The organism is Vibrio maerlii, from assembly GCF_003415655.1.
Lineage (GTDB): Bacteria > Pseudomonadota > Gammaproteobacteria > Enterobacterales > Vibrionaceae > Vibrio > Vibrio maerlii.
Map to the genome: position 1 here is coordinate 1 of NZ_QRHC01000014.1, position 57,337 is coordinate 57,337.

At 45.0% G+C, this 57,337-nt stretch carries 61 protein-coding genes and 1 riboswitch (1 of these 62 cut by a window edge); of the genes, 55 read left to right on the top strand and 6 right to left on the bottom strand.

Annotation, left to right across the window (positions count from 1 at the left end):
• The 29 genes from tuf to rplQ form a co-directional block, all read left to right on the top strand.
• Positions 1-1,184, top strand: a 1,184-nt coding sequence (tuf, locus tag DPF91_RS19070; protein WP_117236039.1) for an elongation factor Tu, incomplete at its 5' end; no start/stop codon positions are given.
• Positions 1,185-1,593: 409 nt separating this feature from the next.
• Complete coding sequence (gene rpsJ, locus DPF91_RS19075; RefSeq protein WP_001181007.1) at positions 1,594-1,905, top strand: 30S ribosomal protein S10; 312 nt, start codon at positions 1,594-1,596, stop codon at positions 1,903-1,905.
• Positions 1,906-1,919: 14 nt separating this feature from the next.
• Positions 1,920-2,549, top strand: coding sequence for a 50S ribosomal protein L3 (gene rplC / locus DPF91_RS19080; RefSeq protein ID WP_117236040.1), 630 nt, complete (start codon positions 1,920-1,922; stop codon positions 2,547-2,549).
• 16 nt (positions 2,550-2,565) lie between these two features.
• A complete protein-coding gene (gene rplD, locus DPF91_RS19085; RefSeq protein WP_117236041.1) occupies positions 2,566-3,168 on the top strand; it encodes a 50S ribosomal protein L4 in 603 nt (200 codons plus the stop codon).
• Positions 3,165-3,467: a 50S ribosomal protein L23 gene (gene rplW, locus DPF91_RS19090; RefSeq protein ID WP_117236042.1), complete on the top strand. Its 303-nt coding sequence runs from the start codon at positions 3,165-3,167 to the stop codon at positions 3,465-3,467. The genes rplD and rplW overlap by 4 nt, the downstream gene beginning before the upstream one ends.
• Before the next feature lie 16 nt (positions 3,468-3,483).
• Positions 3,484-4,308, top strand: a complete 825-nt coding sequence (gene rplB / locus DPF91_RS19095; RefSeq protein WP_117236043.1) for a 50S ribosomal protein L2 — start codon at positions 3,484-3,486, stop codon at positions 4,306-4,308.
• Between the two features lie 19 nt (positions 4,309-4,327).
• Positions 4,328-4,606: a 30S ribosomal protein S19 gene (gene rpsS / locus DPF91_RS19100; protein WP_004736729.1), complete on the top strand. Its 279-nt coding sequence runs from the start codon at positions 4,328-4,330 to the stop codon at positions 4,604-4,606.
• 10 nt (positions 4,607-4,616) lie between these two features.
• Positions 4,617-4,949: a 50S ribosomal protein L22 gene (gene rplV, locus DPF91_RS19105; protein WP_117236044.1), complete on the top strand. Its 333-nt coding sequence runs from the start codon at positions 4,617-4,619 to the stop codon at positions 4,947-4,949.
• A 16-nt stretch (positions 4,950-4,965) separates the two neighbouring features.
• On the top strand, positions 4,966-5,664 hold the full coding sequence (gene rpsC / locus DPF91_RS19110; protein ID WP_103881809.1) for a 30S ribosomal protein S3: 699 nt from the start codon (positions 4,966-4,968) through the stop codon (positions 5,662-5,664).
• Between the two features lie 11 nt (positions 5,665-5,675).
• A complete protein-coding gene (gene rplP / locus DPF91_RS19115) occupies positions 5,676-6,086 on the top strand; it encodes a 50S ribosomal protein L16 (protein WP_117236045.1) in 411 nt (136 codons plus the stop codon).
• Positions 6,086-6,277: a 50S ribosomal protein L29 gene (rpmC, locus tag DPF91_RS19120; RefSeq protein WP_004410456.1), complete on the top strand. Its 192-nt coding sequence runs from the start codon at positions 6,086-6,088 to the stop codon at positions 6,275-6,277. Before rplP ends, rpmC begins: the two co-directional genes overlap by 1 nt.
• A complete protein-coding gene (gene rpsQ / locus DPF91_RS19125; protein ID WP_117236046.1) occupies positions 6,277-6,531 on the top strand; it encodes a 30S ribosomal protein S17 in 255 nt (84 codons plus the stop codon). The genes rpmC and rpsQ overlap by 1 nt, the downstream gene beginning before the upstream one ends.
• Before the next feature lie 162 nt (positions 6,532-6,693).
• On the top strand, positions 6,694-7,065 hold the full coding sequence (rplN, locus tag DPF91_RS19130; RefSeq protein ID WP_117236047.1) for a 50S ribosomal protein L14: 372 nt from the start codon (positions 6,694-6,696) through the stop codon (positions 7,063-7,065).
• An 11-nt stretch (positions 7,066-7,076) separates the two neighbouring features.
• Positions 7,077-7,394 (top strand): 50S ribosomal protein L24, encoded by a 318-nt coding sequence (gene rplX, locus DPF91_RS19135; protein ID WP_014230668.1) that lies wholly within the window; start codon positions 7,077-7,079, stop codon positions 7,392-7,394.
• A gap of 23 nt (positions 7,395-7,417) precedes the next feature.
• Complete coding sequence (gene rplE / locus DPF91_RS19140; protein ID WP_117236048.1) at positions 7,418-7,957, top strand: 50S ribosomal protein L5; 540 nt, start codon at positions 7,418-7,420, stop codon at positions 7,955-7,957.
• A 17-nt stretch (positions 7,958-7,974) separates the two neighbouring features.
• Positions 7,975-8,280: a 30S ribosomal protein S14 gene (rpsN, locus tag DPF91_RS19145; RefSeq protein ID WP_117236049.1), complete on the top strand. Its 306-nt coding sequence runs from the start codon at positions 7,975-7,977 to the stop codon at positions 8,278-8,280.
• A gap of 29 nt (positions 8,281-8,309) precedes the next feature.
• Positions 8,310-8,702, top strand: a complete 393-nt coding sequence (rpsH, locus tag DPF91_RS19150) for a 30S ribosomal protein S8 (protein WP_117236050.1) — start codon at positions 8,310-8,312, stop codon at positions 8,700-8,702.
• Between the two features lie 11 nt (positions 8,703-8,713).
• The gene (rplF, locus tag DPF91_RS19155) at positions 8,714-9,247 is read left to right on the top strand and encodes a 50S ribosomal protein L6 (RefSeq protein ID WP_117236051.1); all 534 of its coding nucleotides are present in this window, start codon (positions 8,714-8,716) and stop codon (positions 9,245-9,247) included.
• 9 nt (positions 9,248-9,256) lie between these two features.
• Complete coding sequence (gene rplR / locus DPF91_RS19160; protein ID WP_117236052.1) at positions 9,257-9,610, top strand: 50S ribosomal protein L18; 354 nt, start codon at positions 9,257-9,259, stop codon at positions 9,608-9,610.
• A 14-nt stretch (positions 9,611-9,624) separates the two neighbouring features.
• Entirely contained in the window at positions 9,625-10,125 is a 501-nt protein-coding gene (gene rpsE, locus DPF91_RS19165) for a 30S ribosomal protein S5 (RefSeq protein WP_117236053.1), read from the top strand.
• A gap of 7 nt (positions 10,126-10,132) precedes the next feature.
• Positions 10,133-10,309: a 50S ribosomal protein L30 gene (gene rpmD / locus DPF91_RS19170; protein WP_017029085.1), complete on the top strand. Its 177-nt coding sequence runs from the start codon at positions 10,133-10,135 to the stop codon at positions 10,307-10,309.
• A 6-nt stretch (positions 10,310-10,315) separates the two neighbouring features.
• Positions 10,316-10,750, top strand: a complete 435-nt coding sequence (gene rplO / locus DPF91_RS19175; RefSeq protein ID WP_117236055.1) for a 50S ribosomal protein L15 — start codon at positions 10,316-10,318, stop codon at positions 10,748-10,750.
• A 20-nt stretch (positions 10,751-10,770) separates the two neighbouring features.
• Positions 10,771-12,108 (top strand): preprotein translocase subunit SecY, encoded by a 1,338-nt coding sequence (secY, locus tag DPF91_RS19180; RefSeq protein ID WP_117236056.1) that lies wholly within the window; start codon positions 10,771-10,773, stop codon positions 12,106-12,108.
• A gap of 38 nt (positions 12,109-12,146) precedes the next feature.
• Complete coding sequence (gene rpmJ / locus DPF91_RS19185) at positions 12,147-12,260, top strand: 50S ribosomal protein L36 (RefSeq protein ID WP_000868186.1); 114 nt, start codon at positions 12,147-12,149, stop codon at positions 12,258-12,260.
• A gap of 146 nt (positions 12,261-12,406) precedes the next feature.
• The gene (rpsM, locus tag DPF91_RS19190; protein ID WP_005450559.1) at positions 12,407-12,763 is read left to right on the top strand and encodes a 30S ribosomal protein S13; all 357 of its coding nucleotides are present in this window, start codon (positions 12,407-12,409) and stop codon (positions 12,761-12,763) included.
• A 19-nt stretch (positions 12,764-12,782) separates the two neighbouring features.
• A complete protein-coding gene (rpsK, locus tag DPF91_RS19195; protein ID WP_004398450.1) occupies positions 12,783-13,172 on the top strand; it encodes a 30S ribosomal protein S11 in 390 nt (129 codons plus the stop codon).
• Positions 13,173-13,204: 32 nt separating this feature from the next.
• Positions 13,205-13,825, top strand: coding sequence for a 30S ribosomal protein S4 (gene rpsD / locus DPF91_RS19200; protein ID WP_117236057.1), 621 nt, complete (start codon positions 13,205-13,207; stop codon positions 13,823-13,825).
• A 23-nt stretch (positions 13,826-13,848) separates the two neighbouring features.
• Complete coding sequence (locus DPF91_RS19205) at positions 13,849-14,841, top strand: DNA-directed RNA polymerase subunit alpha (protein ID WP_004729813.1); 993 nt, start codon at positions 13,849-13,851, stop codon at positions 14,839-14,841.
• 25 nt (positions 14,842-14,866) lie between these two features.
• Positions 14,867-15,247 (top strand): 50S ribosomal protein L17, encoded by a 381-nt coding sequence (gene rplQ / locus DPF91_RS19210; protein WP_117236058.1) that lies wholly within the window; start codon positions 14,867-14,869, stop codon positions 15,245-15,247.
• 252 nt (positions 15,248-15,499) lie between these two features.
• Here rplQ and DPF91_RS19215 read toward each other — a convergent pair whose 3' ends face one another.
• Entirely contained in the window at positions 15,500-16,798 is a 1,299-nt protein-coding gene (locus tag DPF91_RS19215; RefSeq protein WP_117236059.1) for a cation:proton antiporter, read from the bottom strand.
• Between the two features lie 212 nt (positions 16,799-17,010).
• On the opposite strand from DPF91_RS19215, the gene metH reads away from it, so the two are divergent.
• Positions 17,011-20,688 carry a methionine synthase gene (gene metH, locus DPF91_RS19220; RefSeq protein ID WP_117236060.1) on the top strand — a complete coding sequence of 1,226 codons (3,678 nt, stop codon included), beginning with the start codon at positions 17,011-17,013 and terminating at the stop codon, positions 20,686-20,688.
• A gap of 141 nt (positions 20,689-20,829) precedes the next feature.
• Here metH and lysC read toward each other — a convergent pair whose 3' ends face one another.
• Positions 20,830-22,242 (bottom strand): lysine-sensitive aspartokinase 3, encoded by a 1,413-nt coding sequence (lysC, locus tag DPF91_RS19225; protein ID WP_164684239.1) that lies wholly within the window; start codon positions 22,240-22,242, stop codon positions 20,830-20,832.
• Positions 22,243-22,293: 51 nt separating this feature from the next.
• Positions 22,294-22,469: riboswitch (Lysine riboswitch) on the bottom strand.
• Between the two features lie 177 nt (positions 22,470-22,646).
• Here lysC and DPF91_RS19230 point away from each other — a divergent pair.
• Positions 22,647-23,765 carry a pyridoxal-phosphate-dependent aminotransferase family protein gene (locus DPF91_RS19230; RefSeq protein WP_117236062.1) on the top strand — a complete coding sequence of 373 codons (1,119 nt, stop codon included), beginning with the start codon at positions 22,647-22,649 and terminating at the stop codon, positions 23,763-23,765.
• Positions 23,766-23,838: 73 nt separating this feature from the next.
• Here the strand turns inward: DPF91_RS19230 and DPF91_RS19235 are convergent, their stop codons facing one another.
• The 4 genes from DPF91_RS19235 to DPF91_RS19250 form a co-directional block, all read right to left on the bottom strand.
• Positions 23,839-25,626, bottom strand: a complete 1,788-nt coding sequence (locus DPF91_RS19235) for a PglL family O-oligosaccharyltransferase (RefSeq protein WP_117236063.1) — start codon at positions 25,624-25,626, stop codon at positions 23,839-23,841.
• Positions 25,627-25,691: 65 nt separating this feature from the next.
• A complete protein-coding gene (uvrA, locus tag DPF91_RS19240) occupies positions 25,692-28,517 on the bottom strand; it encodes an excinuclease ABC subunit UvrA (protein WP_117236064.1) in 2,826 nt (941 codons plus the stop codon).
• Positions 28,518-28,666: 149 nt separating this feature from the next.
• A complete protein-coding gene (gene galU, locus DPF91_RS19245) occupies positions 28,667-29,536 on the bottom strand; it encodes a UTP--glucose-1-phosphate uridylyltransferase GalU (RefSeq protein ID WP_117236065.1) in 870 nt (289 codons plus the stop codon).
• Between the two features lie 151 nt (positions 29,537-29,687).
• Complete coding sequence (locus DPF91_RS19250; RefSeq protein WP_117236066.1) at positions 29,688-30,335, bottom strand: response regulator transcription factor; 648 nt, start codon at positions 30,333-30,335, stop codon at positions 29,688-29,690.
• Positions 30,336-30,633: 298 nt separating this feature from the next.
• Here DPF91_RS19250 and DPF91_RS19255 point away from each other — a divergent pair, with 298 nt between their 5' ends.
• The 24 genes from DPF91_RS19255 to DPF91_RS19370 form a co-directional block, all read left to right on the top strand.
• Positions 30,634-31,194, top strand: coding sequence for a single-stranded DNA-binding protein (locus DPF91_RS19255; protein WP_117236067.1), 561 nt, complete (start codon positions 30,634-30,636; stop codon positions 31,192-31,194).
• A gap of 159 nt (positions 31,195-31,353) precedes the next feature.
• A complete protein-coding gene (gene csrD / locus DPF91_RS19260) occupies positions 31,354-33,354 on the top strand; it encodes an RNase E specificity factor CsrD (RefSeq protein WP_117236068.1) in 2,001 nt (666 codons plus the stop codon).
• A 27-nt stretch (positions 33,355-33,381) separates the two neighbouring features.
• Entirely contained in the window at positions 33,382-34,827 is a 1,446-nt protein-coding gene (locus DPF91_RS19265; protein ID WP_117236069.1) for an MSHA biogenesis protein MshI, read from the top strand.
• Positions 34,827-35,471, top strand: coding sequence for a type II secretion system protein GspM (locus tag DPF91_RS19270; protein ID WP_117236070.1), 645 nt, complete (start codon positions 34,827-34,829; stop codon positions 35,469-35,471). The genes DPF91_RS19265 and DPF91_RS19270 overlap by 1 nt, the downstream gene beginning before the upstream one ends.
• A 37-nt stretch (positions 35,472-35,508) precedes the next feature.
• Complete coding sequence (locus tag DPF91_RS19275; RefSeq protein ID WP_117236127.1) at positions 35,509-35,799, top strand: MSHA biogenesis protein MshK; 291 nt, start codon at positions 35,509-35,511, stop codon at positions 35,797-35,799.
• Between the two features lie 14 nt (positions 35,800-35,813).
• A complete protein-coding gene (mshL, locus tag DPF91_RS19280; protein WP_117236071.1) occupies positions 35,814-37,472 on the top strand; it encodes a pilus (MSHA type) biogenesis protein MshL in 1,659 nt (552 codons plus the stop codon).
• Positions 37,473-37,498: 26 nt separating this feature from the next.
• Positions 37,499-38,347 carry an ExeA family protein gene (locus DPF91_RS19285; protein ID WP_117236072.1) on the top strand — a complete coding sequence of 283 codons (849 nt, stop codon included), beginning with the start codon at positions 37,499-37,501 and terminating at the stop codon, positions 38,345-38,347.
• 3 nt (positions 38,348-38,350) lie between these two features.
• Complete coding sequence (locus DPF91_RS19290; RefSeq protein ID WP_117236073.1) at positions 38,351-39,502, top strand: tetratricopeptide repeat protein; 1,152 nt, start codon at positions 38,351-38,353, stop codon at positions 39,500-39,502.
• Positions 39,492-41,216, top strand: a complete 1,725-nt coding sequence (locus DPF91_RS19295) for an MSHA fimbrial ATPase MshE (protein ID WP_117236074.1) — start codon at positions 39,492-39,494, stop codon at positions 41,214-41,216. The genes DPF91_RS19290 and DPF91_RS19295 overlap by 11 nt, the downstream gene beginning before the upstream one ends.
• Before the next feature lie 19 nt (positions 41,217-41,235).
• Positions 41,236-42,453, top strand: coding sequence for a type II secretion system F family protein (locus tag DPF91_RS19300; RefSeq protein ID WP_117236075.1), 1,218 nt, complete (start codon positions 41,236-41,238; stop codon positions 42,451-42,453).
• Between the two features lie 3 nt (positions 42,454-42,456).
• Positions 42,457-42,942, top strand: a complete 486-nt coding sequence (locus DPF91_RS19305) for a hypothetical protein (protein ID WP_117236076.1) — start codon at positions 42,457-42,459, stop codon at positions 42,940-42,942.
• Positions 42,943-43,011: 69 nt separating this feature from the next.
• Positions 43,012-43,575, top strand: coding sequence for a prepilin-type N-terminal cleavage/methylation domain-containing protein (locus tag DPF91_RS19310; protein ID WP_117236077.1), 564 nt, complete (start codon positions 43,012-43,014; stop codon positions 43,573-43,575).
• A 46-nt stretch (positions 43,576-43,621) separates the two neighbouring features.
• Positions 43,622-44,107: a type II secretion system protein gene (locus DPF91_RS19315; protein ID WP_117236078.1), complete on the top strand. Its 486-nt coding sequence runs from the start codon at positions 43,622-43,624 to the stop codon at positions 44,105-44,107.
• A 145-nt stretch (positions 44,108-44,252) separates the two neighbouring features.
• Positions 44,253-44,735, top strand: coding sequence for a type II secretion system protein (locus tag DPF91_RS19320; protein WP_117236128.1), 483 nt, complete (start codon positions 44,253-44,255; stop codon positions 44,733-44,735).
• Positions 44,732-45,250, top strand: coding sequence for a type IV pilus modification PilV family protein (locus tag DPF91_RS19325; RefSeq protein ID WP_117236129.1), 519 nt, complete (start codon positions 44,732-44,734; stop codon positions 45,248-45,250). Before DPF91_RS19320 ends, DPF91_RS19325 begins: the two co-directional genes overlap by 4 nt.
• Positions 45,250-45,975: a PilW family protein gene (locus DPF91_RS19330; protein ID WP_117236079.1), complete on the top strand. Its 726-nt coding sequence runs from the start codon at positions 45,250-45,252 to the stop codon at positions 45,973-45,975. Before DPF91_RS19325 ends, DPF91_RS19330 begins: the two co-directional genes overlap by 1 nt.
• Positions 45,965-46,396, top strand: a complete 432-nt coding sequence (locus DPF91_RS19335) for an MSHA biogenesis protein MshP (protein WP_117236080.1) — start codon at positions 45,965-45,967, stop codon at positions 46,394-46,396. The genes DPF91_RS19330 and DPF91_RS19335 overlap by 11 nt, the downstream gene beginning before the upstream one ends.
• Before the next feature lies 1 nt (position 46,397).
• Positions 46,398-51,311 carry a DUF6701 domain-containing protein gene (locus DPF91_RS19340; RefSeq protein WP_117236081.1) on the top strand — a complete coding sequence of 1,638 codons (4,914 nt, stop codon included), beginning with the start codon at positions 46,398-46,400 and terminating at the stop codon, positions 51,309-51,311.
• 159 nt (positions 51,312-51,470) lie between these two features.
• Positions 51,471-52,514: a rod shape-determining protein gene (locus tag DPF91_RS19345; protein WP_117236082.1), complete on the top strand. Its 1,044-nt coding sequence runs from the start codon at positions 51,471-51,473 to the stop codon at positions 52,512-52,514.
• Positions 52,515-52,638: 124 nt separating this feature from the next.
• Entirely contained in the window at positions 52,639-53,529 is an 891-nt protein-coding gene (gene mreC / locus DPF91_RS19350) for a rod shape-determining protein MreC (RefSeq protein ID WP_117236083.1), read from the top strand.
• On the top strand, positions 53,516-54,007 hold the full coding sequence (gene mreD, locus DPF91_RS19355) for a rod shape-determining protein MreD (RefSeq protein ID WP_117236084.1): 492 nt from the start codon (positions 53,516-53,518) through the stop codon (positions 54,005-54,007). The genes mreC and mreD overlap by 14 nt, the downstream gene beginning before the upstream one ends.
• Positions 54,008-54,037: 30 nt before the next feature.
• Positions 54,038-54,607: a Maf family protein gene (locus tag DPF91_RS19360; protein ID WP_117236085.1), complete on the top strand. Its 570-nt coding sequence runs from the start codon at positions 54,038-54,040 to the stop codon at positions 54,605-54,607.
• Between the two features lie 23 nt (positions 54,608-54,630).
• Positions 54,631-56,100 carry a ribonuclease G gene (rng, locus tag DPF91_RS19365; RefSeq protein ID WP_117236086.1) on the top strand — a complete coding sequence of 490 codons (1,470 nt, stop codon included), beginning with the start codon at positions 54,631-54,633 and terminating at the stop codon, positions 56,098-56,100.
• 10 nt (positions 56,101-56,110) lie between these two features.
• A protein-coding gene (locus DPF91_RS19370) for a YhdP family protein (protein ID WP_117236087.1) crosses the window boundary here: on the top strand, positions 56,111-57,337 show its start. It continues 2,661 nt past the right edge of the window; only the first 1,227 of its 3,888 coding nucleotides appear in the window; it begins with the start codon at positions 56,111-56,113; its stop codon lies beyond the right edge, outside the window.

Genomic DNA, 57,337 nt, shown 5'->3' on the forward strand with positions numbered 1-57,337 from the left:
TGTCTAAAGAAAAATTTGAACGTACGAAACCGCACGTAAACGTTGGTACTATCGGCCACGTTGACCACGGTAAAACAACTCTAACTGCTGCAATCTGTACTACTCTTTCAAAAGTGTACGGCGGTGAAGCGAAAGACTTCGCATCTATCGATAACGCTCCAGAAGAGCGTGAGCGCGGTATCACAATCGCAACTTCTCACGTTGAGTACGACACTCCAACTCGTCACTACGCACACGTAGACTGCCCAGGACACGCCGATTACGTTAAAAACATGATCACTGGTGCTGCGCAAATGGACGGTGGTATCCTAGTAGTTGCTGCAACTGATGGCCCAATGCCTCAGACTCGTGAGCACATCCTACTTGGCCGTCAGGTTGGTATCCCTTACATCATCGTATTCATGAACAAGTGTGACATGGTTGATGATGAAGAACTACTTGAGCTAGTAGAAATGGAAGTTCGTGAACTTCTATCTGAGTACGATTTCCCAGGTGATGATCTACCAGTAATCCAAGGTTCTGCACTTGGCGCACTAAACGGCGAGAAAGAGTGGGAAGACAAGATCGTTGAGCTAGCTGAAGCACTAGACAACTACATCCCAGAGCCAGAGCGTGCAGTAGACCAACCGTTCCTACTACCAATCGAAGACGTATTCTCGATCCAAGGTCGTGGTACAGTAGTAACTGGTCGTATCGAGCGCGGTATCCTAACTGTAGGTGACGAAGTAGAAATCGTTGGTATCAAAGAAACAACAGTAACTACTTGTACTGGTGTTGAAATGTTCCGTAAGCTTCTAGACGAAGGTCGTGCTGGTGAGAACGTTGGTGCACTTCTACGTGGTACTAAGCGTGACGAAGTAGAGCGTGGTCAAGTACTAGCAGCTCCTAAGTCAATCAACCCACACACTAAGTTTGAGTCTGAAGTATACGTACTTTCTAAAGACGAAGGCGGCCGTCACACTCCTTTCTTCAAAGGCTACCGTCCACAGTTCTACTTCCGTACTACGGACGTAACTGGTGACATCCAGCTTCCAGAAGGCGTAGAAATGGTAATGCCAGGTGACAACGTTCAAATGACTGTTGAACTAATCGCTCCAATCGCTATGGACGAAGGTCTACGTTTCGCAATCCGCGAAGGTGGCCGTACTGTAGGTGCTGGTGTTGTTGCTAAGATCTTTGACTAATGACCGCCTAGCAGCTTGGGGAAAATCTATCCCACATCCCACATCCCACATCCCACATCCCACATCCCACATCCCACATCCCACATCCCACATCCCACATTTTTTTCGATTATTTTTCCAACAGGTCTTGCATGGGAAAGTGTGATCTGTATAATGCAGCGCACTGGTTATCCAGTTGTGAACCAATGAGCACTGAGGAGTAGGTATTGCTATACCTAGTAATGTAGACTCAGCTTATGTTCGCGGTTAATACAATTAGCCCATATAAGTGTTAATAGAAAATTAGCTGACAATGCTTCCTAATCTTGGAGGCTACGGTTTCACATAAATCAATCGTACATTCTCTCGTCTTAACGAGTCTGAGTGGCGATATTGTTTGTGTAATTTTTAATTATTGGAGCTCTGTCTCATGCAGAACCAACGTATTCGTATCCGCCTTAAAGCTTTCGATTACAAACTAATCGACGCTTCAACTGCGGAGATCGTTGAAACAGCTAAGCGTACCGGCGCACAGGTTCGTGGTCCTATTCCACTACCTACTCGTAAAGAGCGTTTCACTGTTCTTATCTCTCCACACGTAAACAAAGACGCACGTGACCAGTACGAAATCCGTACTCACAAGCGTTTGATCGACATCGTAGAACCAACTGACAAGACTGTAGATGCTCTTATGCGTCTAGACCTTGCTGCTGGTGTTGATGTTCAAATCAGCCTAGGTTAAGGGAGATTAGAAGAATGATTGGTCTAGTCGGACGTAAAGTGGGTATGACCCGCGTATTTACCGAAGAAGGCGTTTCTATCCCAGTAACTGTTGTTGAAGTTGAAGCTAACCGCGTTTCACAGGTTCGTACTGTTGAAACTGATGGTTACGCAGCTATCCAAGTTACTGCTGGTACTAAGAAAGCTAGCCGTGTATCTAAGCCAGAAGCTGGTCACTTTGCGAAAGCAGGTGTTGAAGCTGGCCGCGGTCTTTGGGAATTCCGTTTAGAAAACGGCGAAGAGTTTGAAGTTGGCGCTGAGCTAAACGTAGAACTTTTCAACGACGTTAAAAAAGTAGACGTTACTGGCACATCTAAAGGTAAAGGCTTCCAAGGCGCTGTTAAGCGTTGGAACTTCTCTACTCAAGATATGACTCACGGTAACTCATTGTCTCACCGTGCACCGGGTTCAATTGGCCAATGTCAAACTCCAGGTCGCGTGTTCAAAGGCAAGAAAATGGCAGGTCACATGGGTGCTGAGCGTGTAACGACTCAAAACCTAGAGATCGTACGTGTTGACGCTGAGCGCAATCTGCTTCTTATTAAAGGTGCAGTACCAGGCTCAACAGGCGGCAACGTGATCGTAAAACCAGCTGTTAAAGCTTAACGTCTAGGAGTAAGTAATGGAACTTATGGTTAAAGGTGCTGATGCACTGACTGTTTCTGAAACTACTTTCGGACGTGACTTCAACGAAGCTCTTGTACACCAAGTAGTTGTTGCATATGCAGCAGGTGCTCGTCAAGGTACTCGTGCTCAAAAGACTCGTTCAGAAGTATCTGGCGGTGGCGCTAAGCCATGGCGTCAAAAAGGTACTGGCCGTGCACGTGCTGGTACAATTCGTAGCCCAATCTGGCGTACAGGTGGTGTTACTTTTGCTGCGAAACCACAAGATCACAGCCAAAAAGTAAACAAGAAAATGTACCGCGGTGCTATGAAGAGCATTCTTTCTGAGCTAGTTCGTCAAGAGCGTCTAATCGTTGTTGATAACTTCTCAGTAGAAGCACCAAAAACTAAAGAGCTTGTAGCTAAGCTGAAAGAGCTTGAGCTAACTGACGCTCTAATCGTGACTAGCGAAGTAGATGAGAATCTATTCCTAGCTGCTCGTAACCTATACAAAGTTGACGCACGTGACGTTGCTGGTATCGACCCAGTTTCACTAATCGCGTTCGACAAAGTTGTAATGACTGCTGAAGCAGTTAAGCAAGTTGAGGAGATGCTAGCATGATCAGTGAAGAGCGTATCCTAAAAGTACTACGTGCTCCACACATCTCTGAAAAAGCAACTATGGCTGCAGAGAAAGCGAACACTATCGTTTTCAAAGTAGCAAAAGATGCAACTAAAAAAGAGATCAAAGCAGCTGTAGAAAAGCTTTTTGAAGTTGAAGTTAAGTCTGTAAATACTCTTATCACTAAGGGTAAGACCAAACGTCAAGGTCTACGCGAAGGTCGCCGCAGCGACGTTAAGAAAGCGTACGTTACTTTGGCTGAAGGTCAAGATCTTGACTTCGTTGGCGGTGCGGAATAACAGGAGTAGTTAAACAATGGCTATTGTTAAATGTAAGCCGACTTCCCCTGGTCGTCGTCACGTAGTTAAAGTTGTTAACGCTGACCTTCACAAAGGTAAGCCTTACGCTCCACTTCTAGAGAAAAACTCTAAGAACGGTGGTCGTAACAACAACGGTCGTATCACAGTACGTCACATCGGTGGTGGTCACAAACATCACTACCGTGTAGTTGACTTCAAACGTACTAAAGATGGTATCCCAGCGAAAGTTGAGCGTCTTGAATACGATCCAAACCGTAGCGCAAACATCGCTCTAGTTCTGTACGCAGACGGTGAGCGCCGCTACATCATTGCACCTAAAGGCATCCAAGCTGGTGATTCAATCCAGTCTGGTGTTGATGCGCCAATCAAAGCAGGTAACACTCTGCCGATGCGCAACATCCCTGTAGGTTCTACAGTTCACTGTGTTGAACTGAAGCCTGGTAAGGGTGCACAAATTGCTCGTTCTGCAGGTGCGTACGCACAAATCGTTGCTCGCGACGGTGCATACGTAACTCTACGCCTACGTTCTGGCGAGATGCGCAAAGTTCTTTCTGAAGGTCGTGCTACGATCGGTGAAGTTGGTAACTCTGAGCACATGCTACGTGAACTAGGTAAAGCTGGTGCTTCACGCTGGCGCGGCGTACGTCCAACCGTACGTGGTGTAGTAATGAACCCAGTAGACCACCCACACGGTGGTGGTGAAGGCCGTACATCTGGTGGTCGTCACCCAGTATCTCCTTGGGGTCAGCCAACTAAAGGCTTTAAGACTCGTAAGAACAAGCGCACTGACAAGTACATCGTACGTCGTCGTAACAAGTAATCTATAAAGAGGAATCGCCATGCCACGTTCTCTCAAGAAAGGTCCTTTTATTGACCTACACTTGCTGAAGAAGGTAGAGAAAGCGGTGGAAAGCGGAGACAAAAAGCCTATTAAGACTTGGTCCCGTCGTTCAATGATCATCCCAACAATGATTGGTTTGACCATCGCTGTCCATAATGGTCGTCAGCACGTACCAGTATTCGTAACCGAAGAAATGATCGGTCACAAACTGGGCGAATTCGCACCAACTCGTACTTACCGCGGTCACGCTGCGGATAAGAAAGCTAAGAAGAAATAAGGAGTAGATAATGGAAGCTTTAGCTAAACATAACTTTGCTCGTATTTCTCCACAGAAAGCTCGCCTTGTAGCGGATCAAATCCGTGGCAAGAAAGTTGATCAAGCTCTAGAAATCCTAACTTTCAGCAACAAAAAAGCTGCTGAGCTAGTGAAAAAAGTTCTTGAATCAGCAATCGCGAACGCTGAGCACAACGAAGGCGCAGATATTGACGATCTAAATGTCGCAAAAATCTTCGTAGATGAAGGTCCTATCATGAAGCGTATTATGCCTCGTGCTAAAGGCCGTGCAGACCGTATCTTGAAGCGTTCTTGCCACATCACTGTTGTTGTTGCAGACGCTTAAGACTAGGAGATAAGCAATGGGTCAGAAAGTACATCCTAATGGTATTCGTCTTGGCATCGTTAAGCCTTGGAATGCTACATGGTTTGCTAACACCAAAGAATTCGCTGACAACCTAGACGGCGACTTCAAGGTACGTCAGTTCCTTACTAAGGAACTAGCAAAAGCGTCTCTTTCACGCATCGTAATCGAGCGTCCTGCTAAGAGCATCCGTGTGACTATTCACACTGCTCGTCCAGGCGTTGTGATCGGTAAGAAAGGTGAAGACGTTGAGAAGCTACGCGCAGCTGTAGCTAAAATCGCAGGTGTACCAGCGCAAATTAACATCGCTGAAGTACGTAAGCCTGAGCTAGATGGTCAATTAGTGGCTGATAGCATCGCGTCTCAACTAGAGCGTCGTGTTATGTTCCGTCGTGCTATGAAGCGCGCGGTACAAAACGCAATGCGTCTAGGCGCTAAAGGTATCAAAGTAGAAGTAAGCGGTCGTCTAGGCGGCGCTGAAATCGCACGTTCTGAGTGGTACCGTGAAGGTCGTGTACCTCTACACACTCTTCGTGCAGACATTGATTACGCAACTTCTTCGGCTCACACTCAATACGGTGTGATCGGCATTAAAGTTTGGATCTTCAAAGGTGAGATTCTAGGCGGTATGCCAGCAGCGAACGCTGTAGAGCCTAAAGGCGACAAGCCTAAGAAGCAGCGTAAAGGCCGTAAGTAAGGAGTCGAACGATGCTACAACCTAAACGTACTAAGTTCCGCAAGGTTCAGACTGGTCGTAACCGTGGTCTAGCTAAAGGTACTGAAGTAAGCTTCGGCGAATTCGGTCTTAAAGCTGTTGGCCGTGGCCGTCTAACTGCTCGTCAAATCGAAGCGGCACGTCGTGCAATGACACGTCACATCAAACGTCAAGGTCAAATCTGGATTCGTGTATTCCCAGACAAGCCGATTACTGAAAAACCTCTTGAAGTTCGTCAAGGTAAAGGTAAAGGTAACGTTGAATACTGGGTTGCTCAAATTCAACCTGGCAAAGTTATGTACGAGATGAACGGTGTTTCTGAAGAACTAGCGCGTGAAGCATTCCGCCTAGCTGCTCGCAAACTACCATTCAAAACTACATTTGTAACTAAGCAGGTGATGTGATGAAAGCACAAGATCTACGCGAAAAAAGCGTTGAAGAGCTTAACGCTGAGCTATTGAATTTGCTACGTGAACAGTTCAACTTGCGCATGCAAGCTGCTACTGGTCAGCTTCAGCAAACTCATACTCTAAAAGCTGTACGCCGTGATATCGCACGTGTGAAAACTGTTTTGACTGAGAAGGCAGGCGCATAATGAGCGACAAAATTCGTACTCAACAAGGTCGTGTTGTTAGCGACAAGATGGACAAGTCTATCGTAGTTGCTATCGAGCGCATGGTTAAACACCCAATTTACGGTAAATTCGTAAAGCGCACGACTAAACTTCACGCACATGACGAAAACAACGAGTGTGGCCTAGGCGACACAGTTGAAATCGCAGAGTGTCGTCCACTGTCTAAGAAAAAATCTTGGACTTTGGTAAAAGTTGTAGAAAAAGCAAAGATTTAATCTAGCTTATCTATGATATAAAAGCGGCTCCAAAATTTTTTTTTGGGGCCGCTTATTTTTTGTCTACCCAATCACAAAAAAGGGTGGTACAATTCGCGTCCCTTTTAAAGAGGCAGCCCGACCCGAGAGGGTCTAGTTTTAACATTTAGCGGAGCACTAACAATGATCCAAATGCAAAGTACACTTGACGCAGCTGATAACTCAGGTGCGCGCAAGGTAATGTGTATTAAGGTTCTGGGTGGCTCTCACCGCCGTTATGCACATATCGGTGACATCATCAAAGTTACAGTTAAGGAAGCAATTCCTCGCGGTAAAGTAAAGAAAGGTGATGTTCTGAAGGCGGTTGTAGTGCGCACTCGTAAAGGCGTTCGTCGCCCAGACGGTTCTGTCATTCGCTTTGACGGTAATGCTTGCGTTCTTCTGAACGACACTACAGAGCAACCAGTCGGCACACGTATCTTCGGTCCAGTGACTCGTGAACTTCGTAACGCGAAATTCATGAAAATCGTTTCACTAGCACCTGAAGTACTGTAAGGAGCGAAACAATGGCAGCTAAAATCCGTCGTAATGACGAAGTAATCGTTCTTGCTGGTAAAGATAAAGGCAAGAAAGGTAAAGTAACTAAGGTTCTAGCAACTGGTAAAGTTATCGTTGAAGGTATCAACCTTGTTAAGAAGCACCAAAAGCCTGTACCGGCTCTAGGTCAACAAGGTGGCATCGTTGAACAAGAAGCAGCAATTGATGCTTCTAACGTTGCAATCTTTAACGCGGCTACTGGTAAAGCAGACCGTATCGGTTTCCGTTTCGAAGATGGCAAGAAAGTTCGTTTCTTCAAGTCTAACGGCGAAACTGTTTCTAACTAATAGAAGTAATTTGGAGTCCTCCTATGGCGAAACTGCATGATTACTACAAGTCGTCTGTAGTCGCTGAACTGACCAAAGAGTTCAGCTACACAAGCGTCATGCAAGTCCCTAGAATCGAAAAGATCACCCTAAACATGGGTGTGGGTGAAGCAATCAACGATAAGAAACTGCTAGAAAACGCGGCTTCTGATATGGCAACGATCTCTGGTCAAAAGCCACTTATCACTAAAGCACGTAAATCTGTTGCAGGTTTCAAAATCCGTGAAGGCTACCCAATCGGTTGTAAAGTAACCTTGCGTGGCGAACGTATGTGGGATTTTCTTGAGCGTTTGATTAACATCGCTCTTCCACGTGTACGTGATTTCCGTGGCGTTAGCGCGAAGTCTTTTGACGGTCGCGGTAACTACAGCATGGGCGTTCGCGAGCAAATCATCTTCCCGGAAATCGACTATGATAAAGTCGATCGTGTACGCGGTCTTGATATCACTATCACGACTTCAGCGGGCACAGATGCGGAAGGCCGAGCTCTGCTGGCTGCCTTTAACTTCCCATTCCGTAAGTAAGGTGAAGGGTTACTGTTATGGCTAAACAATCTATGAAAGCGCGCGAAGCAAAGCGTGCAAAGCTAGTAGCTAAGTTCGCTGAGAAGCGTTCTTCTCTAAAAGCTATCATCAGCGATGTAAACGCATCTGAAGAAGATCGTTGGAACGCAGTTCTTAAACTGCAAGCTCTTCCACGTGATTCAAGTGCATCACGTCAGCGCAACCGTTGTAACCAAACTGGTCGTCCACACGGTTACCTACGTAAGTTCGGTCTAAGCCGTATTAAGGTTCGTGAAGCTTGCATGAAAGGCGAGATTCCGGGTCTTCGTAAGGCTAGCTGGTAATTGCCACTTAATCATTTGGAGTAAATCATATGAGCATGCAAGATCCGATTTCGGATATGCTGACCCGCGTTCGTAACGGTCAGGCAGCAAACAAAGTTGCTGTAAAAATGCCTTCTTCAAAGCTTAAAGTTGCAATCGCTGCACTACTGAAAGCTGAAGGTTACATCGTTGACTTCGCTGTTGAAGGCGAAGCAAAACCAGAGCTAGAAGTTACTCTTAAGTACTTCCAAGCGAAACCTGTAATTGAGCAAATCCAACGTGTATCACGTCCTGGTCTGCGCGTCTACAAGAACAAAGACTCGCTACCTTCTGTGATGGGCGGTTTAGGTATTGCTGTAGTTTCCACTTCCAAAGGTCTTATGACAGACCGTGCTGCTCGCAAAGCAGGTCTTGGTGGTGAAATCATCGCTTACGTAGCGTAATAGGAGTAGATATGTCTCGTGTTGCTAAAGCACCTGTCGCTATTCCAGCTGGCGTAGAGGTGAAACTAAACGGCCAAGAAATCACTGTTAAAGGTGGTAAAGGTGAGCTTACTCGCGTTCTTAACGACGCAGTAGTAATTGCACAGGAAGAAAACAACCTAACTTTCGGTCCGAAAGAAGGTGTTGCTAACGCATGGGCACAAGCTGGTACAGCTCGCGCTCTAGTTAACAACATGGTTGTTGGTGTTACTGAAGGCTTTACTAAGAAGCTTACTCTTAAAGGTGTAGGTTACCGTGCTGCTATCAAAGGCAAAGCTGTAGCTCTAACACTAGGCTTCTCGCACCCTGTTGAGCATGAACTGCCAGAGGGTATTAAAGCTGAATGTCCAAGCCAAACTGAAATTGTTATCACTGGTTGTGATAAGCAAGTAGTAGGTCAAGTTGCTGCTGACATTCGTTCTTACCGTGAGCCTGAGCCTTACAAAGGTAAAGGTGTTCGTTACGCAGATGAAAATGTGCGTACTAAAGAAGCTAAGAAGAAGTAAGGTAACGCTATGGATAAGAAAGCATCTCGCATCCGTCGTGCTACACGTGCACGTCGTAAGATTGCAGAACTTCGCGTTGAGCGTCTAGTAGTACACCGTACTCCTCGTCACGTTTACGCACAAGTTATCGCGGCAAACGGCTCTGAGGTTATCGCAGCTGCTTCTACTGTAGAAAAAGCGATCCGTGAGCAAGTTAAGACAACTAGTAACATCGATGCAGCTAAAGCAGTTGGTAAAGCTGTTGCTGAGCGCGCTCTTGAAAAAGGCGTGACTTCAGTTGCATTTGATCGTTCTGGTTTCCAATACCACGGTCGAGTAGCGGCACTAGCAGATTCTGCTCGTGAAGCTGGTCTGAAATTCTAAGGTAGGGTTGATCGATGGCTAAAGAACAACAACAAACTTCAGATTTGCACGAAAAGCTAATCGCTGTTAACCGTGTTTCTAAAACGGTTAAAGGTGGTCGAATCTTTAGTTTCACTGCACTAACAGTAGTTGGTGACGGTAACGGTCGTGTAGGTTTCGGTTACGGCAAAGCTCGTGAAGTACCTGCAGCGATTCAAAAAGCAATGGAAAAAGCGCGCCGTAACATGGTTACAGTAGCGCTTAACGAAGGCACTCTTCACCACGCGGTGAAAGGTCGCCACACTGGCTCTAAAGTTTACATGCAGCCAGCAGCTGAAGGTACAGGTATCATCGCAGGTGGTGCGATGCGTGCAGTACTAGAAGTTGTAGGTGTTCATAACGTACTTGCGAAAGCGTACGGTTCTACGAACCCAATCAACATCGTTCGTGCTACGATCGATGGTCTGAGCGGCATGAAGTCACCAGAAATGGTTGCTGCTAAACGTGGTCTAACTGTTGAATCAATTTCGGAGTAAGAACACCATGGCAACTATTAAAGTAACTCAAACTAAAAGCTCAATTGGTCGCCTACCTAAGCACAAGCTGTGCTTACGTGGTCTAGGCCTTCGTCGCATCAACCACACAGTAGAACTTGAAGACACGCCAGCAGTTCGCGGCATGATCAACAAGGTTTACTACATGGTTAAAGTTGAGGAGTAATCAGAAATGCGTTTGAATACTCTATCTCCGGCTGCGGGTTCTAAGCCTTCTAAGAAGCGCGTAGGTCGTGGTATCGGTTCAGGCCTAGGTAAAACTGGTGGCCGTGGTCACAAAGGCCAAAAATCACGTTCTGGCGGCTCTGTTCGTCCAGGTTTCGAAGGCGGTCAAATGCCTCTGAAACAACGTCTACCTAAGTTCGGCTTCACTTCTCGTAAGAGCCTAGTGTCTGCTGAAGTTCGTCTAGCTGAGCTAGCGAAAGTTGAAGGTGACGTAGTAGATCTAAACAGCCTAAAAGCTGCTAACGTAATCACTAAGAACATCGAATTTGTAAAAGTTGTTCTTTCTGGTGAAATCAGCAAAGCTGTGACTGTTAAAGGTCTTCGCGTGACTAAAGGCGCTAAAGCTGCTATCGAAGCTGCAGGCGGTAAAATCGAAGAGTAATCTTCGAAGGAAAGGTACAGATGGCTAAAAAACCAGGACAAGATTTTAGTAGTGCGAAAAATGGATTGGCGGAATTAAAATCGCGCCTATTGTTTGTATTAGGTGCACTTTTGGTATTCCGTGCAGGTTCTTTCGTACCGATCCCTGGTATTGACGCAGCTGTACTTGCCGATTTGTTCGAACAGCAAAAAGGTACCATCGTAGAAATGTTTAACATGTTCTCCGGTGGTGCTCTTGAGCGTGCATCTATATTAGCGTTGGGTATCATGCCGTATATTTCGGCATCGATTGTTGTCCAACTGCTAACTGTAGTTCACCCAGCGTTAGCTGAACTCAAAAAAGAGGGTGAAGCTGGCCGTCGTAAGATAAGCCAATATACGCGTTACGGCACGCTTGTACTTGCAACATTCCAAGGCATAGGTATCGCAACTGGCCTACCAAACATGGTCAACAATCTGGTTGTTATCGACCAAACCATGTTTACGCTAATTGCTACCGTAAGTTTAGTAACCGGCACCATGTTCCTAATGTGGTTAGGTGAACAAATTACAGAGCGTGGAATAGGTAATGGTATTTCCATCCTAATTTTTGCAGGTATTGTTGCTGGATTGCCTTCAGCAATCGGTCAAACAATCGAGCAAGCGCGTCAAGGTGAATTGCACGTACTTCTTCTGCTGTTGATTGCGGTATTGTCTTTCGCTGTAATCTACTTCGTTGTTTTCATGGAGCGTGGTCAACGTCGAATCGTTGTTAACTACGCAAAGCGTCAACAAGGTCGTAAGGTTTTTGCAGCGCAAAGCACTCACTTGCCACTGAAGATAAACATGGCAGGTGTGATTCCAGCAATCTTTGCATCAAGCATTATTTTGTTCCCAGGAACATTAGCACAGTGGTTCGGCAACACTGGTGGTGAGGACAGCGCGTTCAGTTGGTTAACTGACGTGTCTTTGGCCCTTAGCCCAGGTCAGCCATTGTATGTTATGCTTTATGCAGCAGCGATTATCTTCTTCTGCTTCTTCTACACGGCGTTGGTATTCAACCCGCGTGAAACAGCAGATAATTTGAAGAAGTCTGGTGCATTCGTACCCGGTATCCGCCCAGGCGAGCAGACAGCTAAGTATATTGATAAAGTAATGACGCGTTTAACCCTAGCGGGTGCGTTATACATTACCTTTATCTGTCTGATTCCCGAGTTCATGATGGTCGCGTGGAACGTACGTTTCTACTTCGGCGGTACATCTCTACTAATCGTAGTAGTTGTTATCATGGACTTTATGGCACAGGTACAGACTCATCTGATGTCTCAACAGTATGATTCTGTGTTGAAAAAAGCGAATCTGAAGGGTTACGGCCGTTAATTCGGCGGTAGTCCCAGATTACATTACGGAGTTTAGCAATGAAAGTTCGTGCTTCCGTTAAAAAAATCTGCCGTAACTGTAAAGTTATCAAGCGTAACGGTGTCGTTCGCGTGATTTGCAGTGAGCCAAAGCATAAGCAACGCCAAGGCTAATTAGCAGAAATTTTTACTTGAAATATAAGGTAGCGTTGAGTATATTACTCGGCCTACCTTTTGCGTGCAAAAGAAGTAGTATGCCGCAGCGTATCCATAACGGGCTTTGCTGCGGATAATTCTTTTAAGAAACATTGGAGTGAATAATGGCCCGTATAGCAGGCATTAACATTCCTGATCAAAAACATGCTGTAATCGCACTTACTGCGATCTACGGTATCGGTAAAACTCGCTCTCAAGCTATCCTAGCTGAAGTGGGTATTGCTGAAGATGTTAAGATCAGTGAACTAACTGAAGAGCAGATCGATCAACTGCGTGATGGTGTAGCTAAGTACACTGTAGAAGGTGATCTACGTCGTGAAGTATCAATGAACATCAAGCGTCTAATGGACCTTGGCTGTTACCGTGGTCTTCGTCATCGTCGCAGTCTACCTCTACGTGGACAGCGTACTAAAACCAACGCTCGCACCCGTAAGGGTCCGCGTAAGCCGATCAAGAAATAATCGGGAAGGGTAGAGTACAATGGCAAAACAACCAACTCGCGCACGTAAACGCGTTCGCAAGCAAGTAGCTGATGGCGTAGCGCACATTCATGCTTCTTTCAATAACACAATCGTGACCATCACTGACCGTCAAGGTAACGCACTAGCTTGGGCTACTGCAGGTGGTTCAGGTTTCCGTGGTTCTCGTAAGTCAACTCCGTTCGCAGCTCAGGTTGCAGCAGAGCGCGCTGGCGAAATGGCTAAAGAATATGGCCTAAAGAACTTGGAAGTTATGGTTAAGGGCCCAGGTCCTGGTCGTGAGTCAACTATCCGCGCACTAAACGCTGCTGGATACCGCATCACAAACATCGTTGATGCTACTCCGATCCCTCATAACGGTTGTCGTCCACCTAAGAAACGTCGCGTATAACGTTTCGTTTTTAGGAAAACTGGAGAAAGAACATGGCAAGATATTTGGGTCCTAAGCTGAAGCTTAGCCGTCGTGAAGGCACTGACTTATTCCTTAAGTCTGGTGTTCGTGCGATCGATACCAAGTGTAAAATTGATAACGCACCAGGTGTACACGGCGCTCGTCGCGGTCGTCTATCTGAATATGGCGTTCAGCTTCGTGAGAAGCAAAAAGTTCGTCGTACTTACGGCGTTCTAGAAAAACAATTCCGTAACTACTACAAAGAAGCTGCACGCCTTAAAGGCAACACAGGTGAGAACCTGCTTCAGCTTCTAGAAGGTCGTCTTGATAACGTAGTTTACCGCATGGGCTTTGGTGCTACTCGCGCTGAATCTCGTCAGCTAGTTAGCCACAAAGCTATCCTAGTTAACGGTAAAGTTGTAAACGTTCCTTCATTCAAAGTTGCGGCTAACGACGTTGTTTCTATCCGTGAAAAAGCGAAAGCTCAATCACGTATTAAAGCTGCTCTAGAAGTTGCTGAACAACGCGAAAAACCAACTTGGATTGAAGTAGATGCTGGTAAGATGGAAGGTACATTCAAGCGTATGCCTGAGCGTTCAGACCTATCTGCTGACATCAACGAACACTTGATCGTCGAGCTTTACTCTAAGTAAGGTTAAATTAAAGAGAGGACACAATGCAGGGTTCTGTAACAGAATTTCTTAAGCCACGTCTTGTTGACATCGAACAGATCAACACGACACACGCAAAAGTAACTCTTGAGCCATTAGAGCGCGGTTTTGGCCACACTCTAGGTAATGCTCTTCGCCGCATTCTTCTATCTTCTATGCCAGGTTGTGCTGTAACAGAAGTAGAAATTGAAGGCGTACTTCACGAGTACAGCACTAAAGAAGGCGTTCAAGAAGATATTCTTGAAATCCTACTTAACCTTAAAGGTCTAGCTGTTCGCGTTGCCGAAGGCAAAGATGAAGTATTCATTACGCTGAATAAATCAGGCTCGGGCCCTGTTGTTGCAGGTGACATCACCCATGATGGTGATGTAGAGATCGCTAACCCAGAGCACGTTATTTGTCACCTAACGGATGACAACGCTGAGATCGCTATGCGCATCAAAGTTGAACGTGGTCGTGGTTACGTTCCAGCTTCGGCTCGTATCCATACTGAAGAAGATGAGCGTCCAATCGGTCGTTTGCTTGTTGACGCTACTTACAGCCCGGTTGATAAAATCGCATACGCTGTAGAAGCGGCACGTGTAGAGCAGCGTACTGACCTAGACAAGCTTGTTATCGATATGGAAACGAACGGTACTCTAGAACCTGAGGAAGCAATCCGTCGCGCAGCTACTATCCTAGCTGAACAACTGGATGCGTTCGTAGATCTTCGTGATGTACGTGTACCTGAGGAGAAGGAAGAGAAGCCAGAATTCGATCCAATCCTACTGCGTCCTGTAGACGATCTTGAACTAACAGTTCGCTCTGCTAACTGTCTGAAAGCAGAAGCGATTCACTACATCGGTGATCTTGTACAGCGCACTGAGGTTGAGCTACTTAAAACGCCTAACCTTGGTAAGAAGTCTCTTACAGAGATCAAAGACGTGCTTGCATCACGTGGTCTATCTCTAGGCATGCGTCTAGAAAACTGGCCACCAGCGTCAATCGCTGAAGATTAATCGAAAAAGTTAGAAGGATTAGATCATGCGCCATCGTAAGAGTGGTCGTCAACTCAACCGCAACAGCAGTCATCGCAAAGCGATGTTCAGCAACATGGCTAGCTCTCTTGTTCGTCACGAAGTTATCAAAACTACTGTGCCGAAAGCAAAAGAACTACGTCGCGTAATTGAGCCTTTGATTACACTAGCTAAGACTGACAGTGTTGCTAACCGTCGTCTAGCATTTGCACGCACTCGTGATAACGAAGTTGTTGCAAAACTATTTAACGAACTAGGTCCACGTTTTGCTGCTCGTCAGGGCGGTTACACACGTATCCTAAAAGCTGGCTTCCGTGCTGGTGACAAAGCTCCAATGGCTTACATTGAGCTTGTAGATCGCCCAGCTGCTGAAGAAGCTGCTGAGTAATCTCAGTTCGTAAGAATGAAAAAACCGCGCATTAGCGCGGTTTTTTTATATCTGTAGTTTACATAAACCTTCTATTTGTTTTCATATGACTAGAGACTAGAGACTAGAGACTAGAGACTAGAGACTAGAGACTAGAGACTAGAGACTAGAGACTAGAGACTAGAGACTAGAGACTAGAGACGACTAGAGACTAGATAACTAGCGAGTTTAGAGAATAACGAACCAGGAGCGGATTCCCAGTCCATTTAGTTCTTAAGGTTCACAGTCTACATCTACTAAATCTCGTTCTGCTTTTTTCGCTTTCTCGATCAATGGAACAATGGTTGAACCTTGTATCAGGATAGAAAACACCACCACCGAATATGTCATTACCATCATTATCTCTTTCACGTCGATGAGCTTTTCTTCTATAACCCAAATGCCTGAAGGAATTGAAAGTGCCATTGCAATAGCTAAGCCTCCACGTAAACCACCCCAAGTTAAGATTTTTACAGAGTAAGGGTTATAGGTTCTAAACTTTTTGAACCCAATGTACGCGCTGCTTACGCTAAAGAAACGAGCAAATAGAACTAGTGGGATAGAGAATACCATTAAGATCCAATCCTCCTGATGAAATTGGAACAGTAGCATCGACATACCGATTAATAGGAATAGCACGCCGTTAAGAAATTCATCCACCAACTCCCAAAAGTGGTCTAGGTGCTCCTCACTTTCTTTTGAGAAACCGACGAATCGAGTCCAGTTGCCGATCATAATGCCAGACACTACCATTGCGAGAGGGCCAGATACACCGATGATGTCTGCGAACACGTAACCGGCTGTTGGAATGCCAATGGTAAAGAGCAATTCCATTGAGTGATCATCGGTTGCACTGATTAAGTAGTGGAATAACAACCCAAGTACAAACCCATAAGCAATGCCGCCGAGTGCCTCATGCAAGAACAGCAGAGTGACACTACCTACAGTGGGTGCTTCAGTACCAAAGGCAATGGTGTATAAAGTTACAAATAACACTAAACCGAAACCATCATTAAACAGCGACTCTCCCTCAATCTGAGTAGAGATACGCTGTGGTGCATCGAGTTTTTTTACTATTGCCAGCACAGCAATTGGGTCGGTAGGAGAGATTAGGGCACCAAACAATAAGCAATAGATAAAATCAAAAGGGACGCCCACGATTTGGCAAAAACCATAAAGTAAAGCACCGACGGTAACAGTTGATATCAAAGTCGATGCTAGGGCTAATGTTGTAATCTCCCATTTTTGCTCTTTTAGGTTCGGCAGCTTAATACCTAACCCACCCGCAAAGAGCAGGAACCCTAGAATCCCCTTGAGTAGGAAGTCTTCAAAGTTGATGGTTGCCACTGTGCTTGCCGCTACCGATGTGAGTTGGAACCAATCAAACTGACCCGCAATTAATATAAGTAGCGATAGCATCATTGCTCCCGCTGTGATCGCGATAGTCGTTTGTAATTTACTTATTTTGCTGTTTATAAACGCGATCAGCATTGCCATCGCTGACAAAATGCAGAGTGTGTAATAGAAAGACATAATGCCCCTAAATGTAACAATTCGTTAATGGGTAAGTGTGCAAATAAGGTTGGAGAAACACAAACAGATCGTGTCAGTTATTTGTTAATAAAATGATAGTATGGAATTCAACAATAGGCTGATGAAACGACGTTTAGACGTCTAGATTCCTATTCAAACTGTGATAGGATGAAAAGTAGTAAATTTAGTATTCCAAGGAACGAGGTTGTACGGTGGGAATAAGTATTAGACAACAGATTGAATCACAGTTGAGAGAGCGAATTCTTTTGATTGACGGTGGTATGGGCACCATGATTCAGGGGTACAAGCTCGAAGAGAATGACTATCGTGGTGAACGTTTTGCTGATTGGCATTGTGACCTAAAGGGTAACAATGACTTATTGGTTCTGTCACAGCCACAACTGATCAAGGATATTCACTGTGAGTATCTTGCCGCCGGCGCAGATATTCTAGAAACTAACACCTTTAATGCGACCACTATCGCTATGGCTGACTATGATATGGAAAGCCTAAGCGAAGAGATTAACTTTGAAGCGGCTAAATTGGCTCGCCAAGCGGCAGATGAGTGGACGGCAAAAACACCTGAGAAACCACGCTATGTTGCGGGTGTGCTGGGTCCTACGAACCGTACTTGTTCAATCTCTCCAGATGTAAATGATCCTGGTTATCGCAACGTTAGTTTTGATGAACTAGTGGAAGCGTACTCGGAATCTACACGAGCTTTAATCAGAGGTGGCTCTGATCTTATCCTTATCGAGACTATCTTCGATACTCTGAATGCCAAAGCGTGTGCATTTGCGGTCGATAGTGTATTTGAAGAGCTTGCTATTACATTACCAGTGATGATCTCCGGCACGATTACCGATGCATCAGGTCGTACACTGTCAGGGCAAACAACAGAAGCTTTCTACAATTCACTGCGCCACGTTGACCCTATTTCATTTGGTCTTAACTGTGCGTTGGGTCCAGATGAACTACGCCCTTATGTTGAAGAGCTTTCTCGCATATCAGAAAGTTTCGTCTCGACACACCCGAATGCAGGTTTACCTAATGCCTTTGGTGAATACGACCTATCACCAGAAGATATGGCCCTTCATGTCAAAGAATGGGCGGAAAGCGGATTCTTGAACTTGATTGGTGGTTGTTGTGGTACCACGCCTGAGCATATCCGTCACATGGCCCAAGCGGTTGAGGGTGTGAAACCTCGCCAGCTTCCAGAACTGGTTACGGCTTGCCGTTTATCTGGTCTTGAGCCATTGACCATTGAGAAAGACACCTTATTCGTTAACGTTGGTGAGCGAACTAACGTCACCGGTTCTGCTCGTTTTAAGCGCTTAATTAAAGAGGAACTGTATGACGAGGCTTTAGAAGTTGCTCGCCAACAAGTTGAGAACGGTGCTCAGATCATCGATATCAACATGGATGAAGGCATGCTAGATGCCGAAGCATGTATGGTTCGCTTCCTTAACCTATGTGCCTCTGAACCAGAAATCTCCAAAGTGCCGATTATGGTCGACTCTTCAAAGTGGGAAGTGATCGAGGCTGGCCTAAAATGTATTCAAGGTAAGGGCATTGTTAACTCTATCTCACTCAAAGAGGGCAAAGAGAAGTTTGTTGAGCAAGCGAAGTTGATTCGTCGCTATGGTGCAGCCGTTATCGTGATGGCATTTGACGAGGTAGGCCAGGCTGAGACGCGTGAACGTAAGCTAGAGATTTGTACCAATGCTTATCGAATCCTTGTAGACGAAGTTGGTTTCCCGCCAGAAGACATTATCTTTGACCCTAATATCTTTGCTGTCGCAACGGGTATTGAAGAGCATAATAATTACGCCGTAGATTTTATTGAGGCGGTAGCTGATATTAAACGTGACCTTCCACATGCGATGATTTCCGGTGGTGTGTCTAACGTTTCGTTTTCATTCCGCGGCAATAACTACGTTCGTGAGGCGATTCACGCAGTATTTCTATACCACTGTTTTAAGAACGGTATGGATATGGGTATCGTTAATGCTGGTCAGCTCGAAATCTATGACAACGTACCAGAGAAGTTGCGTGAGGCTGTAGAAGATGTGGTACTCAACCGCCGTGATGATGGGACAGAGCGTTTACTAGATATTGCGGCTGAATATGCAGGAAAAGGTGTCGGCAAAGAGGATGACGCCTCTGCTCTCGAGTGGCGTAACTACCCTGTTGAGAAACGTTTAGAGCACGCTCTTGTTAAAGGCATTACCGAGTTTATTGTTGAAGATACTGAAGAGGCGCGTCTAAAGGCTTCTAAACCTCTTGAGGTTATTGAAGGCCCGCTGATGGACGGTATGAACGTGGTTGGTGACTTATTTGGTGAAGGAAAGATGTTCCTTCCTCAGGTAGTGAAATCTGCTCGTGTTATGAAGCAAGCAGTGGCGCATCTTGAACCATTCATTAATGCATCAAAGGCAAAAGGTTCGAGTAACGGTAAGATCTTACTTGCGACCGTAAAAGGAGATGTTCACGACATTGGCAAGAACATCGTGGGCGTGGTTCTTCAATGTAATAACTACGAGATTATCGACCTTGGGGTGATGGTGCCATGTGAGAAAATCCTTAAAGTTGCTAAGGAAGAGAATGTCGACATTATTGGTCTTTCTGGCTTAATCACACCTTCACTCGATGAGATGGTTCATGTCGCTAAAGAGATGGAACGTCAGGGCTTCGACCTACCTCTATTAATTGGTGGCGCAACAACCTCAAAAGCTCACACTGCTGTAAAGATTGAACAGAATTACTCACAGCCTGTTGTGTATGTGAATAATGCCTCGCGTGCCGTGGGTGTGTGCACATCACTTCTTTCTGATGAGTTACGCCCAGCATTTGTTGAGAAGCTTGATCTGGATTATGAGCGTGTGCGCGACCAACATAACCGTAAGACACCACGTACTAAACCAGTGACTCTTGAGGCGGCTCGTGCCAATAAGGTAGATATTGATTGGGTTAACTATACGCCACCTCAACCGGGTAAGCCTGGTGTTCATGTATTTGATGACTTCGATGTAGCCACACTGCGTAATTACATTGACTGGACTCCATTCTTCATGACTTGGACTCTAATGGGTAAGTACCCAGCAATTCTAGATCATGAAGAAGTCGGTGAAGAGGCACGTCGTTTATTCAAAGATGCGAACGATATGCTCGATCGAGTAGAGAAAGAAGGTTTGCTTATAGCTCGTGGCATCTGTGGTTTGTTCCCTGCAGCTAGCGTTGGTGACGATATTGAAGTCTACACCGATGAGTCTCGCACAGAGGTTGCTAAGGTGCTGTACAACCTTCGTCAGCAAACTGAGAAGCCAAAGGGCTTCAACTATTGTCTGTCTGACTACATCGCACCGAAAGAGAGCGGTAAAAAGGATTGGATTGGTACCTTTGCAGTGACTGGTGGTATTGGTGAGCGTGAATTAGCGGATGAGTACAAAGCGCAAGGTGATGACTATAACGCGATCATGATTCAGGCTGTGGCAGACCGCTTGGCTGAAGCCTTCGCTGAATGTCTGCATGAACGAGTTCGTAAAGAGATCTGGGGTTATGCTGCAGATGAATCTCTATCGAATGACGAGCTGATTCGAGAAAAGTACCAAGGTATTCGCCCGGCTCCTGGTTATCCTGCTTGTCCTGAACATACAGAAAAGCAGGCTATTTGGGATTTGATGCAAGTTGAAGAGTCGATTGGAATGTCGCTAACAACAAGTTACGCAATGTACCCAGGTGCTTCAGTATCGGGTATGTACTTCTCACATCCTGACTCCCGTTATTTCGCGATCGCACAGATCCAACAAGATCAAGCACAAAGCTATGCCGACCGTAAAGGGTGGGGTATGCAGGAAGCTGAGAAGTGGCTCGGGCCCAACCTCAACTAACCGCATTTTCGAAGCAAAATTAGTCGTAAACAAAAGGGTTGATGTAGTCATACATCAACCCTTTTAATATTCTAGTTTCTAGTTTCTAGTTTCTAGTTTCTAGTTTCTAGTTTCTAGTTTCTAGTTTCTAGTTTCTAGTTTCTAGTTTTCAAACAGCTCTCGATGAAGCTTCTGTATCGCTGACTTTGAAACCGATTCATGCAATAGGAAACACAAGTTATGTGGGCTTGCGCCATAGCAGATCATGCGTAGGTTAAAGTCTTCTAATGTACTGAACACTTGCTTCGCATAGCCTTTGCTTTCACTCATGTTGTTGCCGATAAGGGCAACAAGACAAAGGTTCTGCTCGATTTCTACCGTACATAGCTCTTCAAGTTCTTCTCGTGCCGCTTGTGGTAATTCCGGCGCGCCGCCAGAGGTATCCGTTTGATCGAGAGTTAAGGATACACTGATCTCGGATGTCGTAATCAGATCGACGGAGATCTTGTGTTTCGCTAGGATCTCAAAGACCTTTGCCAGGAAGCCATAAGCATGGAACATGTTAGCACTGCGCAGAGTCACCATTGTTTGGTTGCAACGAAGCGCTAAAGCGCGGAATAGTGGTGAGCTTTCTACTTGGTGACGAATCCAGGTGCCACCTTTTTCCGGCTCTTTTGATGATCCTACAAAGACAGGAATATCGTGACGCAGAGCTGGAACAAGTGTTGATGGGTGTAGAATCTTAGCCCCGAAGTTAGCCATTTCAGATGCTTCACTAAAGCTTATCTCAGGGATAGGTGAAGCCTTTGGTGCAATTCGTGGGTCGGTTGTATAGATACCTGGAACATCAGTCCAAATCTCCAAGCCTGCTGCTTGTACAGATTCTGCAATTAATGCGGCACTGTAGTCACTACCACCACGACCAAGGGTTGTAGTATTACCTTCTTCATCGCTACCAATGAAGCCTTGTGTCACAACGACTTGCTGTTGGCAAAGCGGTACCAGCTTATCCTGGGCAAGCTGCGCAATCGCATCCAGTTGTGGTTCTGCTTTGCCGAAATTGCTATCAGTGCGCAGCACATCACGGATATCAAACCTCACCGCGTCAATATCTCGTTCACGCATGAGTTGAGCAAGGATGTGCGTGGACATCAACTCACCACAAGCAACGAGGTGATCAGTGAGCTTCGTACTGGTTTGGTATGAGGCGGCTTCCGCTGCTGTTGCAACGCTATCTAAGATAATATGAACTTCTTTCTCAACAGAAAGTGGGTCGGCAAGTTGGTCTAAAATCTCATTATGGATTTGAGCTAGTTGGTTTAATACTTCTTGTCGACGTGCTTGATCCGCAACACCATTAGCAAGCTCAACCAATAGATTGGTGACCCCAGAACAGGCGCTGCTGACGACAAGCTTTGTATTTGGATTATTTTCGATAATAGCGGCACAACGGCTCATTGCTTCAAAGTTGGCAACGCTGGTTCCACCAAACTTCGCGACATTGAATGCACTCACGGCATTTCTCCCAAGACTTCCTAATAAAAAATAGTTGGCTACGAATAGGTAACCCAACATCCGATGTTGAAGAGAGTATTAGAGCAGTAAGAGAGGTATATAGAATGATTTGACCTCAGAAGCTCTTCACCATAATGATGGTGACAGTTGAAGGGATTCAGCCCTTACAACCGATAATCTGAACCCTGCAATTTCAGTTTATCTCGGCATTGCTCCCCCTGAGTAATCTGTATTGGAGTGAAGGCTCCACAAATAACCTGCCTGGGCAATGCTCCTCTTCTGCTAAGTAAGCCCCTTCATTGAACGTGTTTCAAATAAGAATGTCAATCCGTAAGTTGTCATAAAACTCAAATAATTTTTAACGAATTTGTGACACTGGTTTGACCTGTATACTAAAGCCGAATTGTTGTCGTTATGGTTTTCTTTTACGCTTAACGTTCGATCACCAATCGCATGGAGCAATTATGACAATCAGTAGCTTTATTCCACCGCACAGAACCTTGATGGGACCTGGTCCTTCCGATATATCACCACAAGTTTTACAAGCATTGAGTCGACCAACTATAGGTCACCTTGACCCACTGTTTATCGGCATGATGGATGAACTTAAGTCTTTATTGAAGTATGCCTTTCAGACAGATAATGAGTTCACTATCGCAGTGTCTGCTCCGGGTAGTGCCGGGATGGAAACCTGTTTTGTTAACCTCATAGAGCCTGGTGACAAGGTGATCGTATGTCGCAATGGGGTCTTTGGTGAGCGTATGCGTGAAAACGTGGTGCGAGCAGGTGGCGATGCCGTGCTTGTCGACGACCAATGGGGTGAGCCTGTTAGTGTAGATAAAGTTGAAAAGGCATTGAAAGAAAACCCTGATACCAAGATCGTTGCTTTCGTCCATGCGGAGACGTCTACTGGTGCACTATCTGATGCCCAAGCTTTAGGGGCACTGGCAAAACAGTATGGTGCATTAACGATTGTCGATGCGGTGACATCTCTGGGTGGTGTACCACTGTTGGTTGATGAGTGGCAATTGGATGCGGTCTATTCGGGAAGCCAGAAGTGCCTTTCTTGTGTACCCGGATTATCTCCGGTTACTCTTTCTCCCAAAGCGCTTGAAAAAATCCAATCTCGACATACACCAGTACAAAGCTGGTTCTTAGATCAAAGCTTGGTACTGGGTTACTGGAGTGGTGAGGGTAAGCGTAGCTATCACCATACCGCGCCAGTTAATAGCTTGTACGCTTTGCACGAGTCCTTGGTTTTATTGAAAAACGAAGGGCTAGAGAATGCTTGGCAGCGTCATCGCACTATGCATACCAAGTTGAAACAAGGCTTAGAAGCTCTGGGTTTTGAGTTTGTGGTGAAAGAACCTTATCGCTTACCTCAACTCAATGCGGTTTATTTCCCGCAAGGCATTGATGAGGCTTCTGTACGCTCACATTTACTTAATGAATATAACCTTGAGATTGGTGCCGGTCTTGGCGAGCTTGCTGGTAAAGCGTGGCGTATTGGTGTGATGGGATACGGTGCTCGAAGTGAAAACATTAGTTTGTGTCTCGGAGCCCTAGAAGAGTCGCTTCGCTAATAACGCCTTTCTAGAGTCAATCAAACCCACCTTACCGCTATTGATTGTAGAGTGATTAGGTGGGTTTACTACTTTACTTATCTGCCGGTTGATTACTGTGAGTATCTGATGCTGAGTTAGAGATCGCCTGCTCTTTTGGGCGATAGTTGATTAGAGTGAAGTCTTGTTTTGGAAACAGGAATTGTGCTTCAGCTCGAATTTGCTCAGCTTTGCTTGAGTCTCCAAGGCCTTGATAAGCAATGATCAAGTTTGTGTATAAGCTTGGGCGTGGCTGGCGCTGGATGAGATCGAGTGACCAGTCAATGTATGGCTGAATGAGAGCAGGGTCCTTTCTTGATAAACCCAAATGTAGATAGGTCACATAGATATCCCAATCATAGCGATTCTGCCAAGCATGAATATTCGACACTTGAGATAGAACGTCTGGGTTCTTTACCTTTGCGGTTTCGTACTGCATCAACACGTAGTTGCTATGCAGCGCGGTCAGCATGTATATAGCGGTAACGAATGGCAGGATAGGTGCGCAAACCTTCAGACCTATCTTTGTGAACAATGAAATATTGAACACTTTGGACATTGAGGTGCGTTGGTCGACCCAAAAAACCAATAATATGAAGGTGAACCAGTGTATTGCAGAGTGGTAGAACGGATACTCCAGTTGGGTGTGTAGCAATATCGGTAAAAATAACGCGAACATAGCTAAGCGAGTGCCTTTGTTAGCGCTAGAGATGTGAGACAACACCAAGATCGCGGCCAGCAGTAATCCGAGAATCGGCACAATACCTCCCTCAACAGCCCAAAGTAGGGTTTCATTGTGAGGGTGATCCATTGATGGTAGTCCAGCAGGGTAGCTATTATTGAGCTGATGTTGTCGAGCGGTATAGAGAATATACGCTGGCTCGAACTGACCATATCCGTACCCCGATATTGGTTTTTCGATAAACATATCTAGAGTCTGAGGAAGCGTGTATCGGCGAGGGCTCTCAAGGTCTGCTTTTGCCACAATAAACTCTGACTTACCACTACTTTGTATTGCGATAAACCCAAGCAGTAAGCCCACAACAATAGAAATGCACCAACCCCAAAAACGTTTCTTTCCTGCGAATTTAAATACGTAGGGCAGCATACACACCACAGCCAATGCCGTGCCGAGCCAGCCCGTTCTTGAGCCTAAAACAATAAGCAAAGGGGTGAGAATTGCCGGTGTGAGATAGAGCAGAGCAACCGCACTGATGGTCCTGTGATATTTTTTTGGATGACGTGCTAGCAGGTAACCTGATAATACCAAGCCAGTAGCCAAGAAGCTGGCCATTACATTCGGTTGTTGAAAAACACCGTAAGGACGATTAACTAAGGTGTCATACCCAAAGGCATTACCAGGTTCAAGTAAAAAGTATTGTATGTAGCCAATGATTGCTTCAACCAGTGTGGCAAGAACGACAAACCAAAGTAGTCGCTGACGGTGTTTGTTACTGAATTGGAACTGCTGCAACGTAGAAAAAAACAGTAAACCAGCCCATAAGCCAATGATTCTTGAGCTGGATTCCACCACATTACTGTCACTGTATAAGAGTGGTAATGACATCAGCAAACAGGAGATGAACAATCCAATCGTTAGTTTGCTGTAGTGAAAGGCTCTGGTCTTTGCTGTTTGAACCAGGCCCATTGCAATCGCGAGACTGATCATTATCCAAGTTGGATGGTTAAAAGTTAGGTCTAAACCCGAGCCGCCTGGGTTCTTCATTACAAAGTGCATCGCAATGAGGTAGAGCAATGCCATGATCACCAAAAACGGCTTATTTAAGGGAATCGACTTTGTTTTTTGTGCAAGCCGAGTGCCCGCAACGTGAAGAGTAACCATAGGTATTTTTTATTCCATAAATGAAAAAGTCCAGCGTATAGCTGGACTTACTTTACCTTGTTTTCTTAACCTAACATAGGCTTTAAGAATCGTGCAGTATGCGAACCTTCGACCAAGGCCACATCTTCTGGCGTGCCTTGAGCGATAATCTCACCGCCACCTTGTCCGCCTTCGGGGCCTAAATCGACAATCCAGTCTGCTGTTTTTATTACATCAAGGTTGTGCTCAATGACCACGACGGTGTTACCGTGGTCGCGCAGTCGATGCAGAACGGTCAACAGCTGTTGAATGTCATGGAAGTGTAGACCTGTCGTTGGCTCATCTAGGATGTACAATGTCTTACCGGTATCACGCTTCGATAATTCCCTTGCGAGTTTCACACGTTGTGCTTCACCACCCGATAGGGTTGTCGCAGCTTGTCCAAGGCGGATGTAGGAAAGACCCACATCCATCAGGGTTTGCAACTTACGAGCAATGACAGGAACAGGGTCGAAGAACTCACGAGCATCTTCGACGGTCATATCTAGCACCTCATCAATGGTCTTGCCCTTATAGCGGACCTCTAGTGTCTCGCGGTTGTAACGCTTACCTTTACATACATCACAAGGGACATAAACGTCAGGTAAGAAATGCATCTCTACCTTGATAACGCCGTCGCCTTGACAGGCCTCACAGCGACCACCTCGCACATTAAAACTGAATCTACCGGGTTTGTAACCACGTGAGCGCGATTCTTGAGTTCCCGCAAATAGCTCGCGAATTGGTGTGAAAATTCCAGTGTATGTTGCTGGGTTAGAGCGAGGTGTTCGACCAATAGGGCTTTGGTCGATATCAATGACCTTATCGAAATGCTCTAGTCCCTCAATCTTCTTGTAGGCTGCTGGCTGTGCCGTTGTTGCACCGTTCAGCTGGGTGTGTGCAATCTTGAAGAAGGTGTCATTGATCAGCGTTGATTTTCCAGATCCTGAAACACCAGTAATACAAGTAAACAAGCCAACAGGAAGGGAAAGATTTATATCCTTAAGGTTGTTACCACTCGCTCCAAGCAGTTCTACTGTCTTGCTTAGGTCGGCTGGAGTACGCTCTTTTGGCACCGCAATCTCTTTGGCACCGCTTAGGTACTGACCGGTTAAAGAATTAGGGTTGGCGACGATCTCCTCCATGGTGCCTTCAGCGACCACGTTACCACCGTGTACACCGGCACCAGGGCCGATATCGATGACATGGTCGGCCATACGAATCGCGTCTTCATCATGCTCAACCACCAAAACGGTATTACCCAAATCACGCAAATGGGTCAGTGTCTTGAGCAGTCTTTCATTATCACGCTGGTGGAGGCCAATCGACGGCTCATCAAGCACGTACATAACCCCAACAAGGCCTGCACCGATCTGGCTTGCAAGTCGAATACGTTGCGCTTCACCACCAGAAAGGGTCTCGGCACTGCGAGACAGGTTCAGATAGTTCAAGCCTACATTGACCAAAAACTGTAAGCGGTCATTGATCTCTTTCATCACCTTTTCGGCGATCTGAGCGCGTTGGCCTTCTAGCTGTAAGCTATTGAAGAACTCAAGTGCCTCAGCAATGCTAAGCTCAACAATATTTGGTAATGGTGTATCGTTAATGAACACGTTGCGAGCCTCAAGGCGTAACCTTGTGCCATTGCAGCTAGAGCATGACTTTGTTGAGATGTACTTCGCTAGATCTTCACGAACCGAGTTAGATTCGGTATCACGGTAGCGGCGCTCCAAGGTGTTGAGGATCCCTTCAAACGGATGACGCTTAACCCGAATATCACCACGATCATTGATGTAATTGAACTCGATCTCGGTACGACCTGAGCCTTTCAGGATGATCTCTGTGATCTTCTTTGGTAGTGACTTGTATGGTGCGAACAGATCGAAATCGTAATGCTTAGCCAAAGAGGTCAACATTTGGAAGTAGTAGTAGTTCTTTTGATCCCAACCCTTGATCGCACCCTCTGCGATGCTGAGATCTTCATCAAGGATCACTCGGCTAGGATCGAAATATTGTTGGACCCCTAAGCCATCACAGGTCCCACACGCACCCGCTGGGTTATTGAATGAAAACAGACGTGGCTCAAGCTCTTGCATGCTATAACCACAGTGGGGACAAGCAAAATTTGCCGAGAAGACGATCTCTTCTTGTGATGGATCGTCCATCGAAGCGGCAACCACAATACCACCGGAGAGTTCGAGTGCGGTTTCGAATGATTCTGCTAGTCGCTGTTGTAGATCGTCACGCACTTTAAAGCGATCAACCACGACTTCAATGGTGTGCTTCTTGTGCAGTTCTAGCGTTGGTGGATCGGATAGATCGCAGGTCTCCCCATCAATTCGGGCACGAATAAAACCTTGAGCTGCAAGGTTTTCTAATGTTTTTACGTGTTCCCCCTTTCGCTCTTTAACGATCGGTGCAAGTAGCATCATCTTACTACCGGTGGGCAGTTCTAGCACTTTATCAACCATCTGGCTGACGGTTTGTGCAGCTAACGCTACATGGTGAGTAGGGCAGCGAGGTTCGCCAACACGTGCGTAGAGCAAACGCAGGTAGTCGTATACCTCGGTAATTGTACCTACGGTAGAGCGTGGGTTGTGCGATGTTGACTTCTGCTCAATAGAGATAGCAGGCGACAAGCCCTCAATATGGTCGACATCAGGTTTCTCCATTAGAGAAAGAAACTGACGCGCGTAGGCAGATAGAGACTCAACATAACGGCGCTGGCCTTCTGCGTATAGAGTATCAAATGCGAGAGAAGACTTACCTGAGCCTGATAAACCGGTAATGACGATCAGCTTATCGCGTGGAATGGTGAGGTTGATATCTTTGAGGTTGTGGGTTCGCGCACCACGGACTTCAATTTGATCCATATTCTACTTCTCTCTTCGTAGTTGCTACTTGCGACGGGATCTGGCAAGTATTACACACAGTGTAGAGAGTGCAAAGAATTTACTGGATAAAAAAACAGTAAGGTGGGGAGCCTTACTGTTTCTGTGAATTATCTGGATATGGCTTTGAATTACGCTTTTTGAGTGGCGTGCTTACCTAGTTCAGACTTCTTCTCATCTTTCAGGTAAAGGTTCTCAAAGCAGTAGTTTGTTGCTTCGATGTAACCTTCAACGCTACCGCAGTCGAAACGCTTGCCCTTGAACTTGTATGCTAGAACACAGCCCGCTTGCGCTTGCTTCAACAATGCGTCAGTGATTTGGATCTCGCCACCCTTGCCTGGTTCTGTTTGCTCGATAAGATCGAAGATATCTGGAGTTAGGATGTAGCGACCAATAATAGCTAGGTTGCTTGGTGCTGTCCCTTTTTCTGGTTTTTCAACCATGTCATCAACGCGGTAGATGTCATCTTTGATCATCTCACCTGAGATAACACCATACTTGTGTGTTTCATCTTCTGGTACCTCTTGAACAGCAACGATAGAACAACGGAACTGCTTAAACAGAGCGACCATTTGAGCCAGTACGCCTTGTTGCTCATTCACACACAAGTCATCAGCAAGCACGACTGCAAATGGTTCGTCACCAACAAGCTCTTTACCCGTTAGGATTGCGTGACCAAGACCCTTCATCTCACGCTGGCGAATGTACGTGAAATTCGCAGATTCGATGATTTCACGAATATCAACTAGGAGCTCTTCTTTGTTCGTACCACTGATCTGATGCTCTAGCTCGTAGTTTTTATCGAAGTGGTCCATGATTGAGTGCTTACCACGGCCGGTAACGATACACATACCGTTCATTCCTGCCTGAATCGCTTCTTCAACACCGTATTCAATCAATGGTTTATTTACCACTGGCATCATTTCTTTAGGCATTGACTTGGTCGCTGGTAAAAAGCGAGTTCCATAGCCAGCGGCTGGAAATAGACACTTCTTAATCATGAAAGAGTTCCCTTAACTGTCGATTTATCATTGATATAGGCCTACTGTACCACGTTCTGCGTGAATCAAAAATGAACGAACTCATAATGATAAATAGTTAGTACTCCTGACAGAGAGTACTAACGATAACTGTAAAGAGTAGTAGGCTTGTCTAATACACAACGTTTTGGTGAGCCCAAGCAATGGCTTGTACTCGATTTTTGACAGAGAGTTTTTTGAAGATGTGATAGAGGTGAGATTTTACCGTGAACTCACTGATACATAGCATGTCTGCAATCTGCATGTTGGAAGATCCTTGTTTAAGGCACTTGAGAATATCAACCTCACGAATCGTCAAACTGGCGGCATTTGGGCTTGTTTGGGTATGAGTCATATTGCGGTAATAGTGCAGAAGTTGGCTAGTTACATGACGCGGAAGCCAGTTCTCACCAGCACAGATACGCTCAAAGCCCTTAATCATGTGCTCTAGAGATTCTTCTTTGTAGAACAGCCCTTTAAGTTGACCTAGTTTGAGTAGTTGGGTTGTAACCAATCGGTGGGGCACATTGTAGATGATATATTCAAAGTTCTTGTCGAGTAGTAATAACTCTTTTACTTGATTAAGGACACGATCGTGTTGATGGTAGTCCATCAGTAAGATTTTATGCTGGTGGTGCTGAGCAGCAAGCATCAGGTCATCAACAGGCATTGTTGGAATATCTCGTCGATACTCTCGTTTGATCGCTTCTAAATCCGTCGGTACATCACGATCGTTTGGGTGGATTAAGTAGATAGTTCTGGCGTAGCTGCGTTTACTCATATTTCAATTCCTTTTGCCTGAGTGTTATCAATCGCTGGGCGTTACAAACTTGGCATGGAATGTTAAAAGTTGGAAAACTCAAAAACAGAACTGCGGGACGTTTAAATAAGAAAAGTAATTGATAGTTTTAACAAAAGCGTGGAGTGAGATATGAATTCAAAAACTGAGCCGTTTTACTCCTGATTGACTCGATAAAATTGGCCAAATATCTAGATTAAGAATCTAATTTAAGAGCTTTAAAACGTGTGCTATTCTTAGCGGCTAAATTTAGAACTGAATTAGATTAACGGAGCAAAACATGGCAAGCCGTGGAATCAATAAAGTTATCTTGGTGGGTAACTTAGGTAATGATCCAGAAATTCGCTACATGCCTAGTGGCGGTGCTGTAGCAAACATTACAGTTGCGACTTCAGAGTCTTGGCGCGATAAAGCGACAGGCGAGCAACGCGAAAAAACAGAATGGCACCGTGTTGCTCTTTTCGGAAAGCTAGCGGAAGTTGCTGGTGAGTATCTACGTAAAGGCTCTCAAGTTTACATCGAAGGTCAACTGCAAACTCGTAAATGGCAAGACCAAAGTGGTCAAGACCGTTACACGACGGAAGTTGTAGTTCAAGGCTTCAACGGTGTAATGCAAATGCTTGGTGGTCGTGCTCAAGGTGGCGCTCCAGCACAAGGTGGCATGGGCGGTGGCCAACAGCAAGGTGGTTGGGGTCAGCCTCAACAACCAGCGCAGCAGCCATACAACGCACCGCAGCAACAGGCTCCTCAACAAACGGCTCCTCAACAACAGGCGCCACAGCAAGCTCAGCCACAATACAATGAACCACCAATGGATTTCGACGACGACATTCCGTTCTAAGCTTAACCGCAGGTTCAACTCAAAGATCAAAACCGCGCTTGTCGCGGTTTTTTGCATTTTTTTATCTAAAGTCGCTGTTTTTCAAAACACTATCCAATATACTCAAACAAAGTTAACGTTCTGTTAACGCCTGATGAATAAGAAAAGGATTGATTATTCGTGAGATATACACCTACGCTTAAACTCAGCACACGTCTAACCACGTTCGTGACTATGATAGTGATCAGTGCGATGTCGATTTTGTTTATCGGCGGCACCTTATCATTCAAGCGTATCGGCCAAGAATATATGAACCACTATCTCAACGGTATCGTTGAGGTGGTTGATAAAGAACTAGAAGACCCTGACGCCGCTTATTCTATGCAGCGCTGGCTGCCAAAAATGCTTCAGGCAAGCAACGTAGTGGAGTTGCAGCTCAATTCCGAAGTTGGGGTTGTATATCGTTTCAAAAATACGGCTATTCGAGTTGAAGAAGGTCGAACTCATGAACATGTTTACCCTCTCCCAAGAAACGAGGGCTACTCGTTACGCATCATCTCCGCTCCTCCATACCTAAGCTACAGCTATTCTATTGGCGCTCTTTGGTCAATTACCTTGGCTGTAGGGCTCATTATTTTTTGTCTAGTTCGAGGCTTGAATTGGATGCGCGAACAGATGTTAGGTTCTGAAATGCTCGAAGAGCGTGGTCGAATGATCCTTGCTGGCAGGGTAGAAGAGTTTGCCAAAGGTGATGAAAAAGAGTGGCCATATACGGCAAGCGATGCGTTAACGCTACTCATTGAAGAGCTGCAAGATGCACGTCAAGAACGGAGCCGTTTTGATACCTTTATTCGCAGCCAAACTTTCTTAGATCAACTCACTGGAACCGCGAATCGGGTTCTATTTGATAACAAGTTAGAATCGGCACTGCATGAGAGTGGTTCTCATGGTGGTGTTATGTTGGTTCGTATCGATGATTGGCAGCTAGTTTTGGAAGAGAATGACAAAGCTGATAGTGATCAGTTTATTGTCGAGGTTGGTAAACTGCTTTCTAATGCTGTGCAGCGCTTTCCTGATGTAATCTTGTCTCGTTATTACAAGGCAGATTTTGCGATTTTTATTCCTCATCAAAGTAGTAAAGATGTAGCGAACGTTGCAACGCAATGTTTAAAGCAGTTGGACAAATTGAATCCAATTACCCCTCTTCCTGAAGACAACTGGTGCCATATTGGTATCAGTATGTATCGTGAGGGCGAGAAGCTGAATCATATTATTGATGAGGCAGAAACCGCACTGAAAAGTGCCCAGCTACAGCACCTCAATACCTGGAGCCGTTATGAAAAGCAGGAACAGGCGCAAAATGAACGAGGTAGCGTTCGCTGGAGGACTGTGTTTGATCAGGCATTGCAACCGGAAAAGCTGCTTCTTTACAAACAAGAGTGTCGCCTGATATCAGAGAAGGATGACAGTAGTACACTACACTATGAGGTTTTTGCCCGTATTCAGGACCCCGAGCGCGGTGAGCTCAAAGCTTCACAATATATGGCCGCGTTAGAAACCGTTGGTTATCAGGTTCAGCTTGACCAATCGGTATTACAGGTACTGTTCAGTTATCTGAAAAATACCAACGATAACGTTAATTATTCTGTCAATCTCAATGTGTTACCGTTTAAGAACAAGTGGTATAGTCGCTGGTTGAGAGATGAATTATTACAACTTCCTCGGCATCTACGACAGCAGCTGGGGTTTGAGTTTGTTGAGGGACATTTAGTCCAACATCTCGACTACATGCGTCCTGTTATCAAGATGCTTGCAGGTTTAGGTATTAAAATAATAGTAAACCAAGCAGGTCGAACGATAGTGAGCACTCACTATATTAAGGATTTGTCAGTCGACTATCTTAAGCTACATCGCAGCCTAGTCAAACGTATTGATCAACGTCCAGAGAATCAGTTGTTTATCCGTAGCATGCTAGGCGCGTGTTCTGACCTACCTACCTCTGTTATTGCTGTAGGTATTGAAAACAGCAAAGAGTGGAAAGTGCTTCTTTCACTAGGCATTCAGGGTGGTCAAGGTCGTCGATTTGATCAAGAAACTCAGTTTTTACCACCAATGGTGAAAAAGCCAGAGCCATTTAAAAGCAATGTAAAGGTCGGTCGAAGAAACCGTTGGCGAAAATAAAAATTCAGAAAGGAAGCGAATCAATCTATGAGTATTTCATCATTACTCAGCAAGTTTAAAGCGACAGCAAACACTCAACAGGGTGGTTATTTTGTTGTGCTTCCTGATGCCATCTACTTCCATTCCGTTGAAGACGGTGTTGAAGACATGCGCCTCGAAATCTCAGGACAACCTTGGGAGAAGGTACTGGAAACAGCACTTAGTGGTTTGTCGCTATCAGGGCAATCTGTTTCTTTCGTTCTGTCTACTCAACATTATCAAACCTATCAGATAGATAAGCCTGAATTGCCAAAAGAAGAGTGGCCCGTCGCGCTTCCTTTCTTACTGAAAGATATGGTCGCCGAGCGAGTTACCGATATTGTTGCTGATGCCGTTGAGTTGCCGAATAGTAATAAGATTCAAGCGTATGTTATCAAGCTCTCACTGATTAACCAGGTCCTAGAGGTGTTAAATAAGTTCAACATCACTCTTGGTCCAATTATTCCTGAAGGTGAAGTTTGGGGCTATGTTTCTAATGAACACAGCGACTTCATGCTTTTGCAGCGTAGCGTTAAGGACCATTTTAAAGTCGGCGCTTATGTTAATCACAACGCGACTTTTCAGCGCGCAATTCGCAGTGTGGTGCCACCTTTAACCGGGACGGCAAGCAGTGCCTTACAGATTGATGGGTTGGCACTAGAGCTGCAGCGCTCAGTCGATTACCTATCTTCTCAGCTTAAGCTAACAAAAATAAATAAACTGCTTCTTTGTTGTGATGAAGAGGAACAAGCTGAGCTGGCAGAACAACTGGCAGAGCGTTTAAGCGTGAAAGTGTTGGTTGCACCAATCTCTGAGGATGCTGACTCTGGTGAGGTATTAGCAAAGATAGTCTCCTCAGATTACCAAGGTGTTATCAATCTTTACCCAACTCACCTAAAGCCTAAAAAAGAAAACTTTACCTTTACCAATGTCGCGATTGGCTGGGCGCTGCTATTAGTTGTGATGCTGAGTTTTTATGGCTTTAATCAATACCAATTGATGCAAGTCGAGCAAGAGCTGAGAACGGCGCAAACTACCAACGATGAGTTCCAAGCTCAGCTCGGGGAGTTGCAAGAGAAGCTGGCTAAGCACAAGCCATCACCTGCAATTCAGGCAAGCATTGAGCGCCTAAAAGAAGATATCAAACTTAAACGAGCTTCTTTAGATGCGATCTCTCGTTTTGATGATTCATTGCAGGTTGGCTACTCAAGTGTCTTAACCTCGCTGGCTGAGCTTGGGCGTAATGATATTTCCCTTTCTCGAATCATTATCAAAGATCAAATCGTTGATCTAAACGGTTTGGCTAGAAACCCAAGCGCAATTCCGAACTGGATTAAACAGTTTAAACAGCAACCAAGCTTGGCTGGACGTAGCTTTGAAACAATATCGATTGGTCGCAATGAACAAGATATCGTGACGTTTGAGCTTAAATCAAAACGCTCGGAGGCTAAATAATGAAAATGTTGCAACAGCTTTCAGAGAAGTTTGCTGATCTAAGTAAGCGCGAGAAATGGCTGATTACCCTATGTGGCACGGTTGGGATCTTCTTTGTCGTGCTTACGTTGCTGATTGATCCGGTAATGAATACCTTGAGTGCAAAAGAGCGACAGTTGCAGTCAACTAAGCTGAGCTCACAACAGCTTCAAGGTCAGATTTTAACGATTACTGCGCAGCTGAGAAAAGATCCGAATAAAGAACTCAATCTTGAGTATGACCGCTTGATGGATGAAAGCATGGCGCTATCTGAGGAGCTTGCGTCAAAAGTCGATGGCTTAGTTACTCCAGATAAGATGGCAGAACTGCTCGAACAAGTTCTAATTAGTGGTAATAAGCTTCAGCTTCAATCACTCGCTTCATTACCAGCTGAGCCCATTCAATCAAGTGAGGCTTCGGCAATTTCAGGATATTACGTACATCCAGTGAAGATTGCTCTCAAAGGTAAGTACTTTGATGTTGTTGAATACTTAACAGCATTGGAAAGTCTTCCGGTGAAATATTATTGGCGAAGTTTCCATTATTCAGTCGAAGAGTACCCACAGGCTCAGCTTGAGTTTGAGGTATACACGATTGGTGGAAGAAAGGAGTTTATTGGTGGTTAATAAAAATAAGCTGTTAACTTTTGCCATTGCTTCTTGCATGACAACTTTTTCGACGATGGCATCGCAAGACCCTACGGCTCCTTTGGGTTGGGCTGCACCGGTTGAAAAATCGCAACCTAAAAAAGTCGTGCGCTATTCATTACCTCAGCTACAGAGCATTGTCTGTGGTCAGGCTCGATGTAACGCGATTATGAATGGAGCAGTGGTTTCCCAGGGAGAGCAGATTCGAGGCTATCGAGTCGTGAGTATCAACTCTGAATCTGTGACATTGAATCGCAACGGTAAGCACTGGACGCTTAGCGTATTTGCTAAAGATATTAAAAATTAAGGTTTCCAACAATTATGCGCAAATTTGTTTTAAGTATCGCTATCGCATCTCTGTTTGGTTGCTCAATGGGCCACCAAGATCCTGTCGAAGTGAAACAAGCCTTAAATGAAGCGATCAACGAGTCAGCGAATCGCTCATTGGATGAGTTACCTGATTCGGTTCAGGCTGATTTAATGCCAGACTTGAACTCATCACTAGGATCACAAGCGGAGACACTGCAACGGTTTCGTATTCAAGCCAAAGATGTAGAAGCGAAAGCATTCTTTACGAGCCTCGTTAAGGGCACAGACTTCAGTGCGGCCATTCACCCTAATGTATCAGGGCAGATCACCGTCAACTTGACGGATGTTTCTCTCGATGAAGTGCTCGAAGTCGTACGTGATATCTACGGTTATGAGGTCGTGAAGAAAGGTAAAGTGATTCAGGTATATCCAGCTTCACTAAGAACTGTGACGATTCCTGTCGACTATCTGCAGCTTTCGCGCAAGGGACGCTCTCTAACCTCTATTACGACCGGTTCTATTACCAACAATGACAGCTCAAGTGGTGGCTCTAGTTCTGACTCTAGTTCAAGCTCAAGCAGCTCTAGTAGTTCGTCTTCATCGTCTACAACCACCGGTGGTACTGAAATTGAAACCATTAGTGAAAGTGACTTCTGGCCTCAACTACAACAATCGGTTGCGCAGCTGATTGGCAGTGGTAACGGTCGCAGCGTGGTTATTTCACCTCAAGCTAGCTTAATCACTGTTCGTGCTTACCCAGATGAGTTGCGCGAGGTACGTGAGTTCTTGGGGATTTCTCAACAACGTTTGCACCGTCAGGTCGTGCTTGAGGCCAAGATCCTTGAAGTCACCTTAAGCGATGGCTACCAACAAGGCATCAATTGGGCTGCTCAAAGTAGTAATGGTAAGTTCGGTATAAACCGAGGTATTGACCTCAATAACCCAGATGCTCAACCTTTCCCTACACCAGGGGCTTTGCCACCATTAGATGCTATATCTACTTTACTTGGTGGGCAAACTAACCTTGTCTTTTCAGATGGGAATTTCAGTGCTGTAGTTAGCTTCATGGAGACACAAGGCGATGTGAATGTTCTTTCTAGCCCGCGTGTGACGGCATCCAACAACCAGAAAGCCGTGATTAAAGTGGGTGAAGATGAGTACTATGTGACTGACTTTTCGACTGATATTACTACCGGTAGCAACAGCGATACGGTGACACCAGATATTGAATTAACGCCTTTCTTCTCGGGCATCTCTCTCGATGTGACGCCACAAATTGATGACAAGGGCAATGTACTGCTTCATGTGCACCCTGCGGTTATTGAAGTTGAAGAGCAAACCAAAACCATTACTTATGCTGGTCAGAACATTGAACTACCGTTAGCTCGTAGTTCAATTCGTGAGTCTGACTCAGTGATTAGAGCCAGAGATGGTGACGTGGTTATTATCGGTGGTTTGATGAAGTCAAATCGTATAGACCAGACGACAAAAGTCCCATTTTTGGGTGACATACCAGCGTTGGGCTACCTGTTTCGAAGCATAGCGCAGGTTACCGAAAAAACGGAATTAGTCATCTTACTAAAACCGACCGTTGTGGGCGTGAATACTTGGCAGAATGAGCTTGAGCGTTCTCGCGACCTGCTTCTGGAGTGGTTCCCAGAAGAAGACTAACTGCAAAGTTTAGATTAAGAGCCCCTATGTATCTTGATTACTACGGCTTTGAGCAAGCACCGTTTGGCTTAACGCCAAATACGCAGCTGTTTCATGCGTTGCCTTCACACTATCAGGCGATTCAAATCGTGCTAGCCGCGATTTCGATGGGTGAGGGCATAATCAAGGTGACAGGTGAGGTGGGTACTGGCAAGACTATGGTATGCCGGATGCTGATTAATCAATTAGGTGAAGACGTTGCTCTGGTTTATCTACCAAATCCTGCCTTGGATGGAAATCAACTGAGATTAGCGATTGCATCAGAGCTTAACCTTGTTGATGTCAGCGAAAGCTCAGTGGTGGATGAAATCCAAGAGCAGCTACTTAGATTAAAGTCTGAAGGGAAGCGAGTTGTAGCCTTGGTCGATGAGGCTCAGGCGTTGAGTGATGACGCTCTTGAAGCTTTGAGGCTTTTTGGAAACCTAGAAACGGAACAAGAGAAGCTACTACAGATCGTGTTGGTTGGTCAGCCTGAGCTGGATGAACGTTTAGAGCAAAGCCACCTACGACAGCTTCGACAAAGGATCACCTTTAACTGCCAGATTAAACCATTAACACTCGATGAGACCGTGGCGTATATCGATCATCGAGTTCAGCAAGCTCGGAATGAATTACCAACAGAATTGTTTTCACTGAGTCATAAAAAAGCCATCTGGTATGCATCACAAGGAATACCGAGGCTGATCAATCAGATTTGTCATAAGTCTCTGCTGTTTGGTATGACCACGACACAGAGCCAAACCCTAAAGAATCAGCATGTCTTTGAGGCGATGCATGATACGTTTGATGCGAAAAAGCCCAAGTTTAAATCCCCGATCATTTGGGGCTGGAGTTGATAAATGAGTGCCATCAATAAAGCCCTCTCAGATTTAGCGACACAAGAATCAGCACAAGCAAAAGAGTTGAAGCTTGCAGAGATCCCAAAAGTTAAGCGCTTTTCACCTAAGCTTTGGCTCGGTGTGGGTATTGGCTTTAGTTTAAGCATTGGTGTTGGCAGTTGGGCGATGTCTCAACAGCAAAAAAGCATCGTGACGAGTAGCCCCGTTCAATCAGAGGCAACTGAAGTACCGCGCACTGTGGTAACCGTTGATGTCGTTGACGTTGAACCAAGTTCACCAACCAACAAAGTGGTGGAAAGCCAAGTTGAAGTTTTCTCGCGACCAGAATCAAAAACGATTAAGACAGAATCGCTAATCGCTTCTACAGTGTCTTTAGAGTCAACAGCAAAGAAAACAGCAACTAAGACAACTGACAAAGCTCCGGTTAAAGTCGCTGATTCACCAAAAGTTTCCGTAGAGAAAAAAATTACTCAGGTACCTGAGCCATTTTTGATTGCGAAAAATAGTACACCTCAAAAAAATAACGGTGGCTCTATTGTGATTGAGAAGGTCCAGCTTACTCCGACGCAATTGGCTGAACAGTCAGTTCAACGTGCCGAAAAGGCACTAGACAGCAATGAGCTTGAAGAAGCTCTAAACCATTATCAGCGCGCACTTCGCTACACGCCAAATGATGAAATTATTAGACAGAAGTTGGCAGCGCTCTACTACGGCAAAAAAGACCCATCCAAGGCGTTTGACTTATTGCAAGAGGGCATAAAGCTCAATGAAGATAGTGAGCGTTTACGACTTAATCTTTCTCAGTTGTTGATTAAAGAAGGTCAAGAGCAGGCTGCCCTTACCCCTTTAGTGCATCTAAGCGAACAGCCGAGTATCAAGTATCTGTCTATGCGGGCTGCACTGGCTCAGAAGCTAAAACAACAAGACATTGCTTTAACTAGCTACCAACAATTAGTCAAACTGGATGAGAGCAACGGTCGCTGGTGGCTAGGGCTTGGTATCCAACTTGAACGCAGTAAGCAGTTCGCAGAAGCTAAAACGGCTTATACAAATGCGCTAGGGCGTATGGGAATCTCTAGTAAAAGTCAGGCCTTTATCCAAGACCGTTTGTCGCTGTTAAATTCTCTAGAGGGGAACCCAAATGCAAATTAAGCTAAGAAAGCGTCTTGGTGACCTCCTTGTTGAAGAAGGGATCATAACGGAGCTTCAAGTTGAGGAAGCGCTAAGAGCGCAGAAAAGTTCTGGTCGTAAGCTCGGTGATACCCTGATTGACCTAGGTTTTCTTACCGAACAACAAATGCTGGCATTCTTGTCTCAACAACTTGATATTCCATTGATCGATCTTAATCGTGCCAATGTCGATATGGATGCCGCGCAATTACTTCCTGAGGTGCATGCTCGTCGTTTACGTGCGCTTGTGATTAGTCGTGACGATTATACGTTGCGTGTTGCGATGAGTGACCCTGCGGATCTATTCGCTCAAGAATCATTGGCGACACAGTTAGGTGAGTACACACTTACCTTTGTTATTGCCTCTGAAAGCCAGTTGGTGGATGGCTTTGATCGCTACTACCGCCGAACTAAAGAGATTGCTTCTTTTGCTGAACAGCTACAAGCCGAGCATCAGGTTACCGAAGCCTTCGACTATGACGTTACCGACGAAGACAGTGATGAAGTTACCGTCGTAAAACTGATTAATTCGCTGTTTGAAGATGCGATTCAAGTTGGAGCTTCGGATATTCACATCGAACCAGATTCAAATGTTCTGCGACTTCGTCAACGTATCGATGGCATCCTGCATGAAACCTTGTTGAACGAAGTGAATGTTGCTCCTGCGCTGGTGCTTCGCCTCAAACTCATGGCTAACCTAGATATATCTGAAAAACGTTTACCACAAGATGGCCGTTTCAATATCCGTGTGAAAGGTCAGTCGGTGGATATTCGTATATCGACCATGCCGGTTCAATATGGTGAGTCGGTAGTAATGCGTTTGCTTAATCAATCGGCTGGGGTACGCAAGCTTGAGGAATCGGGCCTGCCCGCGCATCTGCTTGTTCGTTTAAGAACTCAGTTAAAGCGCCCTCATGGCATGATTTTGGTAACCGGTCCAACGGGTTCAGGTAAAACGACGACCCTGTATGGCGCATTGAGTGAGCTGAACATTCCGGGGAAGAAGATAATTACCGCAGAAGACCCGGTGGAGTATCGCCTACCACGTATCAGCCAGGTGCAAGTTAATCCAAAGATCGACCTCGATTTCTCAACCGTGCTGCGTACTTTCCTGCGTCAAGACCCCGATATTATTCTAGTCGGTGAGATGCGTGACCAAGAAACAGTGGAAATAGGCCTACGTGCAGCACTGACGGGTCACCTTGTATTGAGTACCTTACATACCAACGATGCGGTAGATAGTGCGCTGCGTATGATGGATATGGGCGCGCCAGGCTATTTAGTCGCGAGTGCTGTCCGTGCCGTTGTCGCGCAGCGATTGGTCCGTAAGGTATGTACTGATTGTGCCACCACTGACCAGCTAGATGATGCTCGTCAGCAGTGGCTGAGTGAGCGTTTCCCAAATCAAGTTGGTGCGACATTTACACGTGGTCGCGGCTGTCAAAGCTGCAACCTCACTGGCTATCGTGGGCGTATTGGTGTGTTTGAGCTGCTTGAACTTGAGCCAGATATGATGGACATGCTCCGCGCGAACGATGCGGTTGGTTTTTCTAAAGTCGCCCGTGCGTCGAAATCTTATAAACCACTTCTCGCTTCCGCGATGGAGCTTGCATTGCAAGGCACTGTGAGCTTTGAAGAAGTGATGAACCTGGGTGAAGGTGACTCTTCGGGTTCATTTGAACCGATTTATCTTTGATAGGAACTAAAGGTCGAGTATGGCAACGTTTCAATATCAAGGGCGTAATTTAAAAGGCGATAAGGTTGCAGGGCAGATTGACGCTGCAACCCAAGAGCTGGCGGCCGATGCGCTAGTCAATAAAGGTGTTATACCCATTTCTTTGGTTGAGGGAGGCTCGGGCAGTGGCCTAGACTTTGATTTGAGTAAGCTGTTTGTACGCTCAGTGCCATTAGAGATATTGGTGATCTTCTGCCGTCAGTTATACAGCTTAACCAAAGCAGGGGTTCCCTTACTGCGCTCAATGCGTGGTTTGACACAAAACTGCAACAACAAACAACTGCAGGAGGCGTTGGAAGAGGTCTGTAATGAGCTGACCAATGGCCGTGGCTTATCGGCGTCATTGCAAATGCACCCAAATGTGTTCAGCAGCCTGTTCGTTTCTATGATTGGTGTGGGTGAGAATACCGGTCGTCTCGATCAGGCCTTGATGCAACTTGCCAATTATTACGAACAAGAGGTAGAGACTCGCAAGCGAATCAAGACCGCAATGCGTTATCCAACGTTTGTCTTGACGTTTATTACTATCGCGATGTTTATCTTGAATACTCAGGTTATCCCCCAGTTCACCGGTATGTTTGCAAAATTCGGTGTTGAGCTACCCTTGCCGACACGAATATTGATCGCGACCTCAGACTTCTTTGTTAATTATTGGCCCCTACTACTCGCTATTATCTTTGGTGGATTATTCGCATTACGTACTTGGATTAACACCGTCCCAGGGCGCATTAAGTGGGACCAGTTACGCCTAAGAACACCCATTATCGGCGGCATTATTAATCGCGCTCTGCTGTCGCGCTTTTCACGAACCTTCTCATTAATGTTGTCTGCTGGCGTACCTTTAAACCAAGCGCTAGCGTTAGCGGCCGAAGCCATTGATAACAAGTTCTTGGAAGGAAAGCTTCTGGAGATGAAGTCGGCGATTGAAGCCGGTAGTACCATTACCTCTACGGCGGTTAATAGTGGCATTTTTACACCGCTGGTTATTCAAATGCTGACGGTTGGTGAAGAAACCGGCCAAGTAGATCACCTATTATTGGAGGTTTCAGATTTTTATGATCGCGAAGTCGACTACGACCTCAAGACGCTCACCGCGCGCATTGAGCCTATATTGCTCGCGATCGTTGCCGGTATGGTACTGATCCTAGCGTTAGGTATCTTTGTTCCAATGTGGAGCATGATGGATGTCATGAAGTAGGGTATGAGACAAGCTCAGGCTGATATTCGACATCTCAACTGGATACGCTATTTAGTCGGTAGTGCTCTAGTTATTTTGTTGATGGCCATTTTTCTTCGCACCTCAGATTCGATAGACAACAATGCTGAGCGTACGGCCCTAGCTGCAACAGTAAGAGGTATGCAGGAACAACTAAACCAGTATCACAATTATTGGATGGTAAATAAGCAACCCAAATCAGCAACAATTGCAGGTCGAGACTTACAATTCGATAACAAAGGGTGGATCGTACCGTTAAATAATGGTAAATATGATTGTAATCTTTTGCTTGAATTGGCGCTAAAAGGTAAAAAAGTATTCGGTAAACCGATTAAACTACTCTATTCGGTTGGCTGGAAGGACGGTCGTTCGTGTCTCTATACTTGGGGCGATGAAAGCACCTACATAGAGATAGAAAAGCGAGTGAGCTACACCGTAAGCGTAAAAAAATTGTCGCAAACAAAAAATTGACACAAATTAGCTTATTCTTTTTGTCAGTAATCGTTAGAATAGTAACAAATCATTACTAGGATTGAATAAATGAAAAAGAATCAAGGTTTTACATTGATTGAGTTGGTAGTCGTAATTGTAGTGCTTGGTTTGCTTGCAGTTGCCGCTCTTCCTCGTTTTGTTGATGTAACGGACAGTGCGAAAGAAGCGAGCATTGAAGGTGTTGCGGGTGGCTTCGCCACGGCAGTATTATCAGCACGAGCTCAATGGGAAGGTAACGGTCGTCCCGTTGATGAAGATGATACAACTAATTACTCTGTTGACTATGATGGACAAGATTTTTGGTTAACAAAGTCGGGTGGTGATTTTCGCGATGGCTACCCAATTTCAGCTAAAGGAGCCGGTACTGGCTTTACGCAAGTGTTCGTGGATACAGTAAATGCATCACGTTGTGTAGTTCTAATGGAAGAACTTTTACAAAATCCACCATCTGTTTCTGATACAGAAAATGATGGTTCTAAGTTCTGGGCTCAAGCTAACCCAACTGATGCTGCGAGCTCTGTAGTTTGTCGATATACGCAACAAGAAGGTAAAGGGCATTACTTTGATTATGATGTGACCAATGGTTCTGTCACAGTCACTTTAGACAACTAATTAATCCCGATCTTAAATTTTTACTCAAATAAGTGAGAACGTAGTTATGAAAAGACAAGGTGGTTTCACCCTAATCGAATTAGTAGTAGTTATTGTGATTCTAGGTATTCTTGCGGTTACCGCAGCACCTCGTTTCCTTAACTTACAATCAGATGCACGTGCATCGTCACTTCAAGGCCTAAAAGGTGCAATGGCTGGTTCAACAGGTATTGTTTATGGTAAAGCCGCAATTGATGGTTTAGAGACACAAGAAACAGTAACTAAAGCTAATAACCCTGCCGGCATTGCTCTAGCATTTGGCTATCCAGACGAATCAACAGACGGTATTGAGATTGCCGTTGACGGTTTAGGTGGCACTGATGGAGATTGGGAGAAAATTTCTGGAGGTGTTTCTACGGATGGTGTTGATTACACATTCAAAGGTCAAAGCACTACAGGTTACGGTAATGATACTGGTTGTCACGTTAACTACATTCAAGCTGCAAGTAGTACGGCAGCACCTACAATTCGTGTAGTTGATGACAAGTGTTAATTAAGTCCTAGTATTTCAAAAGGCCAGCGATGCTGGCCTTTTTCTTACCTAAAATACCGTTTGTCCCCACAGACATTTCTCAACCTCTGGTTTACAATTAATCAATGACTTTCAGTTGGTTACTAGGCAGGACGCTGTAGTGAAAATCTCTCTTCCTCACAGTTCTAAAGGCTTTACCATGATCGAGTTGATTGTGGTTATTATCCTGTTGGGTATCGTCGCTGCTGTTGCCACGAGCCGATACATCGGCCGTGATAGCTTTTCTGCCATTGCGACACAAGATCAAGTGATTTCGGTGATTCGTCAAGTACAACTTAATCGGATGCAGTCCAATGTCGACCTTGGTGCGACTACGGGTAATACCAATTTTACCTTACTCGTACAGAGCGATTGCGTGGGATCTCAATCATCTTGTATCAACCGAGATGAAGGCCGCAGCGATTGGGTATCGGTCGACAATGTGACCTTTTCTATTTCTCCAAACAACTCAACGGTTAACTTCGATCTATTGGGCAACCCTATTGATGGTGCAATCAATGGTGTGACCATCACAATTCGCTCCTCTGCGAGTACTTGCCTTGTTGAGGTTAATGAACAAGGCTATGTGTCTGCTGGGGTATGCTCATGATTCGAGGAAAAGGATTTACCCTCATAGAAAGCATTATTGTCATAGTAGTGATGGGATTGGCAATGGTGACAATCACAAGCTTTCTCGTACCTCAGGTTTCTCGCTCTGCTGACCCTCATTACCAAGCCCGAGCGTCTGCTCTTGGCCAAAGTGTGATGTCTCTTATTCTTGCACGTAGTTTTGATGAAAATAGTGATCGTAGCGGAGGTGAACTGCGCTGCGGAGAGGTTACCGCGGAACCTTGTTCAACTACCCTTGGTGACAATGGGGAAGCAAGCGTGGACCTTTATAATGATGTTGATGATTATAAAGGTTGTTGGGAGCCGAATAGCGCCAACAATTGCAAAGATCTAAACGCATTAGTTGGGGAGGCTGGGACGACGACGTATCGTAACTTTCGTCTCGATATCGATGTGACGTACGAAACCGTCGATCAACTAAAAAGAATTGACCTAACGGTATCTGCGAGTAATCAAACCCCCATTAACCTAAGCGCTTATCGAGGTAATTATTGATGAAAGCTAAAGGTTTTACACTGATTGAAATGGTGATGACCATTATTGTCGGGGCCATTTTAGTGTTGGGGATCGCAGGTTTTATCCAACTTGGAGCGAGCGGTTATTCCGATACTGTGGAGCGTCAGCGAATTCAGACTCAAGCCAAGTTCTTGATTGAAAAAATATCCCGTGAGGTTCGCCATGCTGTGCCTAATATGTTAGATGACTTGATTACACTAACGGGAGCAGATAGCTGTGTGAACTTTTACCCTATCTTATCGTCTGGTTTCTATGCGATTTCTGGCGATGATATTCAGTTTATTGTTGGTCAAGAAGGTGTAACAGTCGCTGACATTACTGGTTTGAATTTCGTCATCAACCCTACGGAAGCAACCCCTACCAACAATAACTTTGCTCTGACTGGCGTAACTAGCAGTAATGACACATTTTTACTTCCGGGTCAGGCTGCAGCAATAACCGGGCATTCAGTGTCGAATCGCCACTACATTTTTGACCAGAGCAATAGAGTAAGTTACTGCTTAATGAATGGGCAAGTCGTTCGCTTTGATGGTAATAACCGAGTTATACCTATTTCAGATATGGGTGTCAGTGGTCAGCTAAGTTATGTTCCTGCTACCGTTCAGCGCAACGGAATTGTCCACCTCAATCTGGCATTTAGTAATCAACAAGGTGATGAGTCGACGAACTATCAGCAAGATGTGCAGGTGTTAAATGTCCCATAGAAGAAAACAACAAGGCAATCTCATCATTGTCGTAGTATTCGTGTTGGTCGTTATGGGCTTCCTGGCCGCAAGCTTGAGCCGTATTGAGCAGTCGAACAGTGACTCACACACTAAAGAAGTGATGGGAACTCAAGCGGCACTTTTAGCTCATTCTGCTATCGAGAGTGCTCTTACTACTGTGTATCCACCAAGAGCTAACATTACTGACCAATTTGATGTCGCTGCTGCATGCACAGCGATTGATGGCAGTAACCTGAGCTTTGAGACACAGGTGAGTTGTCAGAATGTTCAACTTGCGTGTGAACAGCGGGGTGGGACACTAGTGGATGATACACAGCTATTTGTTATCGAGGCCGTATCAATTTGTGGAACCGGAATTAATCAAATGCAGCGTCGCCAAGAAGCGTGGTTGAGGAATTGATATGACAATCAGATTCATTTTTTTGTCCCTGTTGGGCCTAATACCTTATTTGACTTATGCAGGTGCCGATTGGCCACTACCGAATGATGAGCGGCCGAGAACTTCTGCTCAAACCTGGGATAAACAGAAACCTAAAGTGGAATTTAATAGTTCGGGGCAAATAGCTGGTGCTGTCAATGGTAACTTGATTGGGTACGATAAAGACGGCGACTTTGATAATAACCATTCTAGCTCATGTATTGATACGGAGTGTAAAGCTGACAAGGATTACAAGTTAGATGATTCTCCTGATTTTGATGCTCCTGAAGGAGCTCAAGGTATTAATTTAAAAGATCGTTCAGGCACACTTTCTGGCGGCGTATATAAAGCAACCCAAGAGGTTCAATTAACATCAGGAGATAAGCTAACTGTTACAGCGCCTTCTACACTTTATGCTGATGTCTTTACTCTCGATGGCGGTGAAATTATTGTTTCTTCTGGCAACCCAGATGATCTAGTAATTGTTACCAAAGAAGATACAAAGTTCATAAACGCAAAGGGTGTTATTGATGCTCATATCCTTTCTAAAAAATACCTTCAAATTAACAACAGCCATGTTTCAGGTTCAATCGTTACTAATACTCTGAACTTTGATGGTGGAGGCTCATTAGGTGGGCGACTGCCTTCCGTGCCGCAAGAGCTGCCATATATGTGTGAAGAGGAAATACGCCTTGATGAGGAGTTCACAATTGAAGCGACTTATCACTTTGAAGAGCTTCGATCGGGAGAGGTGATAGAAACTGATGTTGATACTCTGTATTTGTCTCACAACCACGACTTAGATAAACCAGATGGTGGTCATACACTTGAGTTATGGTCTCAGAGCCGAGATAGCGCAATTTTTTATGCACCTGAAGTCGATCAAAATGATGTCAATCAGATTAAGATTTTGTTCTTTCCGAGAGGTTGGCGCGACGGTGATGTTATTGGTGACTTTTATTACTACTTGAATGTTAATGCTCAAGGGTGGCAGCTGATTGATACTAAAGAGAACTTTGATCTTAGTATGGACGGCAAGGGCTCAAAAGGTTGGGTACATGAGCAGAGGGAAAAGTGGTCTTTACCTTCATGTATACAAGACGCCGAAAATCCAACAGATTATGCAGATCCTGCTAAGTACGAGTTCGGTGTTAAAGAGTGTACATCGATGCCATGTACCATCGATTTTGATCCTTCTATTGAATATGAATTCACGCCACTCGTCTTCGTTATGCCAACTATAGATGAAAATGATCCAGATACTGATGCTCCTTCCCGTTTGTATATTCAATCCGAGCTCAACTCGAATTCAACTAGCGTTACTATCGACCAACATTCAGTATTAACTGACGGTAACGGGTTTCGTCGAAAGGAAATGACATCGATTTCCTATCTAATCATTGAGCCCGGTATTGTTGAGATTGATGGCCATAAATTGGTCGCAGGGTTCGTCAATACTGCTGAAATTGGAAGGCGTCAAAATGGTGCTTCAGCAACCAATGAACTTTTCTCTAACTTTGGATTGGATAATTTCGATAGCGGTGACCCCGTCCTCTTGCATCAAATTCAGTCAAATAGAAACCTGGGTAAGTGGATGACTTCTGGGCGTTTACCTCAACCTACTAATTATCAAAGAAATCGTTCTGTCGATTTGTTTTTAGAACTATCAGGTTCTTATGACGATTCACATAACTATGCTGAAGAGAAAGTTGCTTTTTTGGCCTCAGATCCTTCAGATGTCTTGTATTCAAATGGCTTCAAGATGCAGTTTCGCAATGATTTTACAACTCGCCGCCAATCAAACGGAGGCTCATTAGCCAATAGCTGTAATGAATTTGCAACGACAGATTTGGTCAATATTGATGGTGTTATAGGTAACAAACAAGAGCGTTCTGGAGGATATGGTGGGTGGCTACGAAGGTGCGACATCGAAGAAAGTGGAGTTAGTTTCATTATTGATGAAGATGCCACTGAACGTGGGCATAAACCAGAGAAAGTCGGTTTTTTTGCCTTTGAAGAATCTCAGTTGGAGTTTGATAGTTGTCGTTACTTCCCTGAAGCGGTTCAGTCTAACCGATATTATCAATCAGGCAATGAGTGGGTACCTTGGGATGGATACCTAAACATATCTAGTAGTGACAATGAGGGTAACCGATTGAATCTTGAACATTTAACAAAAGATCAAGCTCTTGCTTTCTCAAGTTCTATTGTGAGTGGTGATGATAAAAATGGTTGTTATTATTCAGATGGGCAGAATTCAAACGGTAGATGTCTTGTAGATGCCACCCGTAACTTATTTCCTGATGGGCCGCCAAATGAAAATGCATTTGAACCACAAGGTGATGATATCGAAGTTGATAGGGATGAGTATACTTTGGATTCCCCGTTAAGACCCGGTAATTACAGATCCATATCATTTGATGATGATAAAACAACTTTGGTTTTGGCTGGAGGAGAGTACTGGATAGGGGAGTTAAATTTTAACAATAAAGAAGTCAGTATAGCGGTAAAAAATACTACGATTATTCATTACAATTCGATTAAGTTTAACCAAAAACACAAATTATACCTTAATGCAGGTAAATGGGATGGCAGTGAAGATGAGTCAGGCTTCAACCCTGCTGATTTAACCTTAATTGGTCATGGCAGCGCTTCTTATTTTTATCCAGAAAAAACACATGACTTACGATTCATTGGTAACTTGTATGTATCACCTAGCGCTGCAAGTGTTGGTTTTAATACAGGCAGTGCGCATCGGTTTGAAATGACGGGGGCATTGACTGCCCCAATTATTAATTTTAATGCGCACAAAGACAGCTATATTAATGCGCAACCTTTGGAAAACTGTGGAACTAATCCTAGTCCTCAGATTGATAAGATAACGATCAAACCGTTTAATTTTCATCTGATTTGTGATGTATCGGAAGTACAAGTTATCCTCGAAGGGGAGGGTGAGCTCTCTGGATATACCCCGGAGTTAATTTTACCTACAGGCTTGACACTGTTGGAGTCGACACCTTCAGACTCTGAAGGCAAAGCCATATACAAAGTTTCTAACACTACTCAAAATGTTGGTGATTACACGTTGAATGCAATTCTTGCCCTAGGTAGTTCATCATTACAAGCAGATCCCCAAGATATGGTTTATGTACCATACAAAATCGATTTTAAAAATAATGGTGTAGATTGGGTAGAACCAGGAGAAGAAGGTTATAGTGATCAAAGTGTAGTTTCATTTACAGCTGGAAGGGAAGCAAGAATAGATGCTCGGGTGTTGGGTTGTAATAGTGGTGGTTCAGAAGTACTAAACTACAACAAAACTCTTACTAACGATGACGTGAGTATCTTAGTCCACCCAGAAGGTGGTGCTGGGGACTTTTCTCTTACAGATTTAGTTTTCGGCTCTGGTATGACCGATGAGGAAAGTCCAAGTAGTGTGCGCTTTAATAACTCTGGGGAAGTAGTTGTAAAAGTTACTGATGAGGACTTTGATTGCTCAACTGCTGTAGAGGATGACTGCCCTATAGACGGGAGTACTTTACAGGGGGCATTCACACTAAAAGTTCGCCCATGGAAGATTGCAATATGTGAAGTTAAGTCCGAACACAAATCGAAGGTTTTTACCAATAGAGGAACAACTGATTCGGGATTAGGTTTTATGCCAGCCGGTGCTGAGTTTAATATCACTTATCGCCCAATAGTGTACGCTGATTTTGTGACTGGTGGTGGTAAATGTGCTTATCCTATCGCTACTAATTATGCAAAGGATAATGGTCCATTATCAGTTAGTACCTCTGTAGTTTATCCATTGGTTCATGACCCGGATGCTCTACCAAATATCGAAGAAGGAAACTTCTCCTCTAGCGATATTGATGTAAAAGTTACCACTCAGAGCTTCTGGGATGAAGTTGGAAGTTTCGACTTAGAAACGTCAGCAACCTATTTATCTATGGCTCTTGATACTGATACTGAAACCATTGGTCGCTTCTATCCTGATTACTTTACTGTTGTTAGCAACAGTTGGAATGATCCAGACAATCAAAGTTTCACCTATATGAATCAAGAGTTCGGCAGTGTTGAAGCTGAAGTAGCAGCCTATAGTTTCTTAGACAATGAAACGACAAACTATGGTGAATTTGCCGCTGATCTCCAAGCTGTATTTTCTCTAGATGATGACGATGAACGTATAGTTAATGCTGATGCGGGTAGTCTATCGACAGTGTCATCTTACACTGGAAGTCGTTGGCAACTGTCTAGTTCAGAGATTAGCTGGTCTAAAAGAACAGATTTTGTCGCGGATGGTCCCTTCAATGTGAATAGTAGTGACTTTGACGGTAGTACGGAACGCCTTACGTTCATTGAAATATCACCATCACTTGCTGGTGACCCAGTGCAGTTCAAATCTGATGCAAATGATCCTGATGATGTAGTGAGAGAAGAGTTGCCTGGTGATCACCCACGAGTTGTGTATGGTCGAGTGAATTTGAGTGATGCTGGTGGTGTTTCAGGAAGTCGAATTACCGTTCCGCTTCAAGTTGAATATTGGAATGGTGTGACATTTGTTCGTAATGATGCGGATAGTTTTACCGATATCGAAGCTGAAGAAGCGGATGCTGAAGTCATCTGGCCGGCAGGTGCTACGACGACAGCAACGTTAAGTGGAGAGGCTGATATCATTCGTGGCGTTTCTAATGAGTTCATTGCGGAACAAACCACAGAGACTAGAGAACAAGTCGAAATATGGCAAGAGCTAGACTCAACAGATAATCCAATGCCGTGGCTAATGTTCGATTGGGATCAAAACCAAACCGACGAGGAAAACCCGTCGACGGTGGTCACCTTTGGCATTCACCGTGGTAATGATAGGGTTATCTATCGCGGCGAACCGGGTCTCTAAATCAAGAAAAATGTCATTTTCTGGGCTTTAGTCAGGAATTTGTAAGAAAATGGGGTATTCAGCCCATGTTTCCTTCCCAATGCCTTGCTGTAATTGCAAGGCATTGGTACATTTAGTGCAATTTTTTATCTTCTAATTCTTGCAGGATGAGCGAAGGATATGTTCAAAAAACTTCGTGGCATGTTTTCAAACGACCTATCGATTGACTTAGGTACTGCCAACACTCTTATTTACGTAAAAGGACAAGGTATTGTTCTTGACGAACCCTCTGTTGTAGCTATCCGTCAGGACCGTGCAGGTTCTGCCAAAAGCGTTGCAGCAGTGGGTCACGCGGCTAAGCAAATGCTGGGTCGTACTCCTGGTAACATTTCAGCAATTCGTCCTATGAAAGATGGTGTAATCGCCGACTTCTACGTGACCGAGAAAATGCTGCAGCACTTCATTAAGCAAGTGCATGACAACAGCTTCCTTAAGCCAAGCCCTCGTGTTCTTGTGTGTGTTCCTTGTGGTTCAACGCAAGTTGAGCGTCGTGCGATCCGTGAGTCAGCACTGGGTGCCGGTGCTCGTGAGGTATACCTCATTGATGAACCAATGGCAGCCGCAATTGGTGCAGGTCTACGTGTCTCTGAGCCTACGGGTTCGATGGTAGTAGATATCGGTGGTGGTACGACAGAAGTTGCTGTTATCTCTCTAAATGGTGTTGTGTACTCTTCTTCTGTGCGTATCGGTGGTGACCGTTTTGATGAAGCGATCATCAACTATGTGCGCCGTAACTACGGTTCTCTGATTGGTGAAGCAACCGCTGAAAAGATCAAACATGAAATCGGCTCTGCGTACCCAGGTGAAGAAGTTCAGGAAGTCGAAGTTCGTGGTCGTAACCTTGCTGAAGGTGTGCCACGTAGCTTTACTCTGAACTCAAATGAGATCTTAGAGGCACTTCAAGAGCCTCTAACGGGTATTGTATCTGCCGTTATGGTTGCACTAGAACAGTGTCCACCAGAGCTAGCGTCTGATATCTCCGAAAACGGTATGGTTCTTACTGGTGGTGGTGCACTACTGCGCGACCTTGATCGTCTACTGACAGAAGAGACTGGCATCCCAGTCGTAGTGGCTGAAGAACCGCTAACGTGTGTTGCACTTGGTGGCGGTAAAGCGTTAGAGATGATCGATATGCACGGTGGTGATCTCTTCTCTGAAGAGTAATTGGTTCGGGCTTTGCGAGAGCGTGATTGTTCAACTCATACCATGAAAGGACTTATCGTACCGTTGTCGTAAAGCTATCTAACATTGCTCAAAAACAGAGAGAAAATCAGGATCAAGTAGATAGATGAAACCTATTTTTGGCAGGGGCCCTTCTCTGCAACTGCGTCTGTTTTTTGCCGTCATGATATCAGCCAGCCTTATGCTGGCTGATAGTCGTTTAGACACATTCTCAAGCGTACGTCATTTATTGAATAGTGCCGTGGCGCCAATTCAATATCTTGCTAACACCCCTCGCTCTATGTTTGATGGTCTTTACGAGCGTTTAGACAGTCGTCAAACCCTATTAAAGAAGAACACTCAGCTGAGACGTGATGTTCTTGAGCTAAAAAATGACTTGTTGCTGCTTGAGCAATATCAAGAAGAAAACCAACGCCTAAGAAGCCTACTTGGCTCATCGTTTGTTCGAGATGAGCAGAAGGTAGTCACTGAGGTCATGGCGGTGGATACCTCACAATACACGCACCAAGTTGTGATCGATAAAGGCTACATTGACGGTGTTTATGAAGGTCAGCCAGTTCTGAATGAGAAGGGTGTTGTCGGTCAGGTGACTTATGTTGGAGCGCATAACAGTCGAGTTTTGCTGCTTACGGATAGTAGTCACGCGATTCCTGTCCAGGTGGTTCGTAACGATATTCGAGTGATTGCGACGGGTAATGCGCACGTTGACCAGATTACGCTGCAACATATTCCTACCAGCACAGACATCATTGAAGGTGATTTGTTAGTGACGTCAGGCTTAGGTGGCGTGTACCCAGAGGGTTATCCTGTGGCATACGTAAACCGAGTTGAGAAAGACAATCGCAAACCATTTGCCACCATCGAAGCCGACCCTGTCGTGGAATTCGATCGTTTACGTTACTTGCTGTTGATTTGGCCAAACGAAGGCCGCAAGGAACAGGTTGAAGAGGCGTTAGCAACAATGAACGCTGAGGGAGAGACACATGGCGAGCGGTAATATCTTCCGTAATCGAATCATTATTTGGTTGTCATTCTTTATCGCTCTGATACTACAGACCATTCCTTGGCCAGGTGTGCTCGAGTTCTTGCGTCCATCTTGGTTGCTACTTGTCACTTTTTATTGGGTTCTGGCGCTACCACATCGCGTGAACGTTGGGACGGCATTGGTGCTGGGTTTATTGTGGGACCTACTCGTTGGTTCAACCTTAGGTATTCGTGGCATGATGATGGCTATCACCATTTACCTAGTTGCTTTGAACTTCTTGGTGATTCGCAACATGGCTCTGTGGCAACAGGCGGTGTTGGTTGGTGTGTTATCAGTACTCTCGGAGCTACTTATCTTCTTTGGTGAATACCTAATTCAAGATGTGACTCTGAATACCATGACCTTGTGGAGCAGTGTGATTGATTGCATCTTATGGCCATGGTTATTCTTGTTGATGCGCCGTGTGAGACGCCATTGGCATATACGTTAGACTAGATAGTTAATTAAATAGGACCCAATAATGACCGCCCAATTGAAACTGGTTTTAGCTTCTGGCTCACCACGAAGAAAGGAACTGCTTGAGCAACTTGGGTATCAGTTCGACATCGTTAAGCCCGATGTTGAAGAGACGCAACAGCTTGGGGAATCACCGAGCGATTATGTTGTCAGACTATCAAAGGATAAAGCGTTAGCCGGTTTGAAGTTAACATCCGCAGGTAGTGTGGTTATTGGGTCTGATACCATTGTGGTCGCAGGTGAAAAAGTACTTGAAAAGCCTACGGATTACCTAGATGCTAAGCATATGTTAATGCGTCTTTCATCTGGTAAACACCAAGTCATGACCGCAGTGACTATTGCAACAGAACAAAAAATAAAATCGGTCATGGTTAAGACCGATGTTTGGTTTAAGTCCCTGACAGAACAAGAAATAAAACAATATTGGGACTCAGGAGAGCCTTGTGATAAAGCGGGCAGCTACGGCATTCAAGGCCTAGGTGGACGCTTTGTTACTCGAATTGATGGAAGCTACTATGCCGTTGTAGGCCTACCTCTCTTTGAAACCGAGCAGCTATTGCACGAATTCATTTAAAATTTCCTACATTGAGGTGCACTATGAGTGCTGAACTGGTACTGAACGTAACACCGAGCGAGACTCGTGTTGCGATGATAGAGAGTGGCGTTTTACAAGAAATCCATATTGAGCGTGAAGCACGACGAGGCATCGTCGGGAATATCTATAAAGGCCGTGTGAGCCGTGTACTGCCTGGTATGCAGGCCGCTTTTGTCGATATTGGTCTAGAGAAAGCGGCGTTTCTTCATGCCTCTGATATCGTTCCTCATACTGAGTGTGTGGCCGAGAACGAAAAACAGCAATTCCAAACCCATAATATTTCTGAGTTGGTTCGCCAGGGTCAGGATATTGTGGTGCAAGTTGTCAAAGACCCACTGGGTACCAAAGGTGCACGCCTAACCACCGATATCACTATCCCTTCTCGCTATCTCGTTTTTATGCCTGGTGCTAGCCATGTAGGTGTATCTCAGCGTATTGAGAGTGAGTGTGAGCGAAAGCGACTGAAGAAAGTGGTTGCTGATTATTGTGACGAGAACGGTGGCTTTATCATTCGTACTGCAGCTGAAGGTGCAGATGCAAAAGAACTGGCGCAAGATGCAGCATTTTTGAAGCGCTTGTGGCTAAAGGTGATTGAGCGTCGTAAGAAGTACAAAACACGTTCAACACTTTATGGCGAGCTTGGCCTCTCTCAACGTATCTTGCGTGATTTTGTCGGCACAGAGCTAAGCCGTATCCAGGTTGATTCTCGCCTAGAGTTTGAGAACCTCAAGGAGTTTACCTCTGAGTATGTTCCAGAGCTGACTGATAAGCTGGCTCTTTATGAAGGTGACAAACCTATCTTTGATATGTACGACACCGAGAACGAGATTCAGCGCTCACTCGATCGTAAGGTAGAGCTTAAGTCTGGCGGTTACCTGATTATCGATCAAACTGAAGCAATGACGACAGTCGATATCAATACTGGTGCGTTTGTTGGTCGTCGTAATCTTGAAGAGACGATCTTCAATACCAATATTGAAGCGACTCAGGCGATTGCACGTCAGCTTCGCTTACGTAACTTAGGTGGTATTATCATTATCGATTTCATCGATATGGCCTCAGATGAACATCGAAATCGAGTACTTGTGTCACTTGAAGCTGCCCTAAGCAAAGATCGCGTGAAAACTAACATCAATGGTTTTACTCAGTTGGGCTTAGTAGAGATGACGCGTAAGCGTACTCGCGAAAGTATTGAACATGTTCTGTGTTCGACTTGTCCAACCTGTGAAGGTCGAGGAAGCGTGAAGACGGTAGAGACTGTTTGTTTTGAAATCCTCCGTGAAATCACACGTGTAAACCGAGCATATGACGCAGATAAGTTTGTTGTCTATGCATCGCCTGCAGTCGCTGAAACTCTTGAAGGGGATGAGTCACATGCGCTGGCTGAGCTCGAAGTATTTATCGGTAAGCAAGTGAAGATTCAGGCTGAACCTCTTTATATTCAAGAGCAGTTTGACGTTGTCATGATGTAATGGAGACTGTGTGACAGCCTTTACAACCCGTATATTGAAAGCCCTATTATGGCTAGTAATGATCGCAATGGTCTTACTGGCCATAATTGTTACGTCTCTACGAGTAACGCTACCTAAGCTGAATGATTATAAAGATGAGATTGATGCTTGGGTAACCAAAGGTACTGGCATCGAGTTTAATATCAGCTCGGTTGAGGGGTATTGGCGTAATACACACCCATCTTTAGTCCTGAAGGGGATCGAGGCTCAAGCATCAACAAGTAGTGATATTCAATTTTCACTTGACGAAGTGATCGTAGAGTTTGACCTTATCTCATCAATCCTAAATTTAACCCCTAAGATCGCTGATCTTCGCTTGTCACAAATGACACTCGATGTCAGTTCTATCGACCTATTTAATGATGAGTCTACCCAACAAGAACCTTCTTCAGGTGAGAGAAAGGGTGGGCAGAACCTTGTTAAACAGCTTGATAATTTATTGTTACGACAACTTAATCAATTCTATTTGTATGATTCGCGTATCACTTACAAAGCAATCTCAGGCGATATTCGTACGCTAGAGCTTGATAGCCTCAAATGGGAAAATGATGGCCACTACCACTTAGCTGAAGGCTTGATAAGCGTTGCCGGCACGACAATCAACTCTTTGTCCGTCTCCGCTAACTTTGAAGACCATGGTTCTCTCGTCGATATTAGCGGTGATTTTTTTGTTCAAGCCGAAAACATTCGTATTGGTCAATGGTTAACGACTTTCCTGCGCTCTGAAACGGGTATTGAGGAAGGCCATGTTAGCTTTGATAGTTGGTTAACATTAAAGCGTAGCCGTCCTGTGAGCGGTATGGTTGAACTGCAACCTTCAGAACTAATCTGGCGTGTGGACGAAGCGAGTGAGCAGCAAGAGCTGATTGTAGAATCTGGTGTTGTTGAACTTAAACCATTCAATGATAGTGACATAGAGGTAAGTGTTCACCAACTTAATGCCCGAACCAACAGTGATGAATGGCCAGAGCTTGATGCCGTGTTGCGAATGAGTGAGCAAGGTTGGATAGGCAACATCTCACAAATCGAAGTTAACTACCTGCTTCCCCTTCTAGATCTAGTACCTGAGCAGCAAGGAACCAGTGATTTTCTTGAAGAACTCTCGCCTCATGGTTTAGTTGAAGACATTCGTTTGTCGCAATTGAAAGGTGAAGAATTAAAGTATTCCGCGTCTATTACTAATTTAGGTATGGCTCAA

Bases quoted from the DNA above. Each gene is read 5' to 3' on its own strand.
- rpsJ (WP_001181007.1), top strand. From the start codon at position 1,594: ATGCAGAACCAACGTATTCGTATCCGCCTTAAAGCTTTCGATTACAAA.
- rplC (WP_117236040.1), top strand. From the start codon at position 1,920: ATGATTGGTCTAGTCGGACGTAAAGTGGGTATGACCCGCGTATTTACC.
- rplD (WP_117236041.1), top strand. From the start codon at position 2,566: ATGGAACTTATGGTTAAAGGTGCTGATGCACTGACTGTTTCTGAAACT.
- rplW (WP_117236042.1), top strand. From the start codon at position 3,165: ATGATCAGTGAAGAGCGTATCCTAAAAGTACTACGTGCTCCACACATC.
- rplB (WP_117236043.1), top strand. From the start codon at position 3,484: ATGGCTATTGTTAAATGTAAGCCGACTTCCCCTGGTCGTCGTCACGTA.
- rpsS (WP_004736729.1), top strand. From the start codon at position 4,328: ATGCCACGTTCTCTCAAGAAAGGTCCTTTTATTGACCTACACTTGCTG.
- rplV (WP_117236044.1), top strand. From the start codon at position 4,617: ATGGAAGCTTTAGCTAAACATAACTTTGCTCGTATTTCTCCACAGAAA.
- rpsC (WP_103881809.1), top strand. From the start codon at position 4,966: ATGGGTCAGAAAGTACATCCTAATGGTATTCGTCTTGGCATCGTTAAG.
- rplP (WP_117236045.1), top strand. From the start codon at position 5,676: ATGCTACAACCTAAACGTACTAAGTTCCGCAAGGTTCAGACTGGTCGT.
- rpmC (WP_004410456.1), top strand. From the start codon at position 6,086: ATGAAAGCACAAGATCTACGCGAAAAAAGCGTTGAAGAGCTTAACGCT.
- rpsQ (WP_117236046.1), top strand. From the start codon at position 6,277: ATGAGCGACAAAATTCGTACTCAACAAGGTCGTGTTGTTAGCGACAAG.
- rplN (WP_117236047.1), top strand. From the start codon at position 6,694: ATGATCCAAATGCAAAGTACACTTGACGCAGCTGATAACTCAGGTGCG.
- rplX (WP_014230668.1), top strand. From the start codon at position 7,077: ATGGCAGCTAAAATCCGTCGTAATGACGAAGTAATCGTTCTTGCTGGT.
- rplE (WP_117236048.1), top strand. From the start codon at position 7,418: ATGGCGAAACTGCATGATTACTACAAGTCGTCTGTAGTCGCTGAACTG.
- rpsN (WP_117236049.1), top strand. From the start codon at position 7,975: ATGGCTAAACAATCTATGAAAGCGCGCGAAGCAAAGCGTGCAAAGCTA.
- rpsH (WP_117236050.1), top strand. From the start codon at position 8,310: ATGAGCATGCAAGATCCGATTTCGGATATGCTGACCCGCGTTCGTAAC.
- rplF (WP_117236051.1), top strand. From the start codon at position 8,714: ATGTCTCGTGTTGCTAAAGCACCTGTCGCTATTCCAGCTGGCGTAGAG.
- rplR (WP_117236052.1), top strand. From the start codon at position 9,257: ATGGATAAGAAAGCATCTCGCATCCGTCGTGCTACACGTGCACGTCGT.
- rpsE (WP_117236053.1), top strand. From the start codon at position 9,625: ATGGCTAAAGAACAACAACAAACTTCAGATTTGCACGAAAAGCTAATC.
- rpmD (WP_017029085.1), top strand. From the start codon at position 10,133: ATGGCAACTATTAAAGTAACTCAAACTAAAAGCTCAATTGGTCGCCTA.
- rplO (WP_117236055.1), top strand. From the start codon at position 10,316: ATGCGTTTGAATACTCTATCTCCGGCTGCGGGTTCTAAGCCTTCTAAG.
- secY (WP_117236056.1), top strand. From the start codon at position 10,771: ATGGCTAAAAAACCAGGACAAGATTTTAGTAGTGCGAAAAATGGATTG.
- rpmJ (WP_000868186.1), top strand. From the start codon at position 12,147: ATGAAAGTTCGTGCTTCCGTTAAAAAAATCTGCCGTAACTGTAAAGTT.
- rpsM (WP_005450559.1), top strand. From the start codon at position 12,407: ATGGCCCGTATAGCAGGCATTAACATTCCTGATCAAAAACATGCTGTA.
- rpsK (WP_004398450.1), top strand. From the start codon at position 12,783: ATGGCAAAACAACCAACTCGCGCACGTAAACGCGTTCGCAAGCAAGTA.
- rpsD (WP_117236057.1), top strand. From the start codon at position 13,205: ATGGCAAGATATTTGGGTCCTAAGCTGAAGCTTAGCCGTCGTGAAGGC.
- DPF91_RS19205 (WP_004729813.1), top strand. From the start codon at position 13,849: ATGCAGGGTTCTGTAACAGAATTTCTTAAGCCACGTCTTGTTGACATC.
- rplQ (WP_117236058.1), top strand. From the start codon at position 14,867: ATGCGCCATCGTAAGAGTGGTCGTCAACTCAACCGCAACAGCAGTCAT.
- DPF91_RS19215 (WP_117236059.1), bottom strand. From the start codon at position 16,798: ATGTCTTTCTATTACACACTCTGCATTTTGTCAGCGATGGCAATGCTG.
- lysC (WP_164684239.1), bottom strand. From the start codon at position 22,242: ATGTTGGGTTACCTATTCGTAGCCAACTATTTTTTATTAGGAAGTCTT.
- DPF91_RS19230 (WP_117236062.1), top strand. From the start codon at position 22,647: ATGACAATCAGTAGCTTTATTCCACCGCACAGAACCTTGATGGGACCT.
- DPF91_RS19235 (WP_117236063.1), bottom strand. From the start codon at position 25,626: ATGGTTACTCTTCACGTTGCGGGCACTCGGCTTGCACAAAAAACAAAG.
- uvrA (WP_117236064.1), bottom strand. From the start codon at position 28,517: ATGGATCAAATTGAAGTCCGTGGTGCGCGAACCCACAACCTCAAAGAT.
- galU (WP_117236065.1), bottom strand. From the start codon at position 29,536: ATGATTAAGAAGTGTCTATTTCCAGCCGCTGGCTATGGAACTCGCTTT.
- DPF91_RS19250 (WP_117236066.1), bottom strand. From the start codon at position 30,335: ATGAGTAAACGCAGCTACGCCAGAACTATCTACTTAATCCACCCAAAC.
- DPF91_RS19255 (WP_117236067.1), top strand. From the start codon at position 30,634: ATGGCAAGCCGTGGAATCAATAAAGTTATCTTGGTGGGTAACTTAGGT.
- DPF91_RS19265 (WP_117236069.1), top strand. From the start codon at position 33,382: ATGAGTATTTCATCATTACTCAGCAAGTTTAAAGCGACAGCAAACACT.
- DPF91_RS19270 (WP_117236070.1), top strand. From the start codon at position 34,827: ATGAAAATGTTGCAACAGCTTTCAGAGAAGTTTGCTGATCTAAGTAAG.
- DPF91_RS19275 (WP_117236127.1), top strand. From the start codon at position 35,509: ATGACAACTTTTTCGACGATGGCATCGCAAGACCCTACGGCTCCTTTG.
- mshL (WP_117236071.1), top strand. From the start codon at position 35,814: ATGCGCAAATTTGTTTTAAGTATCGCTATCGCATCTCTGTTTGGTTGC.
- DPF91_RS19285 (WP_117236072.1), top strand. From the start codon at position 37,499: ATGTATCTTGATTACTACGGCTTTGAGCAAGCACCGTTTGGCTTAACG.
- DPF91_RS19290 (WP_117236073.1), top strand. From the start codon at position 38,351: ATGAGTGCCATCAATAAAGCCCTCTCAGATTTAGCGACACAAGAATCA.
- DPF91_RS19295 (WP_117236074.1), top strand. From the start codon at position 39,492: ATGCAAATTAAGCTAAGAAAGCGTCTTGGTGACCTCCTTGTTGAAGAA.
- DPF91_RS19300 (WP_117236075.1), top strand. From the start codon at position 41,236: ATGGCAACGTTTCAATATCAAGGGCGTAATTTAAAAGGCGATAAGGTT.
- DPF91_RS19305 (WP_117236076.1), top strand. From the start codon at position 42,457: ATGAGACAAGCTCAGGCTGATATTCGACATCTCAACTGGATACGCTAT.
- DPF91_RS19310 (WP_117236077.1), top strand. From the start codon at position 43,012: ATGAAAAAGAATCAAGGTTTTACATTGATTGAGTTGGTAGTCGTAATT.
- DPF91_RS19315 (WP_117236078.1), top strand. From the start codon at position 43,622: ATGAAAAGACAAGGTGGTTTCACCCTAATCGAATTAGTAGTAGTTATT.
- DPF91_RS19325 (WP_117236129.1), top strand. From the start codon at position 44,732: ATGATTCGAGGAAAAGGATTTACCCTCATAGAAAGCATTATTGTCATA.
- DPF91_RS19330 (WP_117236079.1), top strand. From the start codon at position 45,250: ATGAAAGCTAAAGGTTTTACACTGATTGAAATGGTGATGACCATTATT.
- DPF91_RS19335 (WP_117236080.1), top strand. From the start codon at position 45,965: ATGTCCCATAGAAGAAAACAACAAGGCAATCTCATCATTGTCGTAGTA.
- DPF91_RS19340 (WP_117236081.1), top strand. From the start codon at position 46,398: ATGACAATCAGATTCATTTTTTTGTCCCTGTTGGGCCTAATACCTTAT.
- DPF91_RS19345 (WP_117236082.1), top strand. From the start codon at position 51,471: ATGTTCAAAAAACTTCGTGGCATGTTTTCAAACGACCTATCGATTGAC.
- mreC (WP_117236083.1), top strand. From the start codon at position 52,639: ATGAAACCTATTTTTGGCAGGGGCCCTTCTCTGCAACTGCGTCTGTTT.
- mreD (WP_117236084.1), top strand. From the start codon at position 53,516: ATGGCGAGCGGTAATATCTTCCGTAATCGAATCATTATTTGGTTGTCA.
- DPF91_RS19360 (WP_117236085.1), top strand. From the start codon at position 54,038: ATGACCGCCCAATTGAAACTGGTTTTAGCTTCTGGCTCACCACGAAGA.
- rng (WP_117236086.1), top strand. From the start codon at position 54,631: ATGAGTGCTGAACTGGTACTGAACGTAACACCGAGCGAGACTCGTGTT.